General features: G+C 62.3%; 21 protein-coding genes (1 of these 21 running past the window's edge). 7 read left to right on the top strand and 14 right to left on the bottom strand.

Going from position 1 to position 57671, the window contains the following annotated elements; all coding sequences use genetic code 11:
- From VJR68_RS05565 to VJR68_RS05555, 3 genes are all read right to left on the bottom strand, one after another.
- The coding region annotated (locus VJR68_RS05565; protein WP_324146577.1) for an SDR family NAD(P)-dependent oxidoreductase crosses the window boundary (this coding region is incomplete at its 3' end): on the bottom strand, positions 1–20693 show 20693 of its 25391 nt. 4698 nt of the annotated region lie to the left of the window's left edge.
- Positions 20694–20794: 101 nt separating this feature from the next.
- Positions 20795–24199, bottom strand: coding sequence for an ACP S-malonyltransferase (fabD, locus tag VJR68_RS05560; RefSeq protein WP_324146576.1), 3405 nt, complete (start codon positions 24197–24199; stop codon positions 20795–20797).
- A 245-nt stretch (positions 24200–24444) separates the two neighbouring features.
- Positions 24445–24657 (bottom strand): MbtH family protein, encoded by a 213-nt coding sequence (locus VJR68_RS05555; protein WP_324146575.1) that lies wholly within the window; start codon positions 24655–24657, stop codon positions 24445–24447.
- 589 nt (positions 24658–25246) lie between these two features.
- Between VJR68_RS05555 and VJR68_RS05550 the strand changes: the two genes are divergently transcribed.
- The 4 genes from VJR68_RS05550 (at position 25247) to VJR68_RS05535 (ending at position 35156) form a co-directional block, all read left to right on the top strand.
- Positions 25247–26746, top strand: coding sequence for an ATPase domain-containing protein (locus tag VJR68_RS05550; protein WP_324146574.1), 1500 nt, complete (start codon positions 25247–25249; stop codon positions 26744–26746).
- Positions 26739–28796, top strand: coding sequence for a PAS domain-containing protein (locus tag VJR68_RS05545; RefSeq protein WP_324146573.1), 2058 nt, complete (start codon positions 26739–26741; stop codon positions 28794–28796). Before VJR68_RS05550 ends, VJR68_RS05545 begins: the two co-directional genes overlap by 8 nt.
- Before the next feature lie 615 nt (positions 28797–29411).
- A complete protein-coding gene (locus VJR68_RS05540) occupies positions 29412–32597 on the top strand; it encodes a TonB-dependent receptor (RefSeq protein ID WP_324146572.1) in 3186 nt (1061 codons plus the stop codon).
- 168 nt (positions 32598–32765) lie between these two features.
- Complete coding sequence (locus tag VJR68_RS05535; protein WP_324146571.1) at positions 32766–35156, top strand: GH92 family glycosyl hydrolase; 2391 nt, start codon at positions 32766–32768, stop codon at positions 35154–35156.
- A 106-nt stretch (positions 35157–35262) separates the two neighbouring features.
- On the opposite strand, the gene VJR68_RS05530 is transcribed toward VJR68_RS05535, so the two are convergent.
- From VJR68_RS05530 to VJR68_RS05510, 5 genes are all read right to left on the bottom strand, one after another.
- Positions 35263–36102 (bottom strand): polyphosphate kinase 2 family protein, encoded by an 840-nt coding sequence (locus tag VJR68_RS05530; protein WP_324146570.1) that lies wholly within the window; start codon positions 36100–36102, stop codon positions 35263–35265.
- 110 nt (positions 36103–36212) lie between these two features.
- Positions 36213–36833: an OmpA family protein gene (locus VJR68_RS05525; protein WP_324146569.1), complete on the bottom strand. Its 621-nt coding sequence runs from the start codon at positions 36831–36833 to the stop codon at positions 36213–36215.
- Positions 36834–37596: 763 nt separating this feature from the next.
- The gene (locus tag VJR68_RS05520) at positions 37597–39096 is read right to left on the bottom strand and encodes an efflux transporter outer membrane subunit (RefSeq protein ID WP_324146568.1); all 1500 of its coding nucleotides are present in this window, start codon (positions 39094–39096) and stop codon (positions 37597–37599) included.
- An 11-nt stretch (positions 39097–39107) separates the two neighbouring features.
- Positions 39108–40685, bottom strand: coding sequence for an MDR family MFS transporter (locus VJR68_RS05515; protein ID WP_324146567.1), 1578 nt, complete (start codon positions 40683–40685; stop codon positions 39108–39110).
- Complete coding sequence (locus tag VJR68_RS05510) at positions 40678–41802, bottom strand: HlyD family secretion protein (RefSeq protein ID WP_324146566.1); 1125 nt, start codon at positions 41800–41802, stop codon at positions 40678–40680. Before VJR68_RS05510 ends, VJR68_RS05515 begins: the two co-directional genes overlap by 8 nt.
- A gap of 96 nt (positions 41803–41898) precedes the next feature.
- Here VJR68_RS05510 and VJR68_RS05505 point away from each other — a divergent pair, with 96 nt between their 5' ends.
- The 3 genes from VJR68_RS05505 (at position 41899) to VJR68_RS05495 (ending at position 45164) form a co-directional block, all read left to right on the top strand.
- Positions 41899–42627, top strand: coding sequence for a CerR family C-terminal domain-containing protein (locus tag VJR68_RS05505; RefSeq protein ID WP_324146565.1), 729 nt, complete (start codon positions 41899–41901; stop codon positions 42625–42627).
- 232 nt (positions 42628–42859) lie between these two features.
- Positions 42860–43900 carry a MerR family transcriptional regulator gene (locus tag VJR68_RS05500; protein ID WP_324146564.1) on the top strand — a complete coding sequence of 347 codons (1041 nt, stop codon included), beginning with the start codon at positions 42860–42862 and terminating at the stop codon, positions 43898–43900.
- Positions 43901–44033: 133 nt separating this feature from the next.
- Positions 44034–45164: an AraC family transcriptional regulator gene (locus VJR68_RS05495; RefSeq protein WP_324146563.1), complete on the top strand. Its 1131-nt coding sequence runs from the start codon at positions 44034–44036 to the stop codon at positions 45162–45164.
- Here the strand turns inward: VJR68_RS05495 and VJR68_RS05490 are convergent.
- The 6 genes from VJR68_RS05490 to VJR68_RS05465 all read right to left on the bottom strand — a co-directional run bounded on the left by VJR68_RS05490 (position 45157) and on the right by VJR68_RS05465 (position 57634).
- A complete protein-coding gene (locus VJR68_RS05490) occupies positions 45157–46551 on the bottom strand; it encodes a serine hydrolase (protein WP_324146562.1) in 1395 nt (464 codons plus the stop codon). The two genes, VJR68_RS05495 and VJR68_RS05490, sit on opposite strands and share 8 nt — an antisense overlap.
- Positions 46552–46865: 314 nt before the next feature.
- Complete coding sequence (locus VJR68_RS05485) at positions 46866–47282, bottom strand: arsenate reductase ArsC (protein WP_324146561.1); 417 nt, start codon at positions 47280–47282, stop codon at positions 46866–46868.
- Positions 47282–48511: a hypothetical protein gene (locus VJR68_RS05480; protein WP_324146560.1), complete on the bottom strand. Its 1230-nt coding sequence runs from the start codon at positions 48509–48511 to the stop codon at positions 47282–47284. The genes VJR68_RS05485 and VJR68_RS05480 overlap by 1 nt, the downstream gene beginning before the upstream one ends.
- Entirely contained in the window at positions 48508–50853 is a 2346-nt protein-coding gene (locus VJR68_RS05475) for a putative bifunctional diguanylate cyclase/phosphodiesterase (protein WP_324146559.1), read from the bottom strand. Before VJR68_RS05475 ends, VJR68_RS05480 begins: the two co-directional genes overlap by 4 nt.
- Before the next feature lie 3 nt (positions 50854–50856).
- The gene (locus VJR68_RS05470; protein WP_324146558.1) at positions 50857–51495 is read right to left on the bottom strand and encodes a carboxypeptidase regulatory-like domain-containing protein; all 639 of its coding nucleotides are present in this window, start codon (positions 51493–51495) and stop codon (positions 50857–50859) included.
- A 412-nt stretch (positions 51496–51907) separates the two neighbouring features.
- Positions 51908–57634 carry a beta-1,3-glucanase family protein gene (locus tag VJR68_RS05465; protein WP_324146557.1) on the bottom strand — a complete coding sequence of 1909 codons (5727 nt, stop codon included), beginning with the start codon at positions 57632–57634 and terminating at the stop codon, positions 51908–51910.
- Positions 57635–57671: the final 37 nt, after the last annotated feature.

The following is a 57671-nucleotide window of genomic DNA, read 5'->3' as shown; positions in this document are numbered from 1 at the left end:
TCGCCGTTGCGAATGGCCATCACGCCACGCCGCAATGCCACCAGCGAACTGGAACATGCCGTTTCCACCGGCTCGCTCGGGCCGTGCAAATCGAGCAGATAACTGATGCGGTTGGGGCCGACCGAAGGCACGCCACCGGTCGAGGAATAGGCCTGTCCCCACACGTTGGCGCGATGAAGCAGCGTGCCGTAGCCGGGCGCGCCGGTGCCGACATAGATGGCCGTATCGCTGCCCGCTAGCGCGGAGGCGGCATAGCCGGCATCTTCCAGCGCCTTCCATACATGGATCATCATCAGGCGCTGCTGCGGATCCATCATCTGCGCTTCCTTGGGCGAGATGCTGAAGAACATCGGGTCGAACTCGTCGACCCCATCGATGAAGCCGCCCCACTTGATGCGGGTGTCACCGGACAGCGCACGCCAATCCCAGCGTTCGGGCGGAACTTCGCCGATGCAATCCTTGCCGTCGCGCAGATTGCGCCAGAACGCGTCCAGATCGCGCGCCTGCGGAAACTGCCCGCTCATGCCGATGATGGCGATCGGCTCGTGCTCGTCCAGCTTGCGGGAAACGCTCGCGCTCATCGCCGCAACGGATGCCGCCACCGAGCGTTTTGGCGGTGCTGCTGCATCGCTGTTCGGGATGGAGGCACGCGGTGTTACGGCGTCGTGATGCTCTCGCAGCAGGTAATCGGCGAGGCCGCCAACGGTCGGGTATTCGAAGAAGATCGTCGGCTTCAGGTCGAGCCGGTAACGATCGTTGATGGCATTGCAGAATTCGGTGAGCGTAACGGAATCGAAACCGTATTCACTGAGCACGGTGGCGGCGTCGATGTCGTCAGGCTTGACTTTGATCAGCGTGGAGACGAGTTCGATCAGCGCCTGCTTTACTGCTCCGCCGTCGTCCCGGCGCAAGCCGGGATCCAGTACCGCATCGTCGTGCGCAGCACTCCGAACCGATGCCGATGTTGCGCGCTGCGCACGATGCATGTCGACCGGACCCCTGCCTTCGCCGGGGTGACGGCGCGGCGAGGATGCAACGACGGCATCACCCAACAACGCTTGGCGAATCCGGCTCGCATCGCCAGCCACCACCAATACCTGGCTCAACCCGCTCGCCAACGCCTGCCGCAGCGCCAACACACCGCTGTCCGTGGCCAAAGCATGCACCCCCAACCGCTGCGCTGCCGTCGCACGCGTGGCGGCATCCACCTGCATGCCGCCTTCGTCCCACAGCGGCCAGTTGATCGACAAGGTGTGGCCATGCCGCTGCCCGCTCGCAACCAGCTCGGCACGATGCTGCGCAAAGGCATCCATGAAACCGTTCGCTGCCGCGTAATCGGCCTGCCCCAGGTTGCCCACCGCACCGGCCATCGACGAAAAGCAGATAAAGACGTCGAGCGCGATGCCGCGGCTGGCCTGGTCGAGATTCAACGTGCCCGCCACTTTGGCGGCCAACACCTCATGCAATTGCTGACGGGTCTTGCGGATGATGAAACTGTCGCGCAGCACGCCTGCACTGTGGATGATGCCGTCCAGGCTTTCGAATTCTTCGGGAATGCTCTGCACCAGCGACGTCAGTGCAGCGGCGTCGGCAACGTCCACCGCGTGATAGCGCACCACGGCGCCGAGCGTTTCCAGTTGCCGCAGCTTCGCCTGGATGGCTTCGTTCAACGGCGAGCGCCCCGTCAATACCAGCACCGGGTTGCGCACCTGCCGTGCAATCTCGCGCGCGAAGATCAAACCCAATCCACCCGCGCCGCCGGTGATCAGGTACACGCCATGCGCTTTCCAGGGCGATGGCGCGTCGGGTGAAGGCTGCCATTCGCGCCATGCACTCATCTGGCGTTCGCCATGAACGTAACGCACAAGTGGCGCGTCGCTGCCGCGCTGCTCGAGCAGAGCCTGCACGATGTCCTGCCCTGGCTCGACACAAATCAGCTGACCGGTCAGGCGCGGATTTTCCTGTTGCGCCGTACGCAACATGCCGCTCAATCCGGCAAGCGTGCGCGCCATGCCTTCACCTGGCACCACCACCTGCAACCGTTGCTTGCCGCGCTCGCTCGCGAGCGCTTGCAACTGCTCCAGCAAGCGGGTCGCCGCGGTTTCGTAGCACATGGCGGGATCATCGTCGGTAGCGAGCGTGATGCATTTAACGCCAGGCATGCGCGCTTGCACGCGTTCGACCTCGGCAGCTTCGGTACCGCACAGCAGCACGCAGTGATGGTCGAATGCAGCATTGGCGTCGTCACGGCTGATTTCAGGCTGCGCCGTCCAAATGGGCTGAAACAACAGAGTTTCGATGGTTGTATCGGCCGGCGGCGCCGATTCGCTTTCCTGCGCGGCAGGCACCGCTTCGCTGCGCACAACCTGCACCGGCGCCGTGCTCAAGGTGACCCAGTGACGCTCACGCGCGAACGGATACGTCGGCAGGCTGATGCGGCGCGGATGCTCGGCGCCATGCAGGCGCTGCCAATCGACATGGAGTCCTTTCACCCACAGGCTCAGCAATTTGTCGAACTTGCCCTTGGCGATCCAGGCAGCAACCGCCGCGTCGATGTCGTCGTCGCCAACCAAGGCCGACAACGCATCCTTGTTCTGCTTGGCGTGGCCGCGGTAGATGCCTTCGATGGCAGTGTCGCCGGTCGCATACGCGGCGAGTTTTTCACGCAGTTCGTCCAGCGAAGCCACCCGCAATGCCAATCGCTCGTCCATCGCCTCGCGGCCGACCTGCAGCGTATAGGCCAGATCGTGCAGGGCGATCGCGTCATCGTCCGCAATCGCCTCAAGCAATTGCCGCACCTGTTCGTGCAGGCGGTCGGCGTGACGCGCGGACAGCACCACGAGTGCCGGTCCGTGCCGCACGGTTGCCACGCGCGATTCGCGGTATTCCTCGATCACCACGTGCGCGTTGGCACCGCCCGCACCGAACGAGGAAATGCCCGCAAGACGCGGGTATTCGCGTTTCACGCCGTTGCTATCCAGCACCGGCCGCTGCCATGGCGAGAGCGTTTGCTGCACCACGAACGGCGTCTGCGCGAAATCGATGTTGGGATTGAGCACGCGCGAATGCAGGCTGGGAGCAAGTTGTCCATGCTGGAGCTGCAGCAACACCTTGGTGACACCGGCGATACCGGCCGCGCTTTCGGCATGGCCGATGTTCGACTTGGCCGAACCGATCGCGCAGAACTGCGTGTCTTGCGTCCATTGCCCGAACGCCTTGCTCAGGCCGGCGATCTCGATCGGATCACCCAGGCTGGTGCCGGTGCCGTGCGCTTCCACATAACTCAACGCGCGCGCATCCACATGTGCTTCGCGCAGTGCGCGCTCGATCACTTTCGCCTGCGCGTTCGGATTCGGCACGGTGTAGCCGTTGGTGCGGCCACCATGGTTGATCGAGCTACCCTTGATCACGCCATAGATGTGATCGCCATCGGCCTTCGCCTGCGCAAGCGGCTTGAGCAACACCGCACCGACACCCTCGCCCGGCACGTAACCTTCGCCACCTTCGCCGAAACTTTCGCACCGACCCTTGCCGGACATGAACTTACCCTGCGCCAGCAACAAGTATTTGTTCGGATGCACCGATACGTTCACGCCGCCGGCGATCGCCGTCGAACAATCGCCACGTTGCAGGGCGCGGCATGCAAGATGGATCGCCGTCAACGACGATGAGCACATCGTGTCCAGCGCCAGGCTGGGGCCATTGAAGTTGCAGAAATACGAGATGCGGTTGGCGATCGACGCCGGACTGCCCTGTAGCGCCACCGCGCGTCCGCGCTCCTGCTCCTGCGCGCCGTAGAGCTGATATTCCTGGTACATCACGCCGACGAACACGCCCACGTCGCCGTCTTCGCTGACGTTCTCGCGCGTGTAACCCGCGTCTTCCAGCGTGGCATGCACGCATTCCAGGAACAATCGCTCTTGCGGGTCCATCAACTCCGCTTCGCGCGGCGAGATGTTGAAGAACAATGGATCGAAAAGATCCACGCCATCGATAAAGCCGCCCCATTTACCGTACGTCTTGCCGGCCTTGCTACGGTCTTCGTCGAAGTAGCGCGCGTGATCCCAGCGCTCCACCGGAATCTCGGTAATGCTGTCCTTGCCCTGGCTGAGGTTGGTCCAGAACTGCTTGAAATTGTTGGCTTGCGGGTATCGCCCGGCCAGGCCGACGATCGCGATATCGCCGGCCGCTTGTTCGCGACGCAGCGCAAATCGCGAATGCAGCGAATGGATGGGCGTCACACGCGCAGGCAGCGCCGGCGCGGCAACGGGCGCAGCCGAGGTGGGGCCCAGCAAGGCCACCAAGGCGTCCCGATGCCGCTCCACGAAATAATCGGCGAGCGCGGCCAGCGTCTGGTATTCGAAGAACAAGGTCTTCGGCAGCGCGCCAAAGACTTTCTCCAACTGCACGGTGAGGTCCATCACCATCACCGAATCAATGCCGTACACCTCCAGCCGCGCATGGGCATCGATGCCTTGCGGCGGCAGCTTGAACGTGGACGACAGCAGGCGCGCCAGATAATGCCGCGTGCGCTCGTGCCAATCATCCACCTCAGCTTCTATTGGCGACTGCGGCGTGGTTGTCTCCACTTTCGCGGCAACCTCGCCCAGCAGACTGGCCTGCATGCGCTCGCGCTCGCCTTCGGCAACCAGCACTTGCGGGTTGCTGCATGCCAAGGCGCTGTCCAGCGCCATGCAACCGTTCGCCGTGCGCAGCGGCGTCATGCCCCACTGCTGCGATAGATAGCGCCGCGTGGCGTCATCCACCTGCATGCCGCCCGCATCCCACAGCGGCCAGTTGATCGACAGCGTGCGTCCGTGCCGCACGCCTTGCTCGACCCATTGATCGCGATGATGCGCAAACGCGTCCATGAACGCGTTGGCTGCCGCATAGTCCGCCTGCCCCACGTTACCGACCGCACCGGCGATGGACGAAAACATCACGAACATATCCAGCGGGATGTCGCGGCTGGCTTCATCCAGATGCAGCGTGCCATCGACTTTCGCGCGCAAAACAGCCGCCAGTTCGTCCGGCGTCTTCTTCATCAGGAAGCTGTCGCGCAACACGCCGGCACTGTGCAGGATCCCATGCAGCGTACCGAACTCCGCCACGATCTCACGCAGCGCCGCATGCACGGCGTCACGTTCGCCCACGTCCAGCATGCGATAGCGCACGGTTGCGCCCAGCGTTTCCAGTTCGGCGATCTTTTTGCGCATTGATTCGTCCGGCTGCGAGCGCCCGGTGAGCACCAGCGTCGCCCCGCGCACCTGGCTGGCGATATCGCGCGCAAAGATCACGCCCAGGCCACCGGCTCCGCCGGTGATCAGGTACACGCCACCGTCTCGCCACGCCATCGGCGCACCAGGCGAAACGGGCAATGCTTCCCATCCGGCGACGTGCCGCTCGCCAAGTGCGTAGCGAATGCGCGACGACGGTGCATGCAAGTTGTCCAGCACGGCTTGCGCGACGTCTTGGTTCGGTGCGACGCCGATGACTTGCCAGGCGATGTGCGGATATTCCAGCTGTGCCGTGCGCAGCATGCCGGCCAGCCCGGCATGGACTTGACCGATGCCGTCGTTCGGCACCACCACCTGCACGAGATGACGTCCCGCCTCTCGCCCCAGCGCAGGTAATTTCTGCAACAGATGGCGCGCCGCATCGGCATAGCCGCGCGCGAGATGGGCGCCGCCGACGAAGCTTGCGCAATCCGCCTGTGGAAAACGTGCGCGCACATGTTCCTCGCTTGTCGCAGGGTGATCGCACAGCACCACCAGATGGCGATTGAGCTCATGGCTTGGCACTGCGTTCACAGGCAACGCCTTCCATGCCGGAACCGCCAGCAACATCCGATCGGGCGATGCCGTTACGTTACGCGCGGCAGACGCGTGCAACGCCAGCCGCTCGATGCGTGCGCACAGCTTGCCGTCGTCATCACACACATCAATATCGAACTGACGCACCGTCTCGTCCGATGATGCAAGCTCCCGCACCCATGCCCACGCCGTGGCCGGACACGTGGCCAACGTTTCCAGCGCACCCAAGCTGGCCGGCACCCACAAGGTATCCGCGCGCGAGGTCTCGCCCTGCACGATGCCGAGCGTGGCCTGCAGGGCAGCATCGAGCAGGACGGGATGCAAGGCGTAGTTGTCCTGCGTATCCCTCAACACCGCGGGCAGAGCGATGCGCGCCAGCGCTTCGCCGCGGCCGATCAGCAACGCCTGCATGCACTGGAACGAAGCGCCGTAGCAGAGCCCCATGCGCTCGAACAAGGCATAGCATTGCTGCGCATCCAGTTGCTGCGCATCGCATTGCGCTCGCAGGCGATCAAGGTCATGCGCAATCGGCGTCGCAGGGTATGTGACAAGCATCGCACTGCCGCGGCTGTAGATCGTCTCTTCGCCTTCGCCATGCAATCGGAAGGCGATGCGGTCATCGCCTTGCGGCGTCAAGCTGAGGTGCACGTCGATACCATCGTCGCCCGCCGACGCCGGGCGCAGCCATGCGACGTCGTGCAGGCGCAGAGCTACCGGCTCGCCGATGGATGCCTCCACCGCGCGCCGCGCCATTTCCAGCTGCACGGCGGCGGGCAATACCTGCGCGTGGTGCACGCGGTGGTCGGCCAGGAAATAGTCTTCGCCAGTAAAGTGCGAACTGAAACGCTGCACGGCAAAGGTGGAGGTATTGCGATGCAGGAGCGGATGCACGATAGCCGCAGCCGACGTCACGGCTGGCCCGATCGGTATCCAATAACGCTCGCGTGCAAACGGGTAAGTCGGCAGGCTGATCCGTCGCGGGCGCTGTCCGTCTGCATACAGGCGTTGCCAGTCGAACGGCAGCCCGTTGACCCATAATTCCAGCAGCCGGCCGAACTGCCCGTTCGCCACCCAGGTGCCGAGCATGGCATCGAGGCCGTCGTCGCCGGCGAGATTCAGCAGCATGTCGCGTTCGGGCTTGGCTTGCCCGCGAAACAGCCCGTCGACGGCCGTGTCGCCAGCCGCACAGGCGGCCAGTTTTTCGCGCAGTTCGTCCAGCGAATGCACCAGCAAGCCGAGGCGTTCGTCCATCGCTTCACGACCGACTTGGAGCGTATAGGCGACGTCATGCAAGGCGCGATTTGCATCCGCTTCGAGCGCAGACAAAAGACGCCGTGCATGTTCCAGCAGGCGATCGGGCGTGCGCGCGGAAAGCACGACCAGCGCGGGGCCTAGCCACGCATGCGCCGCTTCGATCGGCGCGCGGTGTTCTTCAATGACCACGTGCGCATTGGCGCCGCCTGCCCCGAACGAGGAAACGCCGGCAAGGCGCGGGTATTCGCGCTTGACGCCATCGATATCGAGCACCGGGCGCTGCCATGGCGAAAGTGCCCGCTGCACCACGAACGGGGTCTGCGCGAAGTCGATGTTCGGATTGAGCACCTCCGAATGCAGGCTCGGCGCAAGTTGTGCATGCTTAAGTTGCAGCAGCACCTTCGTCACGCCGGCAATGCCGGCTGCACTTTCGCAATGGCCGATGTTCGACTTGGCCGAACCGATCGCGCAGAACTGCGTGTCTTGTGTCCAGTGACGGAATGCCTTGCTCAACCCGGCGATTTCGATCGGATCGCCCAGGCTGGTACCGGTGCCATGCGCCTCGATGTAGCTGATCGCGCGAGCGTCGATTCGTGCCTCACGCAGGGCGCGCTCGATCACCTTCGCCTGCGCATTCGGGTTGGGTACGGTGAACCCGTTGGTCTTGCCGCCATGGTTGATGGCTGTCGCCTTGACCACGCCATAGATGTGATCGCCATCGGCCTGCGCTTGCGCGAGCGGCTTAAGCAATACCGAACCTACGCCCTCGCCCGGCACGTAGCCTTCGCCCCCTTCGCCGAAACTTTCGCAGCGGCCCTTGCCGGAAATAAAGCGTCCCTGCGCCAGCATCAGGTATTTGTTCGGATGCACCGACACGTTCACGCCGCCGGCGATCGCCACCGAACAACCGCCATGGCGCAACGCCTGGCAGGCCAGGTGAATGGCCGTCAACGACGAGGAGCACATGGTGTCCAGCATCAGGCTGGGACCATGGAAGTTGTAGACGTACGAAACGCGGTTGGCGATGGACGCGGGGCTTCCCGGCACGGCGACCGGCCGGCCGAACGCCTGTTCCTGCGCGGCGAACAGACGGTATTCCTCGTACATCACGCCCACGAACACGCCGACGTCACCGTGTCCGGCAACGTTGTCGCGCGTATAGCCGGCATCTTCCAGCGTGGCATGCACGCATTCCAGAAACAGCCGCTCTTGCGGGTCCATCAGTTCCGCTTCGCGTGGCGAGATGTTGAAGAACAACGGATCGAACCGATCCACGCCATCGATAAAACCGCCCCACTTGCCGTAGCACTTGCCTGCCTTGCCGCGTTCCTCGTCGAAGTAGCGCGCATGGTCCCAGCGTTCCGGCGGAATCTCGGTGATGCTGTCGCGGCCCTGGCTCAGGTTGTCCCAGAACTGCGCAAGGTCCATCGCCTGCGGATAACGGCCGGCCAGACCGATGATCGCGATGTCGCCGACGTCATCGCTCGCATTGTGGCGAGGAAGCGGCGCGGCGTAACGCGCCGGCTGCATCGTCAGCGTGGATGGCACACGTGCGGCCTTTTGCGTTGGTGGCAAGGCGGCAACTTCAGTGGCTGCACGCTGCTCGCCCAGCAGCACCGCCATCGTTTCGCGATGATGCTGCACAAAGTAGTCGCTCAGCGCAGCGAGCGTCTGGTATTCGAAGAACAATGTCTTCGGCAGCGGCCCGAATTGCCGTTCGAGCGCGCGCGTCAGCTCCAGCACCATGATGGAATCGATGCCGTAGGCTTCCAGTTGCGCCTGGGGGTTGATCCTGTGCGCCGGGGTTTTCAGGGTGGCCGAGAGGAAGCGCACGAAATGGCGGATGGCGCGTTCGTGCAGGTCATCCGCAGGCGCGGCTTGCCTAGTCGGCAACGCGTCAGGCGCAGCCACCTCGTCGGCAACGCGAACGCGATCGCCAATGGGTGCACGATCCAGCACGCGTAAGCCAAGGCCCTGGAAGCGCAGGCATACCTTGCCCTGCTCGTCGCAGACATCGATATCGACCATACGCACCGCATCGCTGTCCACCCCGCCGTTGCGCACGATCGCCCACGCCCGCTCCGTGCAGGGCGCCAGCACGTCCAGGCGCTGCAGCGCGAAGGGCAGCATCAAGGCAGGGTCGCGCCCGGCACCCATATCCAGGCCGATCGCTGCCTGCCACGCGGCATCGAGCAAGCTGGGATGCAGCACGTAGCAGTCCTTGTCGGCAAGCTGCGACGCCGGCAGCGCGATCTGCGCAAGCACCACGCCGTCGCCCGCAACGAGCGACAGCAGCCCTTGGAAGCCCGCGCCATAGTGCAGCCCCAGTCGATGGAACGCGTCGTAGCACGCGGTGGCATCCCAATGCGCCGTGCATGACGCGCGCAGCGCATGCAGGTCGTGCATGGCAGGCTCGGGAGGTGCGGCCGTTTCCGTCACCACGCCGCGACTGTAGACGGCGGCCTCGCCGTCGGCCGGATCGTCATGCAGTTCGTAGGCGATGTCGCCGTGCCCGTCAACGCGCAGCGAAACGTGCAGTGCCACGCCTTGTTCAGCGCACGACACCGGACGCTCCCACACGACATCTTTCAGATGCAGCGACGATGCTTCGCCCAACACGGCGCTCGCCGCGGCACGCGCCATTTCCAGCTGCGCCGCGCCAGGCAGCACACCCTTGTCGCGTACGACATGATCGGCGAATACGAATTCATGGCCATCGAAGTGGCTGCTGAAACGCGGCCCCAGCAAGTTCGATGTATTCCGGTGCAGCAAAGGATGCAGCGTGGCGATCTGGCGCGCCGCCGGCAGATTGGCGCTGCCGGCTTCGATCCAATAGCGCTCGCGCGCAAACGGATAAGTCGGCAGGCTCACCCGGCGCGGCTTGCGTTCGCCGTGTAGCGCGGCCCAATCCACACGCTGGCCGTTCACCCATTGCACGAGGATGCGCGTCCACTGTCCCTGCGCGGCTTCGTCGCGCAACATGGCGCCCGCGTCACCCTGCGCGGGCGAAACGGCAAGTTTTTCTCGTCGCGCCTGTCCGCGATGCAGATGGGCCGCGTCGACATCGCCGGCAAGAAAGCGCATCAACGCGTCGCGCAGTTCATCGTGCGTGCGCACGCTCACGCCAAGCCGTTCCTCCATGCCTTCGCGCCCTACTTGCAAGGTGTAGGCCATGTCGTCCAACGCGAGTTGCTGCGCTTGTGATGTAGCGAGGAAATCGATCCATTGGCGCGCCTGCTCATGCAGACGTTCCTCGTTGCGTGCGGAGAGCACGAACGCCACGGGCCTGCCGCATGGCGCAAGCGTCTCCGGGGCGACGTATTCCTCCAGCACCACGTGCGCGTTCACGCCACCGAAGCCGAACGAACTCACGCCCGCGCGGCGCGGCAGTGTTTCGCCGCGCGCGTCACGCAACGGCGGCCATGCGCGCGTGTCGTTCACCACGTAGAACGGACTCCCGTCCAGCTGGATATACGGATTGATCCGCTCGCCATGCAGGCTCTTCACCAGCGTGCGGTGCTTCATCTGCAACAGCACTTTCACCACACCGGCAACACCGGCTGCCAGTTCCAGATGGCCGATGTTGGTTTTCACCGAGCCAAGTCCGCAGTGCGGCGCCGACACGGTGCTGTCGCCGATAGCGGCGTAAAGCGCCTGGAAGGCGGTTTTCAGGCCATTGATCTCCACCGGATCGCCCAGCGGCGTGCCAGTGCCGTGCGCTTCGATATAGCTCACCGTGCGCGGGTCGATGCCAGCCTGCGCATAGGCACGCCGCACGACGTCCGCCTGCGCGCTTGGATTGGGCGCGGTCAGCGAGTTGGCGCGGCCGCCATGGTTTTCCGCCACGCCGCGCACCACACCGTAAATGTGGTCGCCGTCGCGTTCGGCGTCGGTGAGTTTCTTCAACACCAGCATCGCCACGCCTTCGCCGCGCACGTAGCCGTTGGCGTCGGCGGAAAAGGTTTTGCAGCGGCCGTCTTCGCTCAGCATGCCGGCCTTGGTGAAACTGATGTGCAGGTCGGGCGTGATCAGCGTGTTGACGCCGCCGACGATCGCCATCGACGATTCGCCGCTCTGGATCGCCGCCACGCCACGACGCAACGCCACCAGCGAACTGGAGCAGGCGGTTTCCACCGGCTCGCTCGGACCATGCAGGTCAAGGAAATAGCTCATGCGGTTGGGCCCCACCGAGGCCACCGCGCCGGTGGAGGAATAACCCTCGATCGCCGTCATCGCGCGCGCGATCAAGGTGCTGTAGCCGGTGCCCATCGTGCCGACGAAAATCGCCGTGTCGCTGCCGGCCAGCGCAGGCCCCGCATAGCCCGCATCTTCCAGCGCCTTCCAGATGTGGATCATCATCAGGCGCTGTTGCGGATCCATCAGCTCGGCCTCCTTCGGCGAGATGCCGAAGAACAGCGGATCGAATTCATCCACGCCATCGATAAAGCCGCCCCATTTGATGGGCGTGCGATTGACCTCGCGCGCCGGATCGCCATGCCATGCGCGCCAGTCCCAGCGTGACGGCGGAATCTCGGTAATGCCATCGCGGCCTTCCAGCAGATTGCGCCAGAACGCATCCAGGTCGGGCGCCTGCGGAAACTGGCCGCTCATGCCGATGATGGCGATGGCTTCGTTGCTGGATGCGATGGGCGACACTGGCTTGCTGCTGCGGCTCCATCCGCGTGCACGTGCGCGTTCCTGCGTGCGCGCGGCGGTCGCTGGCGGCGCGATGGCCACCGTGGCAGGTGCATCGAACGCGGCGCGATGCTCGCGCAGCAGGTAAACGGCCAGCCCATCGATCGTCGGGTATTCGAAAAACAGCGTCGGCTGCAATTCCAGCTTGTAGCGCTGGTTGATGGCGTTGCCCAATTCCGTCAGCGAGACCGAATCGAAACCGTATTCGCTGAGTGCGGTGTCGCCGTCGATGTCTTCGGGTTCGACTTTGATCAGGGCGGCAGCGAGGTCGATCAAGGTTTGTTTTATCGGGTGCTGTGTGGACGCACTGCTTGCTCCGCTGCCGGGAACCTGAGCATCGTCATTCCAGAGAAAGCTGGACGCAGCGCGAAGCGCGGAGAACGTCCGAATGGACGGCCCCGAAAGGGGTGAGCGAAGCGAATCATCCAGTGCCCTCGGACTCAAAAGTCGCTGGATCCCAGCTTTCGCCGGGATGACAATGGTTGCTTCTGTGGTGACTGAAACGTCCTTCCCCGCCACAAGCAAGGAAGGGAGCAAGAGCGCCTCACGAATCCGCCCCGCATCTCCCGCCACCACCATCGCCTGCGTTTCACCGCTGGCCCAGATCTTGTGCAGCGACGCCACGCCATCCTCCGTGCGCAACGGCTGCATGCCCCATTGCCGTGCCAGCATGGCACGCGTTGCCGCATCCACCTGCATGCCGCCTTCTTCCCACAGCGGCCAGTTCACCGACAGCGTGCGGCCATGCCGGTGACCTTGCACCGCCAGCGCGTTGCGCCGATGCACGAACGCGTCCATGAAGGCGTTGGCGGCAGCGTAATCCGCCTGGCCGGCGTTGCCGACCGCGCCGGCGATGGACGAGAACACGATGAACGTATCCAACGCGATGTCGCGGCTGGCTTCGTCCAGATGCAGCGTCCCGCGCACCTTGGCGCTGAACACCTCATGCAACTGCGCTGCGGTTTTGCGAGCAAGATAACTGTCGCGCAGCACCCCGGCGCTATGGATGATGCCGTCCAGGCTTTCGAATTCTTCGGGAATACCCTGCACCAACGCCGTCACCGCTTGCGCATCGCTGACGTCCACAGCGTGGTAGCGCACCACCGCGCCCAGGGCTTCCAGTTCGCGCACATGGGCTTGAATGCCGGCGTGCATCGGCGTGCGTCCGGTCAGGATCAGCACCGGGTTGCGTGCGCGCATGGCGATGTCGCGCGCAAAGATCAAACCCAGGCCACCGGCGCCGCCGGTGATAAGGTAGACGCCGTTTGTTTTCCACAGGCTTGCCGCTTCAGCGGATGCCGCAAAGGTTTCCCAGCCCGCTACGTTACGCGTGCCCGTGGCGTAGCGCACGTGGACGGACCGGTCATCGCGATTATCGAACAATACTTGCGCGACATCCTGGCCCGGCTCGATTTCGATCATTTGCCCACGCAGCCGCGGATGCTCGCGTTGCGCCGTGCGCAACATGCCGTGCAGGCCAACGAAGAGCTGCGCTTCGCCATCGGCCGGCACCGCGATCTGCATCAACGCCTGCCCTGTTTCGCGGCTGAGCGCCTGCAGTTGTTCCAGCACGTTGCCGGCGGCGGCTTCGTAGCTGCTGGCGAGATCGGCAGTGATCGTCGCTGCGGAGACAAGCGCACCGGGCATGCGCGCACCGATATCGGCGGCGTGGACATTCGGCAGCCCACACAACAGGACGCGATGTGCGGCCGGCACCGTGCTTGTGGCGACTGTCGGCGAGGCCGTGTTCCACATGGGGCGCATCAGCAACGCCTCGCCATCCGGTTCGGTGACGGAAGACGCTTCGCGCGCTTGCATACTCACCGCACGCAGTTCCAATTGCCGTAGTCGCACGCATACCGTGCCACTTTCGTCGCATACGTCGATATCAAGGCGCTGCCCGCCATCGCTACCGCTACGTATGAACGCCCACATGTTGGCCGTGCACGGCGCAAGCACGTCCATGCCACCGAGGGCAAACGGCAACCTCAACGGCGCCTGCGAATCCAGCAACAATGTTGCCTGCAACGCCGCATCCATCACGCTCGGATGCAGCGTGTAGCCATCGCGCGCAGCGTGCGGTGGCAAGGCGATGCGCGCCAGCAATGCGCCATCACCGATGAATGCCTCGGCCAGGCCACGGAAGCACGGGCCATAGTGCAGTCCCAGGGATTCGAAGCGCGCGTAGCATTCCGTTGCTCCGACGTGATTCACCGAACACTGCTTCCGCAATGCGGCCAGATCATGCGCCGTCGCGACATCCGCTGCTTCGACCGCCACCACGCCACGGCTATGGACGATAACCGCACCGCTCTCGTCCTGGCGATAGATCTCGGCATCGAGATCGCCATCGTCGCGCGGTTTCAGCGCCAAGTGCAGATGCACACCATCGGCATCGACGCGGATGGGACGAAGCCAGGCGACGTGTTTCCACCGCAGCAACTCGCCGCCATCGAACGCCTGCTCCGCCGCGTGACGCAGCATTTCCAGCTGCGCCACGCCGGGCAGCACTCGATGGCCCTGCACAACATGGTCAGCAAGGAAAAATTCCTCGCCGCTGAAGTGCGAACTGAAACGCAGGCCATCGACGTTGGAGCTGTTCCGGTGTACCAGTGGATGCAGCACGGTCGTCGATGCGCTCGCGTCACGCGCCGCTTCGCTGACCGCGATCCAATAACGCTCGCGCGCAAACGGATAAGTGGGCAGGCTGATGCGCCGCGGCCGCTGGCCTTTCGCGTACAGGCGCTGCCAATCGAACGGCACACCCTTGGTCCATAGATCCAGCAGCTTGCCGTGCTTGCTCTTGGCGAGCCACGCCTCGACGATCGTCGGCAGGTCGTCATCGCCGGCCAGTGCGGCGAGCGCCTCCTTGTTCCGCTTCACCTGGCCACGGTAAAGCGCATCAATCGCCGTTTCGCCGTCCAGATAGGCGCGTAGTTTTTCGCGCAACTCGCCGAGCGAATGCGCCACGATGCCAAGCCGTTCCTCCATCGCCTCGCGGCCGAACTGCAACGTATAGGCGAGATCGGCCAGCGCGATCCGCTCCCCTTCAGCGTCGAGCAAGACCAGCAGGCGTCGCGCCTGTTCGCGCAGGCGGTCTTCCTGCCGCGCGGACAGCACGATCAGCGCGGGACCGTCGAGCGTGGCCGGGCCCGATGCAGGCTCGCGATATTCCTCGATCACCACGTGCGCATTCGCACCGCCAGCACCGAAGGAAGAAATGCCGGCCATGCGCGGGTATTCGCGCTTGACGCCGTCGAGGTCAAGCACTGGCCTCTGCCATGGTGCCAGCGCCTGCTGCACCACGAAGGGCGTTTGTGCGAAATCGATGTTCGGATTGAGCACGCGCGAGTGCAGGCTCGGTGCAAGCTGTCCGTGCTTGAGCTGCAGCAGCACTTTCGTGACGCCCGCAATGCCGGCTGCGCTTTCGCAATGGCCGATGTTGGACTTGGCCGAACCGATGGCGCAGAACTGTGTATCTTGCGTCCAATGGCGGAACGCCTTGCTCAACCCGGCAATCTCGATCGGGTCGCCCAGGCTGGTGCCAGTGCCGTGCGCTTCCACGTAGCTGATGGCGCGGGCATCGATGCCGGCCTCGCGCAGCGAGCGCTCGATCACCTTCGCTTGCGCATGCGGATTGGGTACGGTGTAACCGTTGGTTTTGCCGCCGTGATTGATGGCCGTCGCCTTGATCACACCGTAGATGTGATCGCCATGGGCCTGCGCCTGCGCAAGCGGCTTGAGCAATACCGCGCCAACGCCCTCGCCCGGCACATAGCCTTCGCCGCCTTCGCCGAAGCTCTCGCAGCGCCCTTTGCCGGAAATGAACTTGCCTTGCGCCAGCATCAGGTATTTGTTCGGGTGGATCGACACGTTCACGCCACCGGCCACCGCCACCGCGCAACCGCCGCGCTGCAGGCTTTGGCAGGCCAGGTGGATCGCCGTCAACGACGAGGAACACATGGTGTCCAGCGCCATGCTGGGGCCATGGAAGTTGCAGAAGTAGGAAACGCGATTGGCGACCGACGCCGCGCTGTTGAGCATGGAAAGGTTGTTGCCCCGCGCTTGCTCCTGCGCGCCGTAGAGCTGGTATTCCTCGTACATCACGCCGACGAACACGCCCACGTCGCCCTCCTCGGCGACGTTCTCGCGCGTGTAGCCCGCGTCTTCCAGCGTGGCGTGCACGCATTCCAGAAACAGCCTTTCCTGCGGATCCATCCATTCCGCTTCGCGTGGCGAGATGTTGAAGAACAACGGATCGAACCGGTCCACGCCGTCGATGAAGCCGCCCCATTTGCCATAGGTCTTGCCGTGCTTGCTGCGGTCTTCGTCGAAGTAGCGCCGGTAATCCCATCGTTCGGCGGGAATTTCGGTGATGCTGTCGCGCCCCTGGCTCAGGTTGATCCAGAACTGTTCGAGATCGTCGGCCTGCGGATAACGCCCGGCCACGCCGATGATGGCGATGTCGCCGGCCTCCTGGCGCACGTTCGCCATGCCGTGCCGGCCGGTTTCCGTGCGCATGCCGAAACGCGGACGCCGACGCAGATCTGCGGTGGCGGGCACGACGGTGTCCTTGCTGCGCGCCGGCGCGCCCGATGTGTCGGGCGTATTCTCGCCCAGTGCCGCGAGCAGACGCTCGCGATGGTTGTCCACGAAATACGCCGCCAACGCAGCAAGGGTCTGGTATTCGAACAGCAGCGTCTTGGAGAGCGTGCCGAAGACCTGTTCCAGCGTGCGCGTCAAATCCATCACCAGGATGGAATCGATGCCATAGGCTTCCATCGGGGCACGTGCATCGATGCTGCTGGGCGAACGCTTGAGCGTGCCCGACAGCAGGCGGACGAAATAGCGTGTGGCCTTGTCCAGCAACTCGCCGGATGCCGTGCTTGCCGCCGATTCGGGCGCGACCGGCACGGCATCGTTTTTTTTCGTGGCGGATAGACTGGACGTAAAGCGCTCAATCATTCCTTCGGCTACCAGTACCTGCGGCAGGCCGCTGGCCAGTGCGCTCGCCAGCGCCGCGCAAGCGCTGGCCGTGCGCAGCGGCAGCAGACCGGTGCGCCGCGCCATGTCCTGGCGCGTGGCGGCGTTCACCTGCATGCCACCCTCTTCCCACAACGGCCAGTTCACCGATAGCGTGCGGCCGTGGCGTGCGCCTTGCGCTACCTGCTCCGCACGGTAATGCGCAAACGCATCCATGAACGCATTCGCCGCCGCGTAATCGGCCTGTCCGACGTTGCCGAGCGCACCGGAGGTGGAGGCGAAGCCGATGAAGACATCGAGCGCCATGTCGCGCGTGGCTTCATCCAGGTGCAAGGTGCCGGCAACTTTGGCGTGCAGCACTTCGTGCAATTGCTGACGGGTCTTGTTGATGATCAAGCTGTCACGCAGCACACCTGCCGCGTGAATCACGCCGTGCAGGCCGCCGAACGTATCGGCAACCTCGCGCACCAGCCGCAACACCGCGTCGCGGTCGCCCACGTCGAGCTGCATGTAGTGCGCACGGGCGCCCAGGGCTTCAAGTTCGGCGAGCTTGCTGCGCGTGGCTTCGGCAAGAGGCGAGCGCCCGGTGAGAACAAGCGTTGCACCGCTGGCGTGGCGTGCGATCTCACGAGCGAAGATCAAACCCAACCCGCCTGCGCCACCGGTGACGAGATACGTGCCGCGCGCCTTCCACGGCGATGCAGCGTTGAAGGACGAAGGCAGTTCCTGCCAGCGGCCCACCTGGCGCACGCCATCGATGTAGCGAATTTGCGCGTCCAGGCTGAAACGGTTTTCCAGCAACGCCTGCACCACGTTCTGTCCGGCCTCGACGCCGATCACCTGGCCGGCGAGGCGTGGATTTTCAAGTTGCGCCGTGCGCAGCATGCCGCCCAGCCCGGCCATGGCCTGGTCGATGCCGTGGTTGGGCGCGACGACCTGAATCAAATGGCGTCCGGCTTGCCCGCTCAAGCGTTGAATCTGCTCCAGCAACACGCCGGCGGCCGACTCGTAGCTATGCGCCAGCGCGCCGCCCGTGTTGATCTCGATACACGCGACATGCGGCAAACCCGCACGCACATCGGCGGATATCGCACGCAGCACGTCCTGCTCGCCGCAGAGCAGTACGCAGTGTTGCGCATACTCCGGCGTGTGCTCCGCTTCACTCGATGACGTCGTCCAGTCGAATTGAAACAATGCCGTGCGCACCGGCTTGTCGACGTCCGCTTGCGCAACCGCGCGCATGCAGACCTCGCCAAGGCGCACGCACACGCCACCCGTTTCGTTACACAAGTCGATATCGAATTTCTGTAGCGAACGCTCTGCCGCATCACTGGTGGTGCGGCGAATCACCGCCCACATCGCCTCCGGACATGGGGCCAGCACCTCCAGCGAGCGCAGTGCAAAGGGCAGCATCAACGCGCCATCACCCGTGCTCTGGACATGCAGAACGATCGCCGCCTGCAGTGCCGCGTCGAGCAGGCTGGGATGAAGCACGTAGTCCTGTCGCATCGACTGCAACCGCTCCGGCAACATCAAATGTGCCAGCGCATGGTCTCGCCCAACGAACAGCTCGCTCAAGCCGCGATGACCTGCGCCGTAGGCCAGGCCCATCCGATCGAGCATGGCGTAACAGGCGTTCGCATCCAGTTGCGTTTGCGCGTTTTCCGCGCGCAACGCCGCGATGTCCACGGTCACGGGTGATGACACAGGCGCATCGACGCTGACGAAGCCCTGGCTGTATACCGTGCCTTCGCTACTCGGCGCATCGTCATACAGCTCGAAGCTGAATTCCCCTTGCCCTTCCGGGAACAGCGCAAGGTGGATCTCTTTGGCTTGCGCTTCCACCACGACGGGCCGCAGCCATACGATGTCCTTCAGCCGGCAGGAGCCAGCAGCCGAGGTTGCCTGCATCGCCGCGAAACAGGCCATTTCCAGTTGCGCGGCCGCCGGCAAGGTGGCGCGCCCTTGCACCACGTGATCGGCGAGGAAGAATTCCCTGCCGCTGAACTGGCTGGTGAAGCGCAGCCCGGCCGCGTTGGAGGTATTGCGATGAACAAGTGGATGGACGGCCACGAGCGAGGCCGCCGAATCGGCCGGCTTTGCATCCACCCAATGTCTTTCCCGGACGAACGGATACGTTGGCAGCGCCACGCGCCGTCTGGGTGACCCATGCAAAGCGCGCCAATCGATCGCCCGCCCTGCTACCCATGTCGCCGCGACGCTTTGCGGATCGTCATGCGACGGCAGCCAAGCTGTGGATTCGGCCGATTGCGCCAACGCTTCCGCCGAAAGCTCATTGCAGTAGACATCGTCTTGCGCGGCCGATACCAGCCAGCTTTCCAACTTCCGTTGCAAGGTCTCGAACGAATCGGCCGCCAGCGCAAGGCGCGCCGCCATGGCCTGCCTGCCGACCTGCAGCGTATAGGCCAGATCGGCGAGACCGGCACGCCGAACATCGGGCGATGCGATCGCGGCCAGCAGTTGCTGCACGCGTTCGCGCAGCACCGGCATCGTCTTGGCTGACAACACGATGATCGCCGGTGCGTGTTCGGCTGGTATTTCGGTGGCGGACGTCACGTATTCCTCGACGATTACGTGCGAGTTCACGCCACCGAAACCAAAGGAACTGACGCCCGCGCGGCGCGGAACGGCGCGTCCGCTTTCGTCGTGCTTCGCCGGCCACGGCTGTGCCTTGTCGACGATGAAAAACGGACTGCCTTCCAGTGCGATACGCGGATTGAGCTTCTGGTAGTGCACCAGCGGCGGAAACACCTGATGCTTCATGCACAGGATCGTCTTGATCACACCCGCCAGGCCCGCCACCGATTCCAGATGCCCGATGTTGGTCTTGACGCTGGCGAGGCCGCACGCATGTTCCTGCAACACCTCGCCACGTGCTGCCGCAACACGGGCAAAGGCCATTTTCAAGCCTTCCACTTCGATCGGATCGCCCTTGGGCGTACCCGTTCCATGCGCCTCGACATAGCCGATGCTGCCAACCGGCACATCCGCCTGGCGCAGCGCTTCGGCGATCACGTTCGATTGCGCGGTCGAGCCCGGATAGGTGACGGTGCGCGCGCGGCCGCCATGATTTACGGCCGAGCCGCGCAACACGGCCAGGATGCGGTCGTTGTCGCGGATCGCATGATCGAGCGGCTTGATCAGGATCATCGCCGCGCCTTCGCCGCGCACGTAGCCATTGGCGCGCTCGTCGAAGGTCTTGCAGCTGCCGTCCGGCGACAGCATGCCGGTCTTGGAGAACGAGATGAAATGCGTCGGGCTGCACAACACGCTCACCCCGCCGACCAGCGCGTGATCGCATTCGCCGCGGCGGATGGCGTGCGCTGCCTTGTGCAGTGCCACCAGCGAACTCGAACAAGCCGTGTCGATCGGCAGGCTCGGTCCATGCAGGTTCAGGAAATACGAAATGCGATTGGGAATGAGCGCGGTGTGCGTGCCGGTGGAAACATGCCCCTCGATGGCGTCGAGTGCGTGACGCAGATGATCCTCGTAATCGAAATTGAAAACGCCGATGTAGACACCGGTGTTGCTGCCACTGAACACTTTCGGGTCGTAGCCAGCGTCTTCCAGGCAGGCCCAGGCCTGTTCCAGCATGATCCGCTGCTGCGGATCCATCACGCGCGCCTCGCGGGCGGAAATGCCGAAGAAGTCCGCGTCGAAATAGTCGACGCCATCGATGAAGCCGCCCCACTTGCTGATGGTTTTGTTTGCATCCTGCGCCTGCGCCGAATAGAAGGCGTGCTTGTCCCATCGGCTGGCGGGGACCTCGCTGATACTGGAGCGCCCTTCGCACAGGTTGGCCCAGAACTGCTCGTAATTGTCGGCGCCCGGAAAACGGCAGCTCATGCCGATGATGGCAATGTCAGCTTCGCGATGCGCCGTTGATGCCGGCGTGTTTTCCTGGGACGTCACCTGATGAACATTCATGACCATACATGTCCTGTAGCGTGTTCTTTCGGATTCCGCGTCAAACGCAGCTGACCGCATCCAGCGGCGTGACTTTCAGCAGCAACCCTCCGTGACGGCGATCAGGCGACCAGCGACCGGGAAGTGGCTTCGATCGGATCGATGCGTTCGGAACGGCTTTCCCGCGTATCCAGGAAACGCGCATAGGAACGCGTCAGGTGTTCCGCCGCGGCTTCCATGATCTTGATCGCAATGCGATCGACGTGGCGCCTGCTCCACTGCTCCAGTTCCGTGCCTTTCACCCACTGGTTGAACGAGCCCAGGGCGGGGCCGGTGTGGATCTGGTAGTTCACGCGGTCGCTGCCGTTGCCTTCCATCGCGATGCGCGAGCTGTAGGCGAAGTACCAGCGAAACACCAAGGCCATCTTGTGCTTGGCATTGGCTTCGGCCTTGGCAATCTCGTGTTCGCGGTTCACCGACCTGAAATAAGCGGCCGTCTCGCGCCAGATCTCGTCGAAGGTTTTCTTGAAGAACGTGCCTTCCAGTTGCCGCCGCGTGCGCTCGGGAATGTCGTCCAGGCTGTCGTAATGGCGATAGAGCGAAAACAGCTTGTTGGCACGCGCGGGAAAGAACACCGATTTTTTCATCACCTGGATTTGCGCGCCAAGCTCGAACATGTCGCCCGCCGGCGCGTAGTCGGTATCGTGGATGTCCATGTCCTGGAGCATCGATTTGCCATCGGCGCTCATGCCGGCTTCCACCGTGCACTGATTGATCGAGCCGGTAAGGATGAAATCCGCGCCCAACAGGAAGGCAGCGGCCGCCGCTTCCGGCCCACCGATGCCGCCAGCCAGTCCCATGCACAGCGGCTCTTCATAGCCATGCATGCGCTGCATGTCATCGCGCATGCGCAACAGCGGTGGCAGCATCACGGCCGGAATGCCCCCATCGGTGTGGCCGCCAGAGTCGGCTTCCACGCAGATGTCATGGCTCATCGGCACACGCTGCGACCACTCGGCCTGCTGCGGGGTAACCAGCCCGCGCTGCAGCAACCGTTCCACGATCGTCGCTGGCGGCGGACTCATGAAGGCCCTTGCCACTTCGGGGCGCGACACCTTGGCGATGACGCGGTGGTCGCAAACGATCCGGTTGCGCGCATCCGTGCGCAAGCCTTGCAGGCGGAAGCGCACCAGCGCCGGCGTCATCTGCATGAACGCCGCCGCCTCCACGGTGCGGATGCGATATTTGAGATAAAGATCGACGACGGCTTCTTCGTCGGCGGGATAGTCGTAATTGGCGAGCAGGTTCATGCCGTAGGGCTGGCTGGCATGCAATTCGCCCTGGATGCGGACGATGTTCGCCTCGATCGTTTCCGTCGACAGCCCGCCCGCGCCGAAGAAGCTCAGAAATCCGGCCTTGCCCATCTTTATGACCAGATCGGCAGAGGCGACGCCGCGATACATGCCGCCAGCCATATACGCGTACTTCAAACCAAACCGTTGCCGGAACACGTCGCTGCCGAGCGATGTCGCCGCAATACGCTGCCCGCCATCATGGCGGCCTGCCTTCTGGAGGATGTCGACGGGTGCGCTCACGGAAAACGGTTCGTCATCCATGCCTTTGAGGGGCAGCACAACCGGTGTTTCTTCGGCGATGGGCGTCATGTTGGCCTTGATCTCCTGCACCATCTTGGTCAGCACGCTGGCGCCCATCTCCTGGAACGCGATCTCGCCTTGGCCGAGCACGTAACGGATCGAATCCACCCATTGCACCGGAGAGGCGATCTGCGCGGCCAGCGTTTCGGCGATGCGTGCGCCGTCGTAAGGACGGGCCGTGGCATTGGCAATCACCGTCACTTCGGGCGGCGCGAAGGTAAATGACTTGAGGAATTGGGCGAACTCAGCCTGCGCGGCACGCATGTGACGCGAATGGAAGGCCGCGCTGACGTTCAAGGTTATGCAGCGCACGTTTTTCTTGGCGAACAGATCGGCCGCTGCGGCGAGTCTGTCCTTGCGGCCGGCGATCACTGTCTGCGTAGGCGAATTGACGTTCGCGATGTCGATCTCATCCAGCCCATGCTCGTCCAGCGCCGCCCTCACTGCTTGCGCACTGATGCCAAGCACCGCCGCCATGCCACCACCGCTGGCGGCGCCCATCAGCTCGCCGCGCTTCTTCACCAGGCGAAGTCCTGTTTCAAACGAGAACACGCCTGCGGCGAGCAAGGCGTTGTATTCGCCAAGGCTATGGCCGGCGAGGAAATCCGCCGGCTCCTGCCGATGAAAGTAGTGCAGCGCATTGACGGCGAACAAGGCAGGCTGCGTATAGCGTGTCTGCGACAGCAGCCCCTGCCGGTCATACAGGCATAGCTCTTCCAGCGAATAACCCAGGATGTCGGACGCGCATTCGACCAGTTCGGGAAACAACGGAAACAGGTCTTTGCCCATGCCCTTGAACTGCGAACCCTGGCCCGGAAAAACGATGGCTTTCATAGTGCGTGACTCCCTGCTGCGCTCGCTGCGAGTGTGCTTGCCTTGATCTGCCGGTATGACCGGATGGACTGCCTGGTTTATTCCGCGCACGGCCGGCCGAAGATCCTGCTTCAGGTCGGACAGCCGCTGCATGTCGCTGCCCAGCGGCGACATCACGCGGTGAATGGAAGCGGCCGAACCTGGCGGCAATGCGTACTTCAGGAAAGTTGCCAACGTGCCGCCAGGGCCAACGTCGATATAGCGATGCTCGCCTTGGGCGGCGAGCACGCCGATGGTGTGCTGGAAGCAGATCGGATCGCGCACAACCGACCACAAATGGTCCGCAGGAAACGCGTGTAACGCGTCGCCTTTCGCGCAACAGACCAGCGGCATGCCGCCCTCACGCAGCTTCAGCGTGCGAAGAAATGCCCTATAAGGACTCTCTGCCTCATCGATCCAGCGCGAATGAAAGGCGTAATTGACGGGCAGCCTTTGAAACGTGGCACCGTGTCGCTGCAGCGCGCCCTCTATCTGTGCCGCCTGTGCAGCAGGCAGCGATATCACCGCATGCGTGTCGAAGTTAGTGGCGGCAAGCTCACATGATGCGAGCAACTCGGGTGTCAGCCAGCGCTGGCAATCCCCCATCACCGCGATCATGCAGCCGCGTTGGCAATGCGTTTCCAGCGCAATGGCCTGCTCGATCACGGCAAGCAACGCGTCGCGCGGATCGAGATGGCCTGCCACGGCGGCTGCGGCAAACGTGCCAAGGCTCGCACCGAGCACCATGTCGGGCACGATGCCGGCATCGATCAATGATGTGGCCAGCGCATGTTCCACCATGAAGATGGCGGCATGGCTGTGAAGAAGGCGATCGAATGGCGCTTCGCGCCGATGATGCTCGTCAAACAGCACGGCCACGACCGACTCGCCGCAACGTTCGCGCACCACCTCGTCGGCATGCAGGATCGCGGCGCGAAAACGCGCGTCGCGCTCATACAGCTCCCGCCCCATCTGGAAGTGATGCGAACCCTGACCCGAAAATAGCAATACGGTTTTCACGCTCGACACATGACACACGCAACACGAACCATGATTCCACGTTGAAACCACGCCACTACCGCTGCATCGATCGTCCAATGCATGTGCATGACGGACAGTGGAAACCTCCGTCACAGGCGTGCTGAAGCCTATGCATGACCTCCATCAGTGCGGACAGCGCAACTCGTCGGCGATCGCCGTGCATATAAAGGCGAATCGCGCACAGCATGCCGCTGCTTTATTTCATTTCATCGCATGCAAAGCGGTTAACTTAAATGAACTCGCGTTTGCAGCGAACATGGGCGCATGTCAGTCCACACTTCATCGATGAACGCAAGGCAGCCCTCTTTTGAGCCTTGCTTTCCCGTCATGGACCAGCCGTTTGGCACGATCTTATTTATCGGCCAAACCGAATATTGCCCTTCCTGATTGACGACGACCCCATAATCGATTTCTTGCTTACTCAAGCCGGTAGACATGCATCTCTCTCGCAAAAAAGAAAACAAAATCGACCTTGCGCTTTAAATAGGATAAATAGCGAAATTCGCAAGAAAAAATAAAAGATGGCCTTTAATTCCCCCCGCGCTTCGCTCAACAACGCACAACCCGCACGAGTTCGTGCGAGACAGGTGGTCTCAGGGCGCCCCTCAACGCTCCGAAGTTGCTTACCGATCGTTTCGATGCACGCACGGCAAACCCCATTCTGCGCGCGCTGCGAACACCGGAACGCCTATACCAGCACATATCGGCGTGATGGCCGCGTGAAATGACACTCCCGCAGGTGCCTTGTGATTTTTTGATGAAGATAAAAATCAGTGCGTAACGAGGGTGAAATACTTTTGGGATGAGCGCTGGATAAATCGCGAAGCGCAAGCACACATGTCGGTTCTCGAGGACTGCGCCGCATCAAAATCCAGGCAAGCCAGAGCCATAAATCAGCTGCGGATCGACCCCCGCATTCCGGTTCATCAAGGCCATAACGACGACGAACTCTTCACATTCCATCTACAGTTCCGGTTACAACCATTGCTTTCCAATCTGTGATCTGTGTTTGAACCGAGGCGAGTCATGTCTTTGTCCGAACGTTGCAGTACCGGCAATCCTGGTCTTGACGTTGTCCTGCATGGCGGTCTTCCGCCCGGGCATCTTTATCTTTTGGAAGGACAGCCAGGTTCCGGCAAGACGACGTTATCGTTGCAGTTTCTATTGGATGGAAGGCGCCAGGGTGAGCGGTGTCTCTATATCACCTTGTCGGAGACCGGCGAGGAATTGATCAAGGTGGCGGCCTCGCATGGCTGGAGCCTGGAGGGCATTGAGCTGTTCGATCTGTCCTCGGTGGAAACGGTATTGGGCAATGACCGCAACCAATCCGTGCTCCATTCCTGGGAAGTGGAGCTGGGCGAAACGATCCGCTTGATCCAGGAAAAGATCGAGCATATTGCGCCCAGGCGCGTGGTGTTCGACAGCCTCTCCGAGCTACGGCTGCTTGCGCAGGATCCGTTGCGGTATCGGCGGCAGGTACTGGCGTTGAAGCAATTCTTCTCGCCGCGCAACATCACGGTGATCTTGACGGATGACCTGACGGGCGAGCGCTCGGTGCACGATACGCATCTGCACAGCCTTAGCCATGGCGTGATTTCGCTTGAACGCGTCACCTTGGAATTTGGTGCCGCGCGGCGGCGCCTTCAGGTGCAAAAGCTGCGCGGTGCGACGTATATCGGCGGTTACCACGACGTCACCATTCAAACCGGCGGTATCGAGATTTATCCGCGGCTTATTGCTGCCGAACACCATGTCGCGTTTTCCAATGATCCAGTCCCTAGCGGTATCAGTCAGCTCGATGCGCTGGTCGGCGGCGGCATTCGGCGAGGAACCAGCACCCTGCTCACCGGCCCAGCCGGCACCGGTAAAACCACCCTGGCGCTTCAATATATCGCCGCCGCCTGCGCACGCGGAGAATGCTGCCATCTCTATGAGTTCGATGAGCGCATCGGCACGTTGTTCAATCGCGCGCAGAGCATGGGCATCGATCTGGAACCTCATGTCCAAGCTGGACTCTTGAGCATCCTGCAGGTGGATCCGGCGGAGATGTCGCCCGGTGAATTTGCCTGGCGCGTAAGCCAGGGCGTGCAGGAGAAGGGATGCAAGATCGTGGTGATCGACAGCCTCAACGGTTACCTGGCAGCCATGCCGGAAGAAAAACAACTGCTGTTGCAGATGCATGAGCTGCTGGCCTTCTTGAATCAATCGGGTGTTACCACCTTCCTTATCAATCCGCAGTTTGGATTGGTCGGCTCCATGGATACGGGGCCGCTCAACGTTTCCTACATCGCCGATGCGGTCGTGCTCTTTCGCTTCTTTGAAGCCGGCGGCCGCATTCGCAAGGCGATTTCCGTGATCAAGAACCGCAGTGGCAAACACGAGGAGACGATTCGCGAGCTTCGCATTGACAGCCGGGGGTTGCAGGTAGGCGAACCCTTGACCGACTTCCAGGGTGTACTCACGGGAACCCCGGAATTTGTCGGCAACGTCGCCGCGCGTTCCCTGCTGGAAGGTCGAGATGCATAGAGATGCGCCGCATGGTTATCGAGTACTCATTGTGGCGCCGTGGGAAAGCGATGCGGAAAGCCTGGCAAAGGTCTTGACTCAGGACGGTTACCACACCGCCGCCTATCCGAATCTGGCGCTTTTAGCCGAACAGATCAATGAAGACACCGGCGTTGTCCTGCTCACGCAAGAAGCGTTGAAGCAAGGCACGGAACCGCTTCGACATGCGCTTCAACGCCAGCCGACCTGGTCAGACGTGCCGTTTGTGGTGCTTCATTCGGTGCGAAGTGGCCATGCTCCGGCAACCGTGCCATTGCCCCGCGAGGTCATCAATTGCATCGAACTCGAGCGTCCGATCAGCACATCTTCGCTGATCAGTGCTGTCGCCACCGCGATGCGGTCGCGGCAAAAGCAGTTCGAAATACGCGACCGCCTGGTTGAACTTGCCGCCAACCAGAAAGCGCTGGCCAACAGCGAAGCAGAGTTGCGCCTGATTGCAGATGCCCTGCCCGTACTTATCGCCTTTGTGGATACGGATCTGCGTTACCGCTTCGTGAATCAGGCCCATCAAACCTGGTTCGGCATCTCGCCAGCCAGCATGCTTGGAAAAACGTTGGAAGAGGTATTCGGCACAACATATTGGGGAGCATGCAAGGAAGCCGTGCAACGCGCCTTGGCGGGCGATCAAACCCGCATCGAGTTGAGCCGTGTGCGCCCGGACGGAGAACAACGCGACGCCGAGATTCGTTACATCCCACGCTTTCAGGAAGACGGGCGCGTGGATGGCATCCACGTTTTCGCTACCGACATCACCGAACGCAAGGCATCTTTGCAGGCCGCGCAGCAGTTTGCCGCGACATTGGAGCGCAAGGTGGACGAGCGAACGGCCGCATTGCAAGCAGAAATACATGCAAGATCGGAAAGCGAAACCGCATTGCGGCAGGCGCAAAAAATGGAAGCCGTAGGCCAGCTCACCGGCGGCATCGCCCATGACTTCAACAACATGCTCACCAGCATCATCGGTGCATTGGACATCATCAGCGTGCGCCTGAAGGACGGCCGCGTGGACAATCTCGATCGCATGATCCGCGCCGCCTTCGATTCGGCCAATCGTGCAGCGGGCCTTACCCAGCGCCTGCTCGCCTTCTCGCGCCGCCAATCGCTCGATCCCAAGCCGGTGGACCTCAATGCGCTCGTTCAATCCATGCATCTGCTTTTAAGCCAGACATTGGGAGAACGCATTCAAGTAAAAGTAGATCTGGCGCCTTCATTGGACAAGGCGATGGTCGACGTCAATCAACTCGAAAGCGCCCTGCTCAATTTGAGCATCAACGCCCGAGACGCCATGCCGGATGGCGGGCAACTTCGCATCGCCACACGCTATGCCGAAACCGTTCCGTACGTGCGGGAAGGTTTTGCCGCCAACCCTTCCGGCTATGTGGTGCTTGAAGTTACCGATAGCGGCGTGGGCATGGAGCCAGGTGTCAAGGAACGCGTCTTCGAACCTTTCTTCACCACCAAGCCGCTGGGTCAAGGCACCGGTTTGGGCTTGTCGATGATCTACGGTTTCGTGGAGCAATCCAAAGGCTATATCGATCTGCAATCCACGCTGGGAAAAGGCACCACGGTGGCGCTCTATCTTCCCGTCGCGCCATCGGAACATGCTGCTGCCGAGGTCTATCCAGGCACGCAACTTCCCAAGGGCGAAGGCCAGCAAATCCTGGTTGTGGAAGATGACGACCAGGTGAGATTCCTGGTGAGCTATCTGCTCGAAGAGTTGGGCTACCGCGTGACGACGGCGCGCGATGCAACGTCTGCGATGCCGCATCTGTCGGATTCGGCGCGCATCGACCTGCTGATTTCCGACGTGGGCCTGCCCGGCATGAACGGACGCCAGTTCGCCGAACTGGTGCGCCTGGACCACCCTTCCGTGCCGGTGCTCTTCATGACCGGCTATGCCGAATCCGCCGCCGTTCAATCCGAATTCCTGGGCGAGAACATGGCGATCATCACCAAACCGTTCGCACTGGATGATTTTGGCCGAGCGGTTCGGCAGGCGCTGGCGCATTGAAATTGAGCGCACGATCAAACCGTTGCTCAATCCTCTGGGCCGCTGATCCGCCCTAGCCTTTTTGCGATGCAGCGTGACATCTCGCGCTTACAGCGTATTAATTTGCAGCACAAGAATTAGATCGATCCAAATAATAGGATGATTCAGGATGATGTCGCCCTTGCGACAGACCTGAATAGGCTCGAAGAAAGGGTGGAAAGAAGCTATGACCGCACGCGTTGACGCGCGCGTGAGTGTGGCCGCTTCCCGCCGGAAAGGTCAGGGAGATAGCTGTCGCATGAAATCTGCCGTCGTCCGACTTCCCGTGACGAAAGACCTGCACGCCGCATGCGTGCCCGTCTCCGTCGTAACTGTTGCCATCGACAGTGATCGCCGCAGCGATCCCGCGTGGCGACACCGACACCGCGCGCCAAGCGCGCCACACCAGAAGACCTGAAGCAGTCCACGGCCGGCTTGCCGCGCTGCCGTGCGCCGCCCTGATGTTTAGATCGATCCAGCTACACCCTGAGGGAGGGAAACAACAACGCAGAAATCACGCAGCCGCAGTACGTGATCCACGGGGGGATGACCGCGCCGACTTGAGAAGCGCGCAAACCAGAAAGGGGAATGACGAAAATGATTTACCTGCCACACGTGTTTACACGCAAGCCGTTGTACACCGCGCTCACCTTGGCCACCTTGTCACTGGGTGGTGGCTTGGGGTTGCCCGCGGTTGCCTTTGCCGCGCAGACATCGTCGACACCTGCTACCGAGACGGCAACACCGCCACCGGCGCAAACATCCGATAACACCAAGGCCAAGCAAGCCACCAACGCCACCCAAAAAGCGGAGGGCAAAACCGGCCCCACTACCCTGCAGACCGTCGTCGTGTCGAGCTTCCGCCAATCGATCGACCAGAACTTGCAGGACAAGCGCGATTCCAACTCCATCGTCGAAGTAATCAATGCGCAAAACATCGCGCAGTTTCCCGCCAAGAACATTGCCGACGCGCTGGCGCACGTACCTGGCGTGGTCATCACGCGCGAGTCCGGCGAGGGCAAAACCGTCAGCATTCGCGGGCTGGCGCCGGAGCTCACGCTGACCGAATTGAACGGCAACTATGTGGCCTCGGCCGATACCTCGGCGGGTCTGTCGCGCTCGTTCAATTACACGCTGATACCGGCCAACATGTTCTCGGAGATCAAGCTTTACAAAAGTCTGGAGGCACGTCTGGACGAAGGCGGCATCGGCGGCAACGTGGACCTGCACACACGCCGTCCGCTGGAAATGAAAGCCAATGACGGTTTCATCTCCCTCAATGGCGCGGGCTCCGACAACAGCACCAAGAAGGACCCGCAGGCCTCGGCACTGTGGTCGTGGAAGAACAAGGATGAGACCTTCGGCGTGCTCGTCGGGGGCTCTTACCTGAAGCGCCGTGACGTCGATTACATGGCCAATGGTTCGAGCTGGCACTGGTGGGCCAACAACTGTACCGACTTCTCAAAGTGCACCGAGCCGCCGGTAGACGTCCATCATCAACAATACGGCGCTGACGTGGCGCCCAATCTCGCGCTGTGGCCCGGCGGCGGCGTCACCGACCAGGCCGGTAACGTCTATTCGGGTTACTGGATGCCGCAGCAGTTCGCCACCAGCCGCAATCAGTTGGACCTCAAGTCCACCAGCGTGCAGGCGACCATGCAGTTCAAGCCCACCGATCATTTCCTGCTGACGGGCAACTACTTCCGCTTCCAGCGCGACCAGACGCAGATCACCAATACGCTCGAGATTCCCGAGTGGGGCCTGCCCACCGGCAGCTACGCCGACCAGCAAGGCCGGTTGCTCGCACCCAATGGTTTGACGTTCGATCCGTCGCACACCGTCGTCACCGGTGCGAACTACGTGCTTCCTCCCGCGGGCACGGGCTGCAACTCGCAGACCAATCCCGTCACCGGCGCGCAACGGCAGGCGGTAGACGTCTGCTCCACCGAGATACCCTGGCTCAACGGCAACTACTCGGTTGAAAGAGCCACCTCGCAAACCGCCAACCTCGAAGGTGAGTGGGATGGCGGCGGCAACCTCAGCGGAACGTTCAACGTCGGCCGCACCTGGGCCACGGGTGGGCCGTCGATAGAGCTGGGCATGGCCGCCAAGCCGCGCAATTTCGTCAACGGCCAGTGGGTAGACGGCAGCAACGGCGCCGCGTGGACCTTGAATGGCAAGCCGACCATCTCGGCCACGCCGAACGTGCTGCAAAACATGCTCGCCGGTGAGGGACAGGTGGATCTCGGTTCGACCGGTTCGAACATGGTCAACACCAGCACCTCGCAGAACTTCGCGCAGGCGGACTTCACCTGGGCCTTCGACGACAGCTGGATGCAATCGCTGCAATTCGGCGTGAAATACCGCGACAACCGCGCCGAACAGCAGAGCAACGAATTGCGCTGGTACTGCAAGGGCACCGAGCTGCAATTCCAGACCTGCGACCCGAATGCCGGCCAGCTGCCGGCGGGCTTCCTGCTGCCCTATATGCTCAATGGGCACACGGGTGCCTACAACGACAGCGTCTTCCCGGCGATCAATTTCCCGGCCTATTACAACTACCTCAATGCAACCTACGACCGGGTGGTCTACAACAAGCCCCAGGACACCTCGACGATCCGCGAGAAGATCTCGGCCGCCTATGTGCAGGCGAACTTCGATACGGGCACGCTGCGCGGCAACGTGGGCTTGCGTTTTGTAAGCACGGGCCAGGACCTGACCGTCGCCGACGACATCACCACCAACAACGCGGTGTACTACCACGATGCGAACGGCAACATCCTGATCTGCCCGGCGAGCGGCAAGAACATCGGCGGCGGCCCGTGCGCGCCCGGCGACTTCCAATATCTGCCGCGCGAGCAATCGGTGATCGAGACGTTCTCCAACGCAACCACCCGCAAGCACTACAACAAGCTCCTTCCCAGCTTCAACATCGCATGGATGCTGCCGAACAACTTCGTGATCCGCGCTGCCGGATCGCAGGCGATGTCTCGCGCCAACTACACGGACCTCGCCGAGCTGGGCAGCCTCACCAACAACACCCAGGCGTACTACAACGACCGCAAGCAGTTCGGCGCGCCGTTGCCGGGCTGGTACGGCAGCGGTGCCAATCCGGACCTGAAGCCGTTCACGGCGACGCAGTTCGACGTGGCAGGCGAGTGGTACTACGCACCCGAGTCGGTGGTGGGTGTGGACCTGTTCGAGAAGAAGGTGAAGAACTTCGTCGTCCCGGTCACCGTCGACAACATCAACATCAACGTCGGCGGTACGCAGGAAACCTTCATGCAGTACAGCACCAACGCCAATGGACGTTCGGGCACATCCAAGGGCGTGGAGATCTACACGCAGCACACGTTCAAATCGGGCTTTGGCTACATCGCCAACTACACGCTCAACAAGACCAACGAAACACCCGTTTCGCTCGGCAACACCGAGGTCGGCAAGTCGGAGCTGATCGGCAGTGCCAAGTTCGCGGCGAACGTATCGTTGTTCTATGAAAAGAACGGGCTGCTGTTGCGCGTGACCAACAATTGGACGGGCCGCACCATGCAGGGCTTGTCGTCGGGCCTGCCGATCTATACGGCACCCTACCGCCAGCTCGATCTGAATGGCGATTACGAGTTCACCAAGCACTTCATGGTGACCGCGTCGATCATCAATTTGAATCACGCCACGGCGCGCCAATATCTGGGTGGCGATACCACGGCGCGGTTGTATCAGCTCGAATATGCAGGGCGGCAGTATTACCTCGGTGTGACGTACAAGTTTGGCGATGGGGGTTGAAGACACGTCGCATGAACTCCCTCCCCTGCTTGCAGGGGAGGAATGCTCCGACGTCACGGGCGGCTCGCGGCCAGTCCATAACCCATGAAGTATCTCGTCGAGTAGCGGCTCCCGAGTAAGGAGAAACATGGCGGCGGACGCGCCTTCATTTCCGCATACGAGGAATCCATGAACGTATTTCCCGCACACCTTCGCCGTCGCCCATCATGCATCCATCGACGTCACGTTGCGCTTACCATCGCACTCGCCATCGCCGCACTCGGCAGCATCAGCGTAGCCCACGCCCAGAACAACACCGCAACGCCTTCCGCCGTCGACGAAGCCAACCCGCTCGTCGGCACCGCGCCACTGGACCAGCAAGCATTGATCGGCAACGCCCCGCCACCAGGCGAGCAGCTGTATCCCGGCATGACCTCCCCCGGTGCCGCCCTGCCGCAAAGCATGACGGAAGCCGCACCCGTCAACGTCAACGTCGATCTCAGCTATCCCACCGGTGTCGCCACGCCCTACCACTACGCCAACCCGACCATGTTCGGCTTCACCGGCGGTGGCGGTTCCACCTATGGCGGCCGGGGTGCGCCGGTGATCATGCCGGTGGTCGGCGACTGGACCGTGCCGCCGAATTACACGCCGTCGTATTACGACAAGGCGAGCGAGAAGGCATCGCCCGGCTATTACGCCGTCGATCTCGCCACGTTTCACACACGCGTCGAACTGACGGCGACGCAACGAACCAGCCTCATGCGCTTTACCTTTCCGGCGAGCCATCGCTCGAACGTCATCATCAATTTGCGACGCCCCGGTGGCGACGTGGAGGTGGTTGACGACCACACCATTCGAGGTGTCGCAACCAGCAAGCGTCCGCAAGACGATTCGGATGGCCCCTGGTTCGTCGCCGAATTCTCGCGCCCGTTCGCCGGCTTCGGCACCTTCCGCGCCGATCACGATCACCCAGGCTTCGGCATCGGCGACCAGGATGTGCAAGCCGATCGCCGCACCGTCTCCGGCAGTTACGCGGGCGCTTACGTCACCTTCGACACGCAAGCCGGCGAACAGGTGCTGATGAAAATCGCCCATGGCCACAGCGCCGACGAAGCCGCGCAGCGATTGCGTGCCGAAAACCCGGGCTGGGATTTCGAGCGCGTGCACAACCAGGCGCGCGCAGATTGGGCCAGACTGCTTGATCGCGTCGAAGTCACCGGCGGCACGCGGAAGCAGCGCATGCTGTTCTACTCCACGCTATACCATTCCTTCGCCAGCCCACGACTGGTCGCGCACAAGGGTGAACGCTTTACCGATGCGAACGGCAACGTGCAGGTCGCCAGCTACGACCGCTATGGGCCGGTGCCTTTCTGGGATACCGGCCGCAACCAGATCACCCTGCTGATGCTGCTCGAACCCGAAGTAGTGCAGGACATCATGCATTCCGAGCTGGACCGCGCGCACGAACGCGGCTATATGGATACCTCGTTCCATGGCGACCATGCTGTCTTCCTCTATGACGGCGCATGGCAACGCGGCATCCCGTTCAACTATGCAGACGTCTATCCGTATTTACGGAAAAACGCCACCGACCCAAACGGCCCGCGCGGCTATCTGGCCGAATACATGCAGAACGGCTGGATCTCCGACGTTGTTCCGCAGGGAAATCCCAGCCCACCCTACGCAGGCGGCAAGGCGGGCGTCGCCACCACGCTCGAATACGCCTGGGACGATCACGCCCTGGCCGACGTCGCCCGCCGGCTCGGCAAAACGGACGACGCGCAAATGTTCCTGCGCCGCGCCGCGAACTATCGCAAAGTGTTCGACCCATCCGTGGGATTCATGCGTGGCCGTACCGCGGACGGCAAATGGATTTCTCCGTTCGATCCGGGTGAGCCGTACTACAACTTCATGATGAAGGAAGCCTCCGGCTGGTCCACGCTGTGGCTGGTGCCGCACGACGTGCAAGGCTTGATCGATCTGCTCGGCGGACGCGACGCGTTCAACGCGAAGCTCGACGCCTTCTTCTCGACGCCCTATCACGCCAAAGGCATTTGCCGCGATTGCACCGGCCTGATCGGGCAATACGTGCAAGGCAACCAGCCCGACCAGCAGGCAGCCTACCTCTACGCGTGGAGCGGCCAACCGTGGAAAACACAGGCATTGGTACGCCGCATCCTCGCCGAACTTTATGGCAGCGACGCCAGCGGCTACGGCTACCCCGGCATGGACGACCAGGGCTCAACCTCGTCGTGGTATGTGCTGAGCGCCATGGGTTTCTATCCCGTCGATCCTTCCACGCCTGACTATATCCTCGGCAGCCCGATCTTCGATCGCGTCCGCATTCACATGGGCAACGGCAAAACCTTCGAGATTGTTGCGCGCAACAACTCAGCCGAGAACATGTACATCCAATCGGCCACGCTCAACGGCAAACCATGGACCAAACCCTGGTTCAGCCAGGCGGACATCGCCAACGGCGGCACCTTGGTGTTTACGCTGGGACCGCAACCCAATAAGGCGTGGGGCGCAGATCCGCGCGACGCACCGCCTTCGATGTCGGCCATTCGCCCGTGAACCAAGCCCCTCTCCCTCGGGAGAGGGGTTAGGATGAGGGTGCACCGGGGGCGCCATAACAAGCGCTTGCGCCAAACTGTTGGGGTTCGGCTTTGCCTCACCCGACCTACTTTCCGTTAGCCGCGGCGTGGTATTTCTTGCGGATGGCCGCGAGGTCGACATGTGGCGATGGGGTTCTCAAATCCATCTCCCTCATGGTGTCGGCCACGATTTGCGAGATCGCCAGATCGCGGAACCATTTGTGGTTGGCCGGAATGACAAACCATGGCGCCCGCTTGGTGCTCGTTCGTTCGATCGCTTCCTTATAGGCGCCCATGTATTTCGGCCACAGCAGGCGTTCGGCATAGTCGCTCTCGCTGATTTTCCATTGCCGCGCCGGGTCGTCGAGGCGCCGCTTGAAGCGCTCGAGCTGTTCCTCGGGGCTGATGTGCAAGTAGAACTTCACAATGCGGGTGCCGTGGGCCGTGAGCATTTTTTCGAAATCGTTGATGAGTTCGTAGCGTTTCGACCATACCTTGCGCGGCACCGACTTATGCACACGCACTGCCAGCACGTCTTCGTAGTGCGAGCGATTGTAGATAACAACCTGGCCGTTCCCTGGCGCGTGCTGGTGGACACGCCAGAGAAAATCATGGGCGCTCTCTTCCGTGCTCGGCTGCTTGAATCCGAAGACCCACGTTCCCTGCGGATCCATGCCGCTGAACAAATGGCGGATGACGCCATCCTTGCCGGAGGCATCGAGCCCCTGCAGCACGATCAGCAGCGATTGTTTGGCATCGGCGTAGAGCAGTTCTTGCAGCCGTTTCATCTGCGCCAGCGATTCGGCAATCGCCGGTGCGGCCGTTTCGTGGGATTTGTGCTTGCCGTGATAGGAAGGATCGATGCGATCGAGGTGCAGTTTCGCGCCGGGACGCAGGATGAATTCCTCGCCGTAGCTCTTGCCCATGCTCCTCTCCCCTGTTCGCGCTTGGCGCGTAGCACCCTACTCCAGTGTTTCCGTTATTGGCATAGGTTGGGGTTCGGCAGTGCCTCACCCCAACCTGCATGATGATGGCGTTATGACTGCGATTGCGGTTGCTGCGATTGCGGTGCAGCTTGCGCGGGCGGCCCGGCGAAATCCACTACCAGCGTCACGCGGCGGTTGGCTTCCGCACCATCGCCCGATTTGCCCTTCAGCACCTGACGATCGGCTTCTTTACCGTAACTGACGGTGCGGATCTGGTCGGCCGACATGCCGCCGGTGCTTACCAGGTAATCGCGTACCGCATCGGCGCGCTTCATGCCGAGCCGCTTGTTGTAGGACCTGCCGCCGGCGGGATCGGCAAAGCCTTCCACGGTGATCACGGCCTGCGGATAGTTCTTGGACATGATCTTGGCGAAATCGTCGAGCATCGGTTTGTCTTCATCGCGCAACGAAGAACTGTTGAAGGCGAAGTGCGACACGGCATCGACGCGGATGCGCCCGTTCAGTTCGGCGATCTTGGCGTCGTATTGCGCAAAGCGCTGCTGCATCTGTTGCGTCAGGCTGTCGATTTCCTGCTGCTGTTTCTGTTGATTGGAACGCAGGTCATTGATGGCCGCATCGAAATCGGCCTTCTTGACGTAGCCCTGGCATCCACCCAGCCCAATAGCCAGCACGCTCAGGCCTGCACACGCAAAACGTTGATAGGAACGCATGGAAGATTCCTCCTCGAGGAAAGGGGCAAAGGGTTACGCGGCAGAGCGCTTTTCAGCGCCTGTCGCCCTCGTACTGCACGTAAACACACACCGGCCTTCCAATACCGGCGTCATACTTCGAGATTCGATGGCCGCGCGGGATGGCGGCAGTCTTATCGTCTTGTGCGGCCGGTGATCGGAAAACCGGCCTGGCACAGAACATCGGTGGCTTGGGTTCGCATGATCGATGCGAAGGGAAGCAGAACGAAATGGAAATCAACACATCACCCGAACGCCATGGCGTGAATCGTTTCATCACGACTTTGCAGCGTCATATGTTGCGATGGCGTGAAGTTGAGCAGGCTTGATAAGGCGCCATTAATCAAGCGGCTATAGGTATTTCACTCACCAGCGGAACGGCCATCGTCATTCCGGCTTTCGCCCACTGCTGTCCGCCAAAACTCGCGCCGATGACAAGCCTATCGGCACATCACCCTAATGCGAGATGTTTGCTGGTCAATCCAACGCCACCGATTCGTCGCCCCGGCGAAGGCCGGGGCCCAGTGACTTTAAGGATATTTCAAGTCGCTGGGTGATTCGCTTCGCTCACCCTTCCGGCTGTCCATTCGGACGTTCTCCGCGCTTCGCGCTACGTCCGACCTTCGCCGGGACGACGACATATCAAGCATTTGACGAGTTGAGCTCAAATTTCTCCGGACAGCCGCGGGCCTTCGACGGAATGAGGAGCATCATCCGCGAATTGGATTCTCCCCCAGATCAAGTTCTATTGCGCACAAACCCAACCAAGCCCAAGGCTCTTCTGCAATGACACAAAATCCTTGAGCAACTCCGCGTTGCCCAGCACCAGATTTTGCTGCGCACTGAACTGCACGCGCTGCGTATCCAGCAAATCAATCAACGATGATGCGCCCGCCGCGTAGCGCTGGCGCATCAAGCCGGCCGAACGGTCCGCCGAGGCTTCGACCTGTTGCAGGCGCGATACGCTTTCGCGTTGGTGGCCGTAACGGGATAGCGCGTTATTGGCATCCTGCAAGGCAGCCAGCACGGTTTGCGTGTAACGTGCGGCGGCTTCATCCCTGCCCGCTTCCGCCTGGCGAATGCTGCTGCGCGTACGGCCGAAGTCCAGCACATCCCATTGCAGATAGGGCGCACCCAGCCAGGTAAAGGCACTCTTGTGCAGCAAATGTCCGGGATCGCTGGCGTTGGAGCCGATAAAGCCCATCATCGACACTTTTGGAAACAGATCCGCTTCGTGCTGGCCGATTTGTGCATTGCTTGCAGCAAGGCGGCGTTCGGCGGCGCGGATATCCGGACGCTGCTTCAATACGGCAGCCGGATCGTCGACCGGCACCGACGCAGGCATGTCAGGTAGCGCTGCTGGTGTAGCAAGTTCCCGATCAAGTGCGCCGGGCGCCTGCCCGGTCAATACGGCAAGTTGATCGAGCGATTCGGTGATCTGCTCGTCCAGCGGAATCAGCGTGGCCTTGGTGTTTTCCACTTGCGTGGTCTGCCGTTCGACATCGGCATCGGTGACCACGCCACGCTCGCGCCGCTGTCGAATCAGGTCCAGCGTTTGCTGCTCCAGTTGGGCGGACTGATTGGCCAGCAGCAGACGCTGTTGCTGGCTGCGCAAATCGATATAGGCCTGCGCCACTTCTGCCGCCAGCGATACTTGCGTGTCGGCCAAGTCTGCATCAACGGCTTCGGCTTGCGCGGATGCTGCTTCGATCGCGCGACGCGTACCGCCGAACAGATCGATTTCCCACGAGGCATCGAAGCCTGCAGTGTAGAACTGCAACGGGCCGCGCCCATGCGAACTGCTTGTGTTTTGTCCGCTTGATTGTGCACTGCTGGACGATTGCTGCGACGACTGCAAGCTGGAGAGATCCGGTTCACGCATGCGCAGCACCGCCGCATCGGTCGAGATCTTCGGCATATCTGCCGCACGCTGTTGCTGCAATTGAGCGCGCGATTGGCGCAGGCGTGCCTGCGCGGCGTGCAAGTCAGGATTGTCTTTCAGCGCCTGATCGATCAACGCATTCAAGGTCGGATCGTTCAGCGACTCCCACCAACGGCTGGGTGCATGCCCCGGCGTGACACCGGCGGCCGGTGCGCGCACGAAGGCGCTGGCTTGCGCAGCACCGTGGGCAACGTCCGGCGCGCCGTGATAATCCGGCCCCACTGTGCAGCCACTGAGCCCCGCCATGGCGGTGAGCATTGCGAAACCGGAGATGCGTGCATAGCGCAAGCAAGACATCGACATGACAAGCACCCTTAATGAGCTTCGCTAACCGGCGCGTGATGGCGCGGGGTTCTGAGCAACAGCGCCAGCGGAACGCAGCACAGCAAGGCGATGCCCAGTACGTAAAACACTTCGGAAAACGTCATCACCAGCGCCTGCTGTTGAATTTGCGCCGCCAGCTGGCCGAGTGCGCGCATCTTCGAGTACGCCATGTCGCCGGTACGCGCGAACCAGTTCGCCGCACTCGCCGCGATGCGCTCCTGCCCGAGCACCGAATTGGCCGAGAGTGATTCGCGAATCGCCGCCACATGGAACGTATTGCGTCGATCGATGACGGTACCGATGATCGCCAGGCCAATGGAGCCGCCGAGATTGCGCGCCATGTTGTAGATGCCGGCAGCATCGCCGGATTCCTCGCGCGACACCGCCGCCATCGATGCCTGGTTTAACGGCATCATCGCCAGCATCTGTCCGGCGCCGCGCACCAGTTGCGACCAGAAGAAATCGTGACCGACGCTTTGCGCGGTCAAATGGATGTCCAGCATGCAACTGCCGAAGAAGCACAACAGGCCGCTGATGACCAGAATGCGGTAATCCACCTTGCCGAGCAGGCGCGGCAAAATCGGCATCATCAGGAACGCCGGCACACCGGATACCAGCATCACCCAGCCGGATTGCTCGGCGTTGTAGCCCGAGATAAGCCCAAGAAACTGCGGAATCAGATAGATCACGCCGTACAGCGCCGCACCCACCACCATCACGATAAAAATCACGCTGGCATAGCGCGGATTGCTGAGCAGGCTCAAGCGCATCACCGGCCGCTTGGCAGTGAATTGCGAAATGGCGATCAGCACCATGCCGATCAGTGACACCACGCTGAGCCAGACAATCGTGTTGGATTGAAACCACTGCTCGCGCTGGCCTTCTTCCAGCACCACCGTCAGCGAACTCAAGCCGACGGACAAACCCACAATGCCCAGCCAGTCGGCCTGCCTTAGCGCTTCCAGATGCAACGGCGCCGAGGGCAAACCGGCAATCAACAATGTGATCAGGCCGATGCACACCGGCAGGTTGATGAAAAAGCACCAGCTCCAGCTGATGTTCTCCGTCAGCCAGCCACCGAGCACGGGACCGAGCAGTGGGCCAAGCAGCACGATCAAGCCAAACGCCGTCATGCCGATCGGCAATTGCGACATCGGCAGGCGCGTGCGAATGATGGTCTGCGCAGTGGGAATCATCGCACCGCCGGTAAAACCCTGGCCGATGCGGCCGATGATCATGATCAACAGCGTATGCGATAGGCCGCACATCATCGAAAACAGGATGAACAGTACCGCGCAGCCGAGCAGAAAATTGCGCAGGCCGAACACGCGCGTGAGCCAAGCCGCCAGCGGAATGATCACGATTTCCGACATGAGATAACCGGTGGAAATCCATGTGCCTTCGGTGCCGGTGGCGCCGATTTCACCCTGGATTTGCGGCAAGGCGGAGTTGGTGATCGAGATATCCAGCGTCGCCATCAACGCGCCGAGCGAACCCGCGGCGACGGCGATCCAGTCCGCAACGGTGGCGCGCTCCGGATGGGCCGGATGGACGGCCGTCTCAGCCATGCTGGCTATCCGAGGGTGCGCGAGCGTCGTGGCCTTCCGCGCGCGTATCCACATCCACCGTCACGGAAAGACCCGGCACCAAGCGCTTGCGCGTTTGTTCGTCGGTGTCGATGCGGATGCGCACCGGTACGCGCTGCACGATCTTGGTGAAGTTGCCGGTGGCGTTTTCCGGCGGCAGCAGCGCGAACTCCGAACCGGTGCCCGGCGCAAAGCTGTCGACCACGCCATGCAGGTCCGCATCGGGCAAGGCATCCACGTGCATGGTGGCCGATTGACCCGCGCGCATGCGGCCGATCTGCGTTTCCTTGAAGTTGGCGGTGAGATAGATGCTTTGCACCGGCACCACCGTCATCAGGCGCGTGCCGGGCTGGGCATACTGGCCAACGCGGACGGTGCGATCGCCGATGCGACCGCTGAGCGAGCTGCGGATCAGCGTATCTTGCAGATCCAGTTGCGCCTGCTTGGTGGAAGCTAGTGCGGCTTCGAGTTGCGCCTGTGCTTGCGCAATCTGCGCGTGGAGATCGGCCATGCGCGCCTGCGCCTGGTCGAGTGCGGCCTTGTCCGCAGCCAACGTCGCCTTCGCCTGGTCGCGATTGCTGATCAACACCGACAACTGGTCGCCGCTCTCCGCCCCGCTTTTCGCCAGCGGTCCGTAGCGACGCACCTCATCGTCGGCGTGTTTCGCGCTGACTTGCGCCACCTGCAACTGCGCCGTCGCCTGCTCGATGGCTGCTTGCTGCTGCCTGATGCCAGCCTGCGCACGCTCGACATCCGCCCGCCGCGCATCGGCCGTCGCCGTGGATTGATCCAGCGCTGCCTGGTATTGGCGGGCATCCAGACGTACCAACGGATCGCCAGCCCTCACGTTCGCGTTATCGCCCACGTAGACGTCGGTGACGTAACCGCTGACCTTGGGCGCCACCGTGACGCTGTCGGCCTGCAGGTAGGCATCGTCAGTGCTTTGGATGAAGCGCCCGACCAGCCACCAATAGCCGAGCGCGACCACCCCCACGATCCCCAGCAGGATGCCGGCCGGCAGCAAGAAACGCGGCACTTTCCGGCGCGGTGCAGCGCCATTCGACGCATCACCCGATGCGCTGGTTGCGGAAGGAGGCATGCCCATCGACCTTGAAATTATTCCAGCTGGAAAATTTATTCCGATCGGTATAATTTTGTCAAATGCTATCTTTGGCGGCAGAGAGGGAGAACCCGCATGACTCAAGCCATGACTCAGCCCAAGCGCCTTCGCCGCTCCACCGCAAGCGGCTATGCGCGCGGCGACGAAACCCGCCAGCGCATCATCGATGCAGCCATCCAGTTGTTCGGCGAACACGGCTTCAAGGACGCCTCCACACGCGACATCGCGGCAGCCGCAGGCGTCAACGCCCCGGCGTTGCAGTATTACTTCGAGAACAAGGAAGGTTTGTACAAGGCTTGCGCCGAATACATCACCGATGATTTACAGGCTCGTTACGCGCCATCCATGAAGCACGCCAAGAACGTGTTGAAAAACCATACCGACGTCGAAGCACTGATCGATGCCTACCTGCTCATGCAGGCGACCACGCTGGACAGCGTGCTGGTGCAGCCACACCTTTCCAGGGGACGCCTGATTGGGCGCGAGCTGGCCGGTGAATCGCCGCAGATCGCTTCGGAAATGCTGCGCAAAAAAATGAAAGAGCCAATCAACAAACTGCTGTTGTCGCTGCTCGCACGCATCATGCACACCCGCCCCAACGAACCCATCACGCGCATCCGCATGCTCACCCTCAAAGGCATGGTGCTCGCCTTCTACTACCCGCCCGGCGCTTGCATGGAACTGCTTGGGTGGAAAGAAATCGATGCCGACAAGGGCGCGATGATCAAGGCCTCGGTGCAGGAGCAGACGCGTACGCTGTTGATGAGCTGGCATGAGGCTGGGATGCGCAAAGATGCGGCGTGATTCTATCCACGCGCCCGCAAACTCCGATGACACTAGCTTAATGCGAGGAGATATCCCCTCCCCTGCGCGCAGGGGAGGGAGCTGATCGTGGCTGGCATCAGACTTCTCGACCTGAATGAGTGCCATTGTTCGCAGACGCAACGACATGGAATGAGCGACCCCAGCCCTTGACCCTGACGCAACGTCAGGCCGTAACGTAGCCACATCCGAATGAAGCCCAGGACCAAGGCCGATGAGATTGACCGTAGGTGAACTGGCACGGCGCACCGGATTGACGGTTCGCTCGCTGCACCACTATCACCACATCGGCCTTCTGCGCCCCACCGCTCGCTCGGATGCCGGATACCGGCTGTACACCGCAGAAGACGTGGAGCGGCTCTATCGAATCATCGCGCTGCGTCGACTTGGCTTGTCCTTGGCCGATATCGGCACCACCCTGTCCGCCCCGGAAACATCGCTGAAGGCATTGCTCGACAAACAGATCGACATGCTTGAGCTGACCATGGCACGCGACCGCCGCCTGCACCATCACCTATGCAGCGCACGCGATGCCTTGGCGGCCGGGCAGTCCCTTGATCCATCCAAATGGATAGACACGATGGAATTGATGACGATGTACGAGAAGCATTTTTCACCCCAAGAGTTGAAACAACTGCCGCTTTACCAAAATCCCGACGCACGCTCGGAATGGAGCGCGCTGGTAAGCGCGGTTCAAGCCGCCATCGATCGAGGCGCAAAGCCGGGCGACGCGGAAGCCGACGTGCTCGCCTTTCGATGGATGCACATGATCGGCCGGGATACCGACAACAATCCGGATTTCCTGATGCGCCTGCACGCCATGAATCGCGACGACCCGCACGCGCGGAAACGCACCGGCATAACGGCGGAGCTTGGGCACTTTGTCGAACAGGCCATCATCGCAGCGCGCCTGGCCATCTTCGAGCGCTACCTATTTCCAGAGGAAATGGTTCGCATGCGACAGAACTATGGCCGAGACATGTACGAGTGGCCACCGCTGATCGCGGCACTGCGCAAGGACAAAGAGGCCAACATATCGCCGGATGATCCACACGTCTGCAGCCTGGTGAAACGGTGGATGCAGTTATTCGCCGCATACGCCGGAGAAGACCCTGCCACCCATGCGCGAATCCGTGAAGCCTATGCCAAAGAACCGGATCTTCGCAGCGGAAGCGCCGTCGACGAAGACTTGTTCGCGTATGTGCGGGCGTCGATTGATGGGTTGGCCAAGGCGCATGCATTATCAGGTGGCTGATGCAATCACACGCGAGGATTGCCACTTGATAAGAGTTCGCTTCGGATCACTTCAACCAAAAGCCCGTTGGGTTACGCTTCGCTAACCCAACCTACGCTGCCTCTTGGTGACGCCCTTGTTCGCTGGCTTTCCCATGACGTTCTGGACTTTCGTCTACATCGCCGGTGCCGTGCAGGCAGCCTTGCTGGCCACAGCGCTTTGGCGGCGGCCGGCGAACCATGCTGCCAATCACCTGTTGGCGATCTGGGTGGCGCTCACCGGTATCGATCTGGCGGTGAAGGCGCTGTACTGGCATTTGCTGTCGCCGGAGTGGTTTCGCGCTTATCGCTTCGTGGCGTTGTTTCCGTTTCTTTACGGCAGCCTGTTCTATCTCTACGTGCGGGCGTTGGTGGAGGGGCGTGGATTCAAGCCACGCGACATTGTGCATTTGGCTGGCTTTTTCATCATGCTGGTGCTCAACGGTTACGTGCTGGTTGCGAGCCGCGATCAACTGCAAGCGCTGTCGGCGCGGTGGATCGCCGGTGAGCGCGCCGTGGGTGCCTGGTTCGATGGTCCGCTGTTTCTCTACAGCCTTTCTTATGTGATGGCGGCGCTGCGGCTAGTGCATCGCTATCGTCGCCGGCTGCGCGAGCAGCGGTCCGATGCGGATCGGTTGTCGTTGCGCTGGATCGATGCGATGGCTGGCTTTCAAATCGCTATTTGGGGCGTGGCCATCGTGCAGGCGATGACTTATCTGCCGGTTTTGAATTACGGCCTGTTGTTCGGCCTGGTGGCGGCGTGGGTGTGGATGGTCGGCTGGTTCAGCCTGGGGCAGCCGCCGGTGCAGGCAGCGCCCGTGACGCTTTCTTCGCAGGAGGAGCGCACGCAGGACGAACACCAAGCCATCGCCACGATCGACACCGCGCGCTTCAGCGACGTCGAAGCGCGCCTGGCGCAACTGATGAGTGGCGATGCCCCGCTCTACTTCGAACCGGCGTTGACCATCGGCCAAGTCGCCAAGCGCAGCGGTTATCCGGAATACCTGGTATCGGCGGTGATCAATCGGCGCCTGGGCGGCAGCTTCTGCGACTACGTCAATCGCCTGCGCGTGCAGGCGGTGCGCGCGCGGCTGGCGGATCCTGCCGAGTCGCGCACCATCCTTGATCTGGCCTATGCCTGCGGCTTCACGTCCAAGTCCACCTTCAATGCCGCGTTCAAACGCGAGGTGGGCGATACGCCGAGCAACTATCGGCGGCAACACGCAGCAGCCACGCCGGTCACCTGAGCGCAAGCCCGCTGGACGCCGTTCGATGCAGCGCGGCGATGATGGCAGCCGTGGCATCGCCGATGCCGGTGCCGACGTTGTGCACGCTCAAGCCCATCCGCACCACCACCAAGTGCTCGGAAGGCACAATGATCACGTACTGGCCGAACGCGCCGCGTGCGTAATACATGTCTTTCGGCAACTGCGGGATGCCCCATGGCGCATCCCACACTGGCACGCTGCCTTGGTTCACCAGGTTGGTCCAGAAGCCGGCACCGTAGCCGGTATCCAGCGTTTGCGAGTGCGCATAGGCCGCCCAGCCTTGCGGAAGAATGCGCTTGCCGTTCGCCACGCCATCATCCAGATACAGCTGGCCGAAGCGTGCAAGATCGCGCGCGGAGGCGTACATGAAACCGGAACCGAGCAAGGTGCCGCTCTGATCCGTCTCGATCACCGAATGGTTCATGCCCAGCGGCGCGAACAATTCATCGCGCACGAAGGTTTCCGCACTCGCCGCCGTATTGCCGCTGGCATTGCCGATCAGCTTCGACAGCAACGCATAACTGAGATTGCCGTACGCCCACGTCGTGCCCGGCGCATGCGCCAGCGGCACGCTGGCTGCGTAGGCAGCCGTGTCGGTTTCGCGAAACCACATGTGGGTGGCGAGATTGACCGGGCCGTCGGTTTCGTCAAAGGGCAGCCCGCTATCCATGCGAATCAATTGGTCGACCGTGATCGCATGATGCGGATCGGATGGCGACGCCCAGGCGGCGATCGGCGCAGGCTGGTCCACGCGCAGCTTGCCCTGGCGCACGAGAATGCCGATCAACGCCTGCGTCACTGACTTGGTCACCGAGTGTGCCCAGATCGGCGTTTCCGGGCCGTAGCCGTTGGCGTAACGCTCGGCAATCAACTGGCCGTCATGCAGCACCACGATGGCCTTGGTCTGGCGAGGGTGCGCTGGATCCGGTTCGGCAAACGCCTGGTCGAGCGCGGCGCGCAGTGCGGGGTCGGTCGGCGTGACGATGTTTGGGCCGAAGCCGTCCGGCACAGCCTGCTCGCCGAGCGTTGCCGCCGGGAGCGAATCATCGCCAAGCACCAGTGTGCAGCCCACGCCGTCGCGATAGATCGAGTGGGCGTGAAATACGCCCAGGACGCGGCTGTGCACGTCGTGCTGCGCGCGGTCGATTGCGTAGTGCACCGCCCAGGCAATGCCGCCCAGCAACGGGCGTTGCTCCTCCTCGAATACCCGATCGGGATCGACGTGCGAGACGAAGGTGGCGGCGCACAGGGATTGGCTGACCGAGGCGGCGCCGACGTGCAACGCGTCGCGATTGAGCCAGACGACCACGGCACCGGCGAACAGCAATGCGAACAGGCTCAAGAGTGCGTAGCGGGCGGACTTCATGGGCTTGGGCTCCAGGGAGGAAAGGCCGCAGGATGCGGGGTGCGGGCCTTTCGTTCGTCCTGTCCGGCGGATTCGTACGGCTGTACGGCGATGCTGGACGTCCCTGGGTTGGCTTGAAGACGCTTGATTCGTCGCCCCGGCGAACGCCGGGACCCAGTGCCTTTGCGTTTGAGGTACCCCCCAAAAAGTCGCTGGGCCCGGCGTTCGCCGGGGCGACGGGCGTGGAGGCATCTTTCATCACGGCGGAGGCAGCGCCGAACCCCAACATGGCCGGATGCAGTGGGAACGTCGGGTTCGCGTTCGCTCATCCCGGCCTACAGGGAGGTCAACAGAGCCCGGACACGCTGGGCAATGTCGTCGCGAACCTGACGATAGCCTTCGTCGTCCATGTGTTTGGGATCGGGCAGCCCCCAATCCTCCCGCCGCTTTGTCGGTACCCAGGGGCATTGATCGCCGCAGCCCATGGTGATCACGGCATCGAACTCGCCGCTGACCTCATCGAGCGATTTGGATGCGTGCCTGCTCAGGTCATAGCCCAGCTCATCCATGAAGCGGACGGCCTTTGGGTTGATCACGCCCGAGGGGCGCGAGCCTGCGCTGAATGCCTCCACCGCGTTGCCGCCGTAGATATGCGCAAAGGCCTCGGCCATCTGGCTGCGGTTTGAATTTTCGACACAAACAAAAAGCACGCGTTTCATCGTTGCATGGGGGGCTTCGCCAAGGTCGCTCATTAATACAGCACGCGCATGCTCAGCTGCACCTGCGTATCGATCACGTGCCCCGGCAAGCCGTACTCAACCGGCAGCGTGGAGGTGCTGTCGATGTGCAGCACTTCGGCCGTCAGGCGCAGGTAGTCGCGCGGGCGCCAGTTGAGCGCCGCCGTGACCGCATTGCCGTTTTCGCCCTGATGCTCGCCGGAATCATCGGGTGGCTTGCGCGTACTGAAGTGCTCGAGTCGCAACGCCGGCCGCCAGGCCCCGCGATTCCAACCGACCAGCACGAATGCCGCGCGGTAATGCGTACGCCGGTACCGGTCTTCCATTGGCTCGACGGTGGTATCGCCATCCATGGCCTGGGCGATCCAGGTGACGGCGCCGGTATTGGTGCGCGCGCCCAGGCTCCAGAAACGAGTGCGCCAGGCGGATTGTTCATCGCCATTGGCATAGGGTGCGGACGCGCCCGGATCGGCGCGATTGTCGTAATGCAAAAGACTCACGCGCGTTTCGCTGGGCGCATGCCAGCTGATGGCTTCGTAGTCGCCCCAATGCGATGCGCCGATCGTGCGGAACGGATCGTCATAGCGCGGCGGCGTGCCGCCCTCCTCGCTCACTTCCGCATCGGGTTCGCGCAAGCGACTGCCGAGGCCGGACACCAGGTCGCCGATCGACCATCCACGCGCGGCCAGCACGGTGCCGGCCGGGTCGTCGCGGCGAAACAGCGATGCACGCAAATCCCAGCTATGGATCTCGCCGCGGCGTTCCAGCACAAACTCGCCGCCGACCGCACGCAGTTCTTCGCCCACCCAGGTATTGATGGCGGAGGAACTGAGCGTCCATGGACTGGTCCAGCCGATGCCGTCGTTCTCCATCGACACCGGAGGAAAAAAAGCACCGGCGCGCACGGACCAGCGCCATGGTGTGGTGGATACAGGGCGATAGCGCATCCAGCCTTCCAGCAGGCTGAAGCCGCCATGGCCGCTGGTTTGATATTGCAGCTGCGCCAGTGCAAGCAGTTCGGGCGTGATTTGCGCCGCGCCATACACCGCGGCGCCGCCGAAATGAAGCTGTGTCTGGTTGCCGCCGTAGCGGGCTTTTCCGAAACCGCCGCGCGTCCAACTGGTGTCGCCCGGCGCCGCCACCAGGCGCTCGTCGGCGTAGGCGTGCAATACGAAATCCTGCGCATGCACGCACGTGGCGACACCCCATACCGCGACGATCGAACACAGTCGGTGTTTTTTCATGCGTGGCTGTTATGGCCCTGGGTGGTGATCAGAGGGGTAAGCGCGTCGGCGCGCATCGGTCTGGCAACGAAATAGCCTTGCGCGTGATCGCAACCGATCGAAGCCAGGTAATCGAGCGTCGCCTCGTCTTCCACGCCTTCGGCGGTCACTTGATAACCCAGCTCGTGGCTGAGTTCCACGATCGAACGCACGATGATGCGGTCGTTCGGATCATCGATCAGCGGCTTGATGAAACTCTGGTCGATCTTCAATTCATCCACCGGCAGCGTGTGCAAGTACGACAACGACGACTGCCCTACCCCGAAATCGTCGATGGCGATATGAAACCCGCGCGCCGCCAGCTGCTGCAACACGCGTGACGCCGATTCGAATTCGCCGATCACGGCGCGCTCGGTGATTTCCAGCGTCAGTTGTTGCGGCGGTAGCCGATGCATCGCCGCCAGGCCGACGATGTAATGCGGCAAGTCCGCATCGGCCAGGTCGCGTGCGGAAAGGTTCACCGCCACGCGCAACGGCATGCCTTGCGCCTGCCATTGGCTGGCCTGCGTGATGGCCGCTTCCAGCGCCCAGCGCGTCAAGCGCTGGATATTGCCGGTGTCTTCCGCCATGCCGATAAACACATCGGGCGGTATCGCTCCGCGCAACGGATGCTGCCAGCGCACCAGCGCTTCCGCCCCATCCAGGCAGCGTGTGGCGAGCGCCAGCTTGGGTTGGTAATGCAATTCCAGCTGTCCGCGCGCCAATGCCTCGCGCAACTCGCCCATCAGCGAAAGACGTTCAGGCCGATGCGGATCGATGGCCGTCTGGTAAAACGCCCATGCGCGGGACGAACCGGCCGCGGCAAACTGCGCGGTCTCGGCATAACGCAGCAGCGCGACCGCTTCGGCCGCGTGCTCCGGATAGATGGCAATACCGATCGCCGGCACCATGTCGATGCTGATGTCTGGTTCGGTGTATGGCGTCGCAAGCGCGTCGAGAATACGGATCGCTGCCTGCACCGCATCGTCGCGGCCAGCGCTCGGCAACCACGCGACAAAATTGCTGTCGGTGGCACGCGCCACCTGCGCACCGTCGACCACGCGCTGGATGCGTTCGCCGGCATCGCGCATCAATCGATCGCACAGGCCATGCCCCATGGTCTTGATGATGTCCGGCACGCGCGTCAGGCCGATCATCAGCAAGCTGCCGCGCGTTACGCCCGCTTCCATGTCGCGCGTGATCTCTGCTTCGATCGCCACACGGTTCGGCAGGCCCGTCACGGCATCGTGCGTGGCCTGATGCGAAATGCGTTCCTCGCGTTGTTGCACCGCTGCGGCCATGGTGCTGATGGCGTTGGCCAATGCACCGATCTCGTCACGACGCGGCAGGCGTGGCGGCACGCGGTAATCACCCTCCTCGATGCGCTTGGCGACGGTGGCCAGCCATTCCACCGGCCGCGACACGTTGCGCGCAATCAGCCACACACCCAGCAAACCGGCGGCAAGCCCGAGTGCAAGCAAGGCCAGCCATGCCACGGCAAGGTGGTGGTAAGGCCGCAAGGCATCGTCCAGCGAATAACCGAACACGACCACCACCGCCGGGCTGTGATACGGATGCTGCAACGGTTGCGCCAGCACGATGTAGTCGCTCTGCGCGATACGACGCAAACCTGGCTCGGTGGGGAAATCACCCGTGGCATGTTCCAGGCCGCGCGCAAACGGTGTGGAACGATCGCCTTGCGCCACCGCCTGCCATTGCGACGGCGTCAGTTGCACTTCCAGCGCAACGTCGCGGCGTAGATTGCTCAACTCCTGCATGTGCGCGAGCAATTCGTCGTCCACCTGCACGTACACCACGATCAGGCCCACCGGCTGCGGCGCATAGATGGGCACGACCACGATCCAGTACACATGCCCTTGCACGGCTGCCATCACCGCCGTTTGCTGATAAAAGGCGCGCTGGATCAATTCGGAAAATGCAAAGGATTTGCCGTCCGCATGCGCATCGGCCGTATCCGCGGCGATGGTGCCGTCAAGGTTGATCAACTGCATGCGCGACGCGCCCACACGGCGTCCGTGATTGTGCAAGACCGACAGCACCGTGCCGCGATCGCCTTCGGCAATCGCCTGGCGCAAGGCAAAATCCAACGCCATGACACCCACGTTGCCGGCAATGCGTGCGGAAACATCATCCATCTGTGCTGTGAAAGCCTTGGCGCTGGCGGCGAGCTGGCGTTCGCCATCCACCACCAGCGCATGGCGCGTTACGCCATAGACGATTGCGCCCGTGATCAACTGCACCGCCACCAGCATGCCCACGAAGAACAGCGCGAGGCGAAGGCGGAAGCCGATGACCGTGCGCATGCGCTAGTAGTCCAGGTGTTCGCGGTCGACGAAACTGCGCGGGTCCGGCATCAAGCGCAACGTAAACGGCAGCTCGGGTGTTACGCCCTCGGCTGGCACATCGACCGTCGCGCTCGCCTGCGGATGTCCCGGCCACAACTGCGGATGCCAGACCGTTACGGTGTAATGGCCGACCGGCAGATCATCGAAGCGCGCCTGGCCTTGCGGGTTGGTCACCTGCGCCTGGTCGGCGGTCACCACCAGGTAGGCGATCATGTGGTCGTGGATATTGCAGCCCAGCGCGATGGTGCCGGTGTGGCTCAACACCACGGGCGACGAGCTTTCCCCCGGGCTCAGGATGAATTGAAACGCGCCGATCGGCGAGAACGAGTAAACGTGATGGCGCGTGTTGTCGCTATTGCGGAACACCACGCTGTCGCCGGGGTGCATCACGTCCACATAGGGAATGAAGGTTTCGTTCTTTTGATCGATATAGTGCGTGCTTGATGCAGCCAGCGCTTGCGGGCGGTCGATGGTCACCACCGCATCGCTGACGGGATGGCCGTGGCTGTCAGCGGTCATTACCACCAACGTTCCGGCGTGCGCGGCCATCGCAACGCCCGAGACGAGCAGGCAAAGCAGTCGCACACGCCAACGGCCCATCGACAGATCCCTCCCCTGCTGCGGGATGGGGTGAGGATACTACGCTGCCGTGCGATCTTGCGACTGAAGCCACTGGGCCCCGGCGTGCGCCGGGGCGACGATGCTTTTATACGTAGGCGGGGATGAAATCCCAGCCTTCATGTCGATGGCGGTGCTGGGATTTTCATCCCCCCTACAGAGCATCGGGGCAAAGTTCCGAACTTAAGCCAGAAACCTCAACTCGTCATTCCAGCGAAAGCTGGAATCCAGCGACTTGGTGGCTGAAAGGCACTGGATTGACCAGCTTCGCTGTTGTGAGGCGCCTCAGCTTTCGCTGGAATGACGAACAAAAACACGTAAGCTGGGATGAAATCCCAGCTTACGTGTAGATAGCGATGCTGGGATTTCATCCCAGCGTACGATCCGCGCCTTGTTACCAACCAATACCGAACGCCATATGCTCCGGCTGCTGCGTGGTCACCGTGGTGCTCTGGTTGTTGTTGTCGTCATACGAGAAACCGTAGGCCAACCCGCTTACCGAGTGCTGATGCCAGAACCACGCATAGAAGTTGGCCGTTGACGAAGAGGGGTAATACGCCGAGGCGTTCGCCCAGTTCGCCGTATTCGACAACACGCCGCGATTGGTGGCCGAGCAGATCTGGTTTTCCAACTGCAACTGGATGGCATTTTCATCCTGCTGCTGCGGCGAACTGCCTGCCACACCGGAAGCCATCGTGCCCGCGCACAGCAATACATCCTGCGTGGACGGTTGTTGCACCACGAAGCTCTCGCCAATGTTGGCGGCGGCCGGATTGATCTCGGTAAAGCTCAAGGTCGAGCCGGAAGCCTTGCCGCTGAATTGGCGTCCGTTGACGGTGATGATCACCGGCGAGCTGGCGTACTGCGACCACGCGCTGGCAATGGTGCTGTCGAAGTAATGGCCGTTGGCGCCACCCGCATTGAACGTGGTTTCCGCGGGTGACAGGATGCGCAAGTTGTTCGGCGTCGGCGTGTGGAAAGCGGCTGGCGTCTGGCTGGCGTACTCCTGGTCAATGTTGGCGATCGATTCGTTGATGCCCACCTGCATGTGATACGTCTCGCTGGCGCCCCACACATCCAGCAGCAGCGGCAGGCCGAACTGGTTCACCTGCGTGGTGTTGATGAAGATCCCACCATTGCTGGCGTAGTTGAACTCATACCAATCGTAGTGAACGTTAATGTTGGGGTCGGTATTGTTCTGAGGATTCGGCCCGGCGTAGCCATTGTTGCCGCCGTTTGCGCCGGCCATGATCGGCATGAACAGCGGGCTGCCTTCGGAGATGTAGATGCGGCCGGAGGTCATCGGCGGCAGCTTGAGTTGATGATTGGCCTGCGCCAGCGTGAAAGCGTAGTTGGGATACGTTTGTCCATTCGGCCCCACCAGCGCATTGGCAGCGGTGTTGTCCGCCACCTTGGCCTCCGTGATGGTGCCGTCGTAGTTGACCCACGACAGCGCGCCGGTTGCCGGATCGTTGCCGAGAATCTCCACATAGATCTGGCTGTCGGCCCACACGCCGTTGGTGTTGTTGTTGAGGTCGGTGACGATGTAGCCCGGCACCACCATATAGCTCGGCGCCAGGTTCACGCTCAAGCTCGCTGCCGACGACGTCACCGAACCGGTGGCATTGCTCACCGTCACCGTAAAGCTGGCGGTGTTGTCCGCATAGATGGTGCCAGGGGTGGTGTAGCTCGCGCTGGTGGCACCCGGGATGGCGGTGTTGTTCTTGTACCACTGGTAAGCCAGCGTACCGCCGCTTGCCGATACCGAGAACGTCGCCGTGCGTCCGATCGTCACGGTTTGATTGACAGGCGATGTGTTGATGGCCGGTGCGGATGCCGTCACCGAGGCCAAGGTGGTCGCGGTGGCGGAATCTGCCGGTGAAGTACCCGCTGCGTTGACCGCCGCGACGGTGTAGCTATACGCCGTTGATGCCGCCAAACCCACGTCGTTGTACGTGGTAGCCGTCAAGCCACTCGCGACGATCGTACCGTCGCGAGTCACCGTGTACGTAACGCCGGATGTCGCCGATGCCGCCCAGCTCAAGTCGATTTCGCTGGACGATGCCGACGTGGCCGTCAGGTTGGTCGGCGCCGGCGGAATCGCCTGCGTCACGGCACTGGCTTGCACAGCCGGCGCGGAGGTGCCGGTCGCGTTGGATGCCTCCACCACGTAGTAGTACGCGGTGTTGTTCGCAAGGCCGGTATCCGAATAGCTGGTGCCGGTAGCCGTGGCGATCAGGTTGGCGCTGGAAGGCGTGAAACCTGCCGTGGTGCTGCGGAACACGTCGTACACGACGCCCGGCGCTGCAGATGCCGTCCAGCTGAGATTGATCTGGCTGGTGGACACCGCCGTCGCCGTGACGCTACCCGGCGCACCGGGCGGCGGAGCGATCACTTCGATGCCGTTGATCTCGGCATTGTCCGTGATGGTGGTGAACTGCAGCACGATCTGGCCTTGCGCATTCGCCGTTGCCGTGAAGGGTTCGACCACGGCAATGTCCTGCCCGCCCGTGGTCGCGACGATGTCGAAGTTGCTCAACACCTGCGTGCCGTTGATGCTCACGTTGAACACGCGCTGCCCCGCCTTGGTCCAGTAGAACTCGGCGAAGTGCAGACGCACCGTGTAGCTCGCACCCGCAGTCAAACCCGGCAGCGTGTAGCTGAAGGTGTTGCCGACGCGCTGGTGCTGATACACCGACTGCGGTGCAGGATGGGTCACACCGGCGACATTGATGGTCGAACCCGTGCCGGATGCCGCGCCGCCGTTGAAATCCTGATCAGCAACGTAGTCACCCGAAGCGGTACCGCCGGCGCTGATCGCCAGCACATCCGAGCCGCACCCGGTCACGCAATCCACGTCGAACGTGGTGGCGGTAGCCGTGTTGGAAGACATCGACGTACCGGCCGAATCCACCGCCACGACGGTGTAGGAGTACGTGGCCGACGAGGTCAAGCCGCTGTCGCCATAGGTGCTGGCAGACAGGTTCTGCGCTACTGCCGTGCCGTTGCGGAATACCGAGTACGTCACGCCGGAGGTTTGCGACGGCGTCCAGCTCAAGTTGATCTGGCTGGACGATGCCACCGTCGCTGAGAGATTCGACGGTGCATTCGGCGGCGTGTTGGTTGCCGTGGCGTTTTCGACTTCGATACCGCTGACTTCGGCGTTGTCCTTGACCGTGCTGAACTGGATCACGATCTGGCCTTGCGCATTCGCAGTGGCCGCGAACTGCTCGACCACGGCAATGTCCTGCCCGCCGGCCGCCGCCAGCACGTCGAAGTTGGTCAACACCTGCGTGCCGTTGATGCTCACGTTGAACACGCGCTGCCCTGCCTGCGTCCAGTAGGTCTCAGCGAAATGCAGGCGCACTACATAACTGGTACCCGCCGTGAGTCCCGGCAGCGTATAGCTGAAGTTGCCGAAGCGCTGATGCTGGTACACCGACTGCGGCGCCGGATTGCTTACGCCGTTGATGTTCACCGCCGCATTGCTGCCCGAGGCCGTACCGCCAGTGAAATCTTCATCGGCCGCGAAATAACCGGCGCCGGGGCCGCCTGCACTGATCGCCATCGCATCCGGACTGGTGCAGTTGCTGGTGCAAGTGGAGACGGACGTGGTTGCAGTGGCCGTGTTGGAGGCCGCCGAAGCACCCGCCGCATCCGTGGCTTCAACGATGTAGTAGTACGTGGCTGCCGCAGCGACGCTGGCATCCGCATAGGTCGTGCCGGATGTCGTGGCGATCTGGTTGGCAGCGGATGGCGTAAATCCTGCGGTAGCACTGCGATACACGTTGTAGCTCACGGTGCAGGCACTGCCTGCCGTGCTCGCGCCCCACGCCAGGTTCACCTGGGTGGAGCCATTCGCCGTGGCGGCCAGCGCTCCCGGCACGCTCGGCGCGGCGGTGCAACTGTTCTGCTGCACGGCAAGCGTGGCGGTGTTGCTGTTGATGGTGCCGAACACGTCGCCCACGGCAACACTGAACACTGCACCGTTATCGCCGGCCACGGTCGCAGGCGTGGTGTAGCTGGCGGAAGTTGCACCGGGGATCGCCGTGCCGTTCCTTGACCACTGGTAGCTCAAGGTGCCAAGGCCGGTCGCCGCCACGCTGAAGGTAGCCGGCTGCCCAAGTGTTACGGCTTGATTGGCCGGTTGCGTGGTGATCGTAGGCGCTGCACCGGCATCGGTGCCGGAAGCGCACAGCGTTGCGCCCGGATAGTTGTTGGTGACCTGATAGGCCGAGGTGCCATCGAAATTCACCACGGCAGTCTTGCTGGAATCGTTCGGATCGACCGTCGACGTCCAGGTGCTCCACGTGCCGGAGAACGCACAGGTGGCATTGTTCACGCCGCCGATGGTCTGCGCTTCCGATTGCGTCGGCACGCGCATGTTGATGCCCGCGCAATAGGTCTGCGCACTCACGCCGGTGAACTGCGAACCGGGCGTGGTATCCGTCATCACGGTGCGCGTCCAGGTGAGTCCGGTGAGGTTGTCCTTCACCAGGCTGGCGTTGGAGGCATTGACGGTATAGCGCTCCGACGCGCCACCGCATTGCGGCACGTTGTAGACCTGGAACTCGTACACCGAATAACCGTATTGCGTGGCGCGCTGCGTGCCGTTCAAGCGTACATAGCGCGCCGCCACAGTCGGGAAGCTGAGCGTTTCCGTGCCGCCCGCGCCGCTGGCGGTGCTGTATGCGGTTTTCCAGGAGGTCGGGTCGTTGGGATCGCCGTTGCTGTAGAGAATCTGATACTGCGTGGCGTACGCGTTTTCCCAGTTGATCACCACGGTGTTGAACGGCTGCGTCGAACCCAGGTCGACCTGCAACCACGATGGATCGACGCCCGGCACGGCAGGTGTCGGCGGCGCACCGGCGGTGGCCGAACCCCAGCGCGAGCCAAGATTGCCGTCGACGGCATTCTCCGCACCCAGGCAATTGGTGCCCGAATACGCGGGCGTGGTCGTCGCATCGTTGCAGGGGTTCTGCGAACTGCTGCTGGTGGCAAGCGCATCCAGGGCGAGGTTGACGCCCGGCGGTGCCAGCGTGATGTTCGCCGCGTTGCTCATGGCAGGCGCGCCCGCCGCGTTGGTCACAGTCACCGTGTACGCGCCCACGTTCGCCACACTGACCGCGGGAATCGTATACGTGAGCGTGCTCGAGGGCTGCGTGCCGCTGGTAAGAATGGTCGGCGAACCGCCCGGCGGCGTGAACTGCCATTGATACGTATAAGGCGCCGAACCGGCCACGACAGCCGTGAACTGCACCGGCTCATTCACCGGCACGATGGTGCTGGCCGGCTGCGTGGTAAACGAGATCGGCGTGGCCGCATCGATTGTCACGACCGCGTTTGAAGATTGCACCGAACCGAGATCGTTGGTGACCACGACATAGAACGTTTCGCTACCCGCCGCGGTAAAGATCGGCGTGGTGTACGACGCGCTGGTGGCACCGGCAATCGCACCGGAACCCACTTGATACCACTGATAGGTCATCGCAGGCGAGCCAGTTGCGGCGACCGTCAACGTTGCCGACTGCCCATCCACGACTGCTTGCGACGCCGGCTGCGTGGTAATCACCACGTTGGCGGGCGCATCAACGCTGAGCGTCACCGGCGTCGACGTCACCGTGCCGTTGCTGCTGGCAATCGTCACGGTGAACGTATCGCCGTTGTCGGCAGCCGTCGTCGCGGGCGTGGTGTAGGTCGCGTTGGTAGCTCCCTTGATCGGGCCGTTCTTGTCGGACCACTGGTAGCTGAGCGTGCCCGAGCCGGAGGCCACGACGGTGAAGGTCGCCGGATAACCCGAGGTAGTCGCTTCGTCCACCGGCGGCACGATGATCACCGGCGCCTGCGTTTGCGATGGCGCCGCCGGTGCAACCGACGTCAACGTCACGCTGCTGCTTTGCAGGCCCGGCGCGCTCGCCGTCACCGTCACGGTGCCAGGCGTAAACGTGCTGCGCAGTGCGATCTTCTGCAAGCCGCCTTCGAAGTTCAGTTCCGGATCGCCGGGCGAATGGAAGAACGCATACGGCACGCCCTGGATCACCGTGCTATGCGCTTGCGAATACGCATCCTGGTAGTCGTTGGTCCACGACGGATCCGCCACCAGCTGCTGCGTGCCACCCATGTAGGTAGCCGGCCCCGTTACGGAGAACGTCACGTTG

Source organism: Dyella sp., assembly GCF_035277725.1.
GTDB lineage: Bacteria > Pseudomonadota > Gammaproteobacteria > Xanthomonadales > Rhodanobacteraceae > Dyella_B.
The sequence above is the reverse complement of the archived record's forward strand: the minus strand, read 5'-3'. Positions and strand labels throughout refer to the sequence as shown.

Coding starts and splice junctions, on each gene's coding strand:
- VJR68_RS05555 (WP_324146575.1), bottom strand. CDS start 24,657: ATGTCTACCGGCTTGAGTAAGCAAGAAATCGATTATGGGGTCGTCGTC.
- VJR68_RS05550 (WP_324146574.1), top strand. CDS start 25,247: ATGTCTTTGTCCGAACGTTGCAGTACCGGCAATCCTGGTCTTGACGTT.
- VJR68_RS05545 (WP_324146573.1), top strand. CDS start 26,739: ATGCATAGAGATGCGCCGCATGGTTATCGAGTACTCATTGTGGCGCCG.
- VJR68_RS05540 (WP_324146572.1), top strand. CDS start 29,412: ATGATTTACCTGCCACACGTGTTTACACGCAAGCCGTTGTACACCGCG.
- VJR68_RS05535 (WP_324146571.1), top strand. CDS start 32,766: ATGAACGTATTTCCCGCACACCTTCGCCGTCGCCCATCATGCATCCAT.
- VJR68_RS05530 (WP_324146570.1), bottom strand. CDS start 36,102: ATGGGCAAGAGCTACGGCGAGGAATTCATCCTGCGTCCCGGCGCGAAA.
- VJR68_RS05525 (WP_324146569.1), bottom strand. CDS start 36,833: ATGCGTTCCTATCAACGTTTTGCGTGTGCAGGCCTGAGCGTGCTGGCT.
- VJR68_RS05520 (WP_324146568.1), bottom strand. CDS start 39,096: ATGTCGATGTCTTGCTTGCGCTATGCACGCATCTCCGGTTTCGCAATG.
- VJR68_RS05515 (WP_324146567.1), bottom strand. CDS start 40,685: ATGGCTGAGACGGCCGTCCATCCGGCCCATCCGGAGCGCGCCACCGTT.
- VJR68_RS05510 (WP_324146566.1), bottom strand. CDS start 41,802: ATGCCTCCTTCCGCAACCAGCGCATCGGGTGATGCGTCGAATGGCGCT.
- VJR68_RS05505 (WP_324146565.1), top strand. CDS start 41,899: ATGACTCAAGCCATGACTCAGCCCAAGCGCCTTCGCCGCTCCACCGCA.
- VJR68_RS05500 (WP_324146564.1), top strand. CDS start 42,860: ATGAGATTGACCGTAGGTGAACTGGCACGGCGCACCGGATTGACGGTT.
- VJR68_RS05495 (WP_324146563.1), top strand. CDS start 44,034: ATGACGTTCTGGACTTTCGTCTACATCGCCGGTGCCGTGCAGGCAGCC.
- VJR68_RS05490 (WP_324146562.1), bottom strand. CDS start 46,551: ATGAAGTCCGCCCGCTACGCACTCTTGAGCCTGTTCGCATTGCTGTTC.
- VJR68_RS05485 (WP_324146561.1), bottom strand. CDS start 47,282: ATGAGCGACCTTGGCGAAGCCCCCCATGCAACGATGAAACGCGTGCTT.
- VJR68_RS05480 (WP_324146560.1), bottom strand. CDS start 48,511: ATGAAAAAACACCGACTGTGTTCGATCGTCGCGGTATGGGGTGTCGCC.
- VJR68_RS05475 (WP_324146559.1), bottom strand. CDS start 50,853: ATGCGCACGGTCATCGGCTTCCGCCTTCGCCTCGCGCTGTTCTTCGTG.
- VJR68_RS05470 (WP_324146558.1), bottom strand. CDS start 51,495: ATGGGCCGTTGGCGTGTGCGACTGCTTTGCCTGCTCGTCTCGGGCGTT.
- VJR68_RS05465 (WP_324146557.1), bottom strand. CDS start 57,634: ATGGGTGGCACGCAGCAGCTGGTGGCGGATCCGTCGTGGACCAACGAC.